Source organism: Bacillus sp. XT-2 (assembly GCF_025696525.1).
Lineage (GTDB): Bacteria > Bacillota > Bacilli > Bacillales > Bacillaceae > Bacillus > Bacillus halotolerans.
On sequence record NZ_JAHVOC010000006.1, the window covers coordinates 57,672 to 115,342 of the forward strand.

57 protein-coding genes, 3 pseudogenes and 1 other annotated feature (2 of these 61 cut by a window edge) are annotated in these 57,671 nt (G+C 45.8%); of the genes and pseudogenes, 43 read left to right on the plus strand and 17 right to left on the minus strand.

The window, feature by feature from the left end:
• Both KXD37_RS15865 and KXD37_RS15870 read right to left on the minus strand, forming a co-directional pair.
• A pseudogene (locus KXD37_RS15865) lies at positions 1 to 494 on the minus strand (DMT family transporter) (it extends 470 nt beyond the left edge of the window).
• Positions 491 to 1,318, minus strand: coding sequence for an AraC family ligand binding domain-containing protein (locus KXD37_RS15870; protein WP_188323492.1), 828 nt, complete (start codon positions 1,316 to 1,318; stop codon positions 491 to 493). The pseudogene KXD37_RS15865 and the gene KXD37_RS15870 overlap by 4 nt, the downstream one beginning before the upstream one ends.
• A 418-nt stretch (positions 1,319 to 1,736) precedes the next feature.
• Here KXD37_RS15870 and KXD37_RS15875 point away from each other — a divergent pair, with 418 nt between their 5' ends.
• From KXD37_RS15875 to KXD37_RS15930, 12 genes and pseudogenes are all read left to right on the plus strand, one after another.
• Positions 1,737 to 2,795 carry an iron-containing alcohol dehydrogenase family protein gene (locus KXD37_RS15875; RefSeq protein WP_263463649.1) on the plus strand — a complete coding sequence of 353 codons (1,059 nt, stop codon included), beginning with the start codon at positions 1,737 to 1,739 and terminating at the stop codon, positions 2,793 to 2,795.
• Between the two features lie 99 nt (positions 2,796 to 2,894).
• Positions 2,895 to 4,049, plus strand: coding sequence for a phosphoribosylglycinamide formyltransferase 2 (gene purT / locus KXD37_RS15880; protein ID WP_263463650.1), 1,155 nt, complete (start codon positions 2,895 to 2,897; stop codon positions 4,047 to 4,049).
• Between the two features lie 151 nt (positions 4,050 to 4,200).
• Complete coding sequence (locus tag KXD37_RS15885; RefSeq protein ID WP_151174718.1) at positions 4,201 to 5,139, plus strand: trypsin-like serine peptidase; 939 nt, start codon at positions 4,201 to 4,203, stop codon at positions 5,137 to 5,139.
• The gene (locus tag KXD37_RS15890) at positions 5,102 to 5,506 is read left to right on the plus strand and encodes a DUF2606 family protein (RefSeq protein ID WP_024120063.1); all 405 of its coding nucleotides are present in this window, start codon (positions 5,102 to 5,104) and stop codon (positions 5,504 to 5,506) included. The genes KXD37_RS15885 and KXD37_RS15890 overlap by 38 nt, the downstream gene beginning before the upstream one ends.
• A gap of 174 nt (positions 5,507 to 5,680) precedes the next feature.
• The gene (locus tag KXD37_RS15895) at positions 5,681 to 6,577 is read left to right on the plus strand and encodes an alpha/beta fold hydrolase (RefSeq protein ID WP_106021178.1); all 897 of its coding nucleotides are present in this window, start codon (positions 5,681 to 5,683) and stop codon (positions 6,575 to 6,577) included.
• Positions 6,578 to 6,764: 187 nt separating this feature from the next.
• Positions 6,765 to 7,298, plus strand: coding sequence for a CDP-diacylglycerol--serine O-phosphatidyltransferase (pssA, locus tag KXD37_RS15900; RefSeq protein WP_095714500.1), 534 nt, complete (start codon positions 6,765 to 6,767; stop codon positions 7,296 to 7,298).
• Positions 7,289 to 7,777 carry a DedA family protein gene (locus KXD37_RS15905; RefSeq protein WP_024120066.1) on the plus strand — a complete coding sequence of 163 codons (489 nt, stop codon included), beginning with the start codon at positions 7,289 to 7,291 and terminating at the stop codon, positions 7,775 to 7,777. The genes pssA and KXD37_RS15905 overlap by 10 nt, the downstream gene beginning before the upstream one ends.
• Positions 7,770 to 8,561 (plus strand): phosphatidylserine decarboxylase, encoded by a 792-nt coding sequence (locus tag KXD37_RS15910; protein WP_024120067.1) that lies wholly within the window; start codon positions 7,770 to 7,772, stop codon positions 8,559 to 8,561. The genes KXD37_RS15905 and KXD37_RS15910 overlap by 8 nt, the downstream gene beginning before the upstream one ends.
• 57 nt (positions 8,562 to 8,618) lie before the next feature.
• Positions 8,619 to 8,894, plus strand: a complete 276-nt coding sequence (locus KXD37_RS15915) for a hypothetical protein (protein ID WP_024120068.1) — start codon at positions 8,619 to 8,621, stop codon at positions 8,892 to 8,894.
• 132 nt (positions 8,895 to 9,026) lie between these two features.
• Positions 9,027 to 10,346 (plus strand): erythromycin esterase family protein, encoded by a 1,320-nt coding sequence (locus KXD37_RS15920; RefSeq protein ID WP_369810956.1) that lies wholly within the window; start codon positions 9,027 to 9,029, stop codon positions 10,344 to 10,346.
• Between the two features lie 101 nt (positions 10,347 to 10,447).
• Positions 10,448 to 11,329 (plus strand): annotated as a pseudogene (locus KXD37_RS15925) (helix-turn-helix domain-containing protein).
• Positions 11,330 to 11,542: 213 nt separating this feature from the next.
• On the plus strand, positions 11,543 to 12,511 hold the full coding sequence (locus KXD37_RS15930; RefSeq protein WP_024120071.1) for a rhodanese-related sulfurtransferase: 969 nt from the start codon (positions 11,543 to 11,545) through the stop codon (positions 12,509 to 12,511).
• Between the two features lie 40 nt (positions 12,512 to 12,551).
• Here KXD37_RS15930 and gltP read toward each other — a convergent pair whose 3' ends face one another.
• The 3 genes from gltP to nagB form a co-directional block, all read right to left on the minus strand.
• Entirely contained in the window at positions 12,552 to 13,796 is a 1,245-nt protein-coding gene (gene gltP, locus KXD37_RS15935) for a glutamate-aspartate/proton symporter GltP (RefSeq protein WP_106021182.1), read from the minus strand.
• A gap of 139 nt (positions 13,797 to 13,935) precedes the next feature.
• Positions 13,936 to 15,831, minus strand: a complete 1,896-nt coding sequence (gene ptsG, locus KXD37_RS15940) for a glucose-specific PTS transporter subunit IIBC (RefSeq protein ID WP_106021185.1) — start codon at positions 15,829 to 15,831, stop codon at positions 13,936 to 13,938.
• Positions 15,832 to 15,852: 21 nt separating this feature from the next.
• Positions 15,853 to 16,593 (minus strand): glucosamine-6-phosphate deaminase, encoded by a 741-nt coding sequence (gene nagB, locus KXD37_RS15945; RefSeq protein ID WP_095714494.1) that lies wholly within the window; start codon positions 16,591 to 16,593, stop codon positions 15,853 to 15,855.
• Between the two features lie 217 nt (positions 16,594 to 16,810).
• Here nagB and gamR point away from each other — a divergent pair, with 217 nt between their 5' ends.
• The 3 genes from gamR to KXD37_RS15960 all read left to right on the plus strand — a co-directional run bounded on the left by gamR (position 16,811) and on the right by KXD37_RS15960 (position 19,157).
• Positions 16,811 to 17,518, plus strand: a complete 708-nt coding sequence (gene gamR, locus KXD37_RS15950; protein ID WP_044162108.1) for a transcriptional regulator GamR — start codon at positions 16,811 to 16,813, stop codon at positions 17,516 to 17,518.
• A 61-nt stretch (positions 17,519 to 17,579) separates the two neighbouring features.
• Positions 17,580 to 17,855, plus strand: coding sequence for a DUF1648 domain-containing protein (locus KXD37_RS15955; protein ID WP_024120076.1), 276 nt, complete (start codon positions 17,580 to 17,582; stop codon positions 17,853 to 17,855).
• 234 nt (positions 17,856 to 18,089) lie between these two features.
• Positions 18,090 to 19,157 (plus strand): branched-chain amino acid aminotransferase, encoded by a 1,068-nt coding sequence (locus tag KXD37_RS15960; RefSeq protein WP_151174722.1) that lies wholly within the window; start codon positions 18,090 to 18,092, stop codon positions 19,155 to 19,157.
• 35 nt (positions 19,158 to 19,192) lie between these two features.
• Here the strand turns inward: KXD37_RS15960 and mmuP are convergent, their stop codons facing one another.
• From mmuP to KXD37_RS15980, 4 genes are all read right to left on the minus strand, one after another.
• A complete protein-coding gene (gene mmuP, locus KXD37_RS15965; RefSeq protein ID WP_263463651.1) occupies positions 19,193 to 20,605 on the minus strand; it encodes an S-methylmethionine permease in 1,413 nt (470 codons plus the stop codon).
• 122 nt (positions 20,606 to 20,727) lie between these two features.
• Positions 20,728 to 21,675, minus strand: coding sequence for a homocysteine S-methyltransferase (mmuM, locus tag KXD37_RS15970; protein ID WP_127696087.1), 948 nt, complete (start codon positions 21,673 to 21,675; stop codon positions 20,728 to 20,730).
• Positions 21,676 to 21,802: 127 nt separating this feature from the next.
• Positions 21,803 to 23,239, minus strand: a complete 1,437-nt coding sequence (locus tag KXD37_RS15975) for an alanine/glycine:cation symporter family protein (RefSeq protein WP_106021190.1) — start codon at positions 23,237 to 23,239, stop codon at positions 21,803 to 21,805.
• A gap of 21 nt (positions 23,240 to 23,260) precedes the next feature.
• Complete coding sequence (locus KXD37_RS15980; protein WP_024120081.1) at positions 23,261 to 24,244, minus strand: glutaminase; 984 nt, start codon at positions 24,242 to 24,244, stop codon at positions 23,261 to 23,263.
• A gap of 302 nt (positions 24,245 to 24,546) precedes the next feature.
• Between KXD37_RS15980 and KXD37_RS15985 the strand changes: the two genes are divergently transcribed.
• The 15 genes from KXD37_RS15985 (at position 24,547) to KXD37_RS16055 (ending at position 40,598) form a co-directional block, all read left to right on the plus strand.
• Positions 24,547 to 25,779 (plus strand): ATP-binding protein, encoded by a 1,233-nt coding sequence (locus KXD37_RS15985; RefSeq protein ID WP_081638223.1) that lies wholly within the window; start codon positions 24,547 to 24,549, stop codon positions 25,777 to 25,779.
• 9 nt (positions 25,780 to 25,788) lie between these two features.
• Positions 25,789 to 26,733 (plus strand): DNA-binding domain-containing protein, encoded by a 945-nt coding sequence (locus tag KXD37_RS15990; protein ID WP_188323496.1) that lies wholly within the window; start codon positions 25,789 to 25,791, stop codon positions 26,731 to 26,733.
• 212 nt (positions 26,734 to 26,945) lie between these two features.
• Positions 26,946 to 27,872, plus strand: coding sequence for a 5-dehydro-4-deoxyglucarate dehydratase (gene kdgD, locus KXD37_RS15995; RefSeq protein WP_095714492.1), 927 nt, complete (start codon positions 26,946 to 26,948; stop codon positions 27,870 to 27,872).
• 32 nt (positions 27,873 to 27,904) lie between these two features.
• Complete coding sequence (gucD, locus tag KXD37_RS16000) at positions 27,905 to 29,371, plus strand: alpha-ketoglutaric semialdehyde dehydrogenase GucD (protein ID WP_106021246.1); 1,467 nt, start codon at positions 27,905 to 27,907, stop codon at positions 29,369 to 29,371.
• An 85-nt stretch (positions 29,372 to 29,456) separates the two neighbouring features.
• On the plus strand, positions 29,457 to 30,824 hold the full coding sequence (gudP, locus tag KXD37_RS16005) for a glucarate transporter GudP (protein ID WP_263463652.1): 1,368 nt from the start codon (positions 29,457 to 29,459) through the stop codon (positions 30,822 to 30,824).
• Between the two features lie 36 nt (positions 30,825 to 30,860).
• Positions 30,861 to 32,228 (plus strand): glucarate dehydratase, encoded by a 1,368-nt coding sequence (gene gudD, locus KXD37_RS16010; RefSeq protein WP_106021191.1) that lies wholly within the window; start codon positions 30,861 to 30,863, stop codon positions 32,226 to 32,228.
• A gap of 69 nt (positions 32,229 to 32,297) precedes the next feature.
• Positions 32,298 to 32,999 (plus strand): FadR/GntR family transcriptional regulator, encoded by a 702-nt coding sequence (locus tag KXD37_RS16015; protein WP_044162091.1) that lies wholly within the window; start codon positions 32,298 to 32,300, stop codon positions 32,997 to 32,999.
• Between the two features lie 92 nt (positions 33,000 to 33,091).
• Entirely contained in the window at positions 33,092 to 34,624 is a 1,533-nt protein-coding gene (gene garD, locus KXD37_RS16020; protein ID WP_101865298.1) for a galactarate dehydratase, read from the plus strand.
• 276 nt (positions 34,625 to 34,900) lie between these two features.
• Positions 34,901 to 35,824: a macrolide 2'-phosphotransferase MphK gene (gene mphK / locus KXD37_RS16025; protein ID WP_263463653.1), complete on the plus strand. Its 924-nt coding sequence runs from the start codon at positions 34,901 to 34,903 to the stop codon at positions 35,822 to 35,824.
• Between the two features lie 56 nt (positions 35,825 to 35,880).
• Positions 35,881 to 36,130, plus strand: a binding site (T-box leader).
• 94 nt (positions 36,131 to 36,224) lie between these two features.
• Positions 36,225 to 36,386 (plus strand): tryptophan RNA-binding attenuator protein inhibitory protein, encoded by a 162-nt coding sequence (locus KXD37_RS16030; RefSeq protein ID WP_024120093.1) that lies wholly within the window; start codon positions 36,225 to 36,227, stop codon positions 36,384 to 36,386.
• Between the two features lie 159 nt (positions 36,387 to 36,545).
• Positions 36,546 to 37,226 (plus strand): response regulator transcription factor, encoded by a 681-nt coding sequence (locus KXD37_RS16035; RefSeq protein WP_263463666.1) that lies wholly within the window; start codon positions 36,546 to 36,548, stop codon positions 37,224 to 37,226.
• Between the two features lies 1 nt (position 37,227).
• Positions 37,228 to 38,163, plus strand: a complete 936-nt coding sequence (locus KXD37_RS16040) for a HAMP domain-containing histidine kinase (RefSeq protein WP_263463654.1) — start codon at positions 37,228 to 37,230, stop codon at positions 38,161 to 38,163.
• 93 nt (positions 38,164 to 38,256) lie between these two features.
• Positions 38,257 to 39,180 (plus strand): ABC transporter ATP-binding protein, encoded by a 924-nt coding sequence (locus KXD37_RS16045; protein WP_263463655.1) that lies wholly within the window; start codon positions 38,257 to 38,259, stop codon positions 39,178 to 39,180.
• A gap of 17 nt (positions 39,181 to 39,197) precedes the next feature.
• On the plus strand, positions 39,198 to 39,884 hold the full coding sequence (locus KXD37_RS16050; RefSeq protein WP_081638227.1) for an ABC transporter permease: 687 nt from the start codon (positions 39,198 to 39,200) through the stop codon (positions 39,882 to 39,884).
• An 18-nt stretch (positions 39,885 to 39,902) separates the two neighbouring features.
• Complete coding sequence (locus KXD37_RS16055; protein WP_095714487.1) at positions 39,903 to 40,598, plus strand: ABC transporter permease; 696 nt, start codon at positions 39,903 to 39,905, stop codon at positions 40,596 to 40,598.
• Here the strand turns inward: KXD37_RS16055 and KXD37_RS16060 are convergent.
• Both KXD37_RS16060 and KXD37_RS16065 read right to left on the minus strand, forming a co-directional pair.
• Positions 40,599 to 40,661: pseudogene (locus KXD37_RS16060) on the minus strand (hypothetical protein); the annotation flags it as partial.
• Complete coding sequence (locus KXD37_RS16065; protein ID WP_010332895.1) at positions 40,633 to 41,019, minus strand: YndM family protein; 387 nt, start codon at positions 41,017 to 41,019, stop codon at positions 40,633 to 40,635. The pseudogene KXD37_RS16060 and the gene KXD37_RS16065, both read right to left, overlap by 29 nt.
• A gap of 347 nt (positions 41,020 to 41,366) precedes the next feature.
• Between KXD37_RS16065 and KXD37_RS16070 the strand changes: the two genes are divergently transcribed.
• The 6 genes from KXD37_RS16070 (at position 41,367) to tatC (ending at position 45,681) form a co-directional block, all read left to right on the plus strand.
• The gene (locus KXD37_RS16070) at positions 41,367 to 41,795 is read left to right on the plus strand and encodes a cell wall hydrolase (protein WP_024120097.1); all 429 of its coding nucleotides are present in this window, start codon (positions 41,367 to 41,369) and stop codon (positions 41,793 to 41,795) included.
• Between the two features lie 107 nt (positions 41,796 to 41,902).
• A complete protein-coding gene (locus KXD37_RS16075) occupies positions 41,903 to 42,634 on the plus strand; it encodes a vWA domain-containing protein (RefSeq protein WP_101860208.1) in 732 nt (243 codons plus the stop codon).
• A gap of 78 nt (positions 42,635 to 42,712) precedes the next feature.
• Positions 42,713 to 42,862 carry a hypothetical protein gene (locus KXD37_RS16080; protein WP_049809871.1) on the plus strand — a complete coding sequence of 50 codons (150 nt, stop codon included), beginning with the start codon at positions 42,713 to 42,715 and terminating at the stop codon, positions 42,860 to 42,862.
• Positions 42,863 to 42,916: 54 nt separating this feature from the next.
• Positions 42,917 to 44,668, plus strand: coding sequence for an alkaline phosphatase PhoD (gene phoD, locus KXD37_RS16085; RefSeq protein ID WP_106022462.1), 1,752 nt, complete (start codon positions 42,917 to 42,919; stop codon positions 44,666 to 44,668).
• 13 nt (positions 44,669 to 44,681) lie between these two features.
• Positions 44,682 to 44,894, plus strand: a complete 213-nt coding sequence (tatAD, locus tag KXD37_RS16090) for a sec-independent protein translocase protein TatAD (RefSeq protein WP_010332899.1) — start codon at positions 44,682 to 44,684, stop codon at positions 44,892 to 44,894.
• Between the two features lie 61 nt (positions 44,895 to 44,955).
• Positions 44,956 to 45,681: a twin-arginine translocase subunit TatC gene (gene tatC / locus KXD37_RS16095; protein WP_024120100.1), complete on the plus strand. Its 726-nt coding sequence runs from the start codon at positions 44,956 to 44,958 to the stop codon at positions 45,679 to 45,681.
• On the opposite strand, the gene pcp is transcribed toward tatC, so the two are convergent.
• Positions 45,678 to 46,325: a pyroglutamyl-peptidase I gene (pcp, locus tag KXD37_RS16100; protein ID WP_106021197.1), complete on the minus strand. Its 648-nt coding sequence runs from the start codon at positions 46,323 to 46,325 to the stop codon at positions 45,678 to 45,680. The genes tatC and pcp overlap by 4 nt on opposite strands.
• 78 nt (positions 46,326 to 46,403) lie before the next feature.
• Between pcp and KXD37_RS16105 the strand changes: the two genes are divergently transcribed.
• The gene (locus tag KXD37_RS16105) at positions 46,404 to 47,519 is read left to right on the plus strand and encodes an aminotransferase class V-fold PLP-dependent enzyme (protein WP_263463656.1); all 1,116 of its coding nucleotides are present in this window, start codon (positions 46,404 to 46,406) and stop codon (positions 47,517 to 47,519) included.
• 115 nt (positions 47,520 to 47,634) lie between these two features.
• On the opposite strand, the gene lmr(B) is transcribed toward KXD37_RS16105, so the two are convergent.
• Entirely contained in the window at positions 47,635 to 49,077 is a 1,443-nt protein-coding gene (gene lmr(B), locus KXD37_RS16110) for a lincomycin efflux MFS transporter Lmr(B) (protein WP_063623076.1), read from the minus strand.
• 57 nt (positions 49,078 to 49,134) lie between these two features.
• The gene (locus KXD37_RS16115; RefSeq protein ID WP_024120104.1) at positions 49,135 to 49,701 is read right to left on the minus strand and encodes a TetR/AcrR family transcriptional regulator; all 567 of its coding nucleotides are present in this window, start codon (positions 49,699 to 49,701) and stop codon (positions 49,135 to 49,137) included.
• 216 nt (positions 49,702 to 49,917) lie between these two features.
• Here KXD37_RS16115 and KXD37_RS16120 point away from each other — a divergent pair, with 216 nt between their 5' ends.
• On the plus strand, positions 49,918 to 51,051 hold the full coding sequence (locus KXD37_RS16120) for a type II asparaginase (protein ID WP_188323501.1): 1,134 nt from the start codon (positions 49,918 to 49,920) through the stop codon (positions 51,049 to 51,051).
• A 170-nt stretch (positions 51,052 to 51,221) separates the two neighbouring features.
• On the plus strand, positions 51,222 to 51,860 hold the full coding sequence (locus KXD37_RS16125) for an esterase/lipase family protein (RefSeq protein WP_095714483.1): 639 nt from the start codon (positions 51,222 to 51,224) through the stop codon (positions 51,858 to 51,860).
• 37 nt (positions 51,861 to 51,897) lie between these two features.
• Here KXD37_RS16125 and KXD37_RS16130 read toward each other — a convergent pair whose 3' ends face one another.
• Positions 51,898 to 52,281, minus strand: coding sequence for an RDD family protein (locus KXD37_RS16130; protein WP_106021252.1), 384 nt, complete (start codon positions 52,279 to 52,281; stop codon positions 51,898 to 51,900).
• 236 nt (positions 52,282 to 52,517) lie between these two features.
• Here KXD37_RS16130 and KXD37_RS16135 point away from each other — a divergent pair, with 236 nt between their 5' ends.
• Entirely contained in the window at positions 52,518 to 53,597 is a 1,080-nt protein-coding gene (locus KXD37_RS16135) for a helix-turn-helix domain-containing protein (protein ID WP_024120108.1), read from the plus strand.
• A 43-nt stretch (positions 53,598 to 53,640) separates the two neighbouring features.
• Here KXD37_RS16135 and KXD37_RS16140 read toward each other — a convergent pair whose 3' ends face one another.
• Together KXD37_RS16140 and natR are read right to left on the minus strand one after the other, a co-directional pair.
• Entirely contained in the window at positions 53,641 to 54,597 is a 957-nt protein-coding gene (locus tag KXD37_RS16140) for a sensor histidine kinase (RefSeq protein WP_254518015.1), read from the minus strand.
• A gap of 12 nt (positions 54,598 to 54,609) precedes the next feature.
• Complete coding sequence (gene natR, locus KXD37_RS16145; protein WP_024120110.1) at positions 54,610 to 55,311, minus strand: two-component system response regulator NatR; 702 nt, start codon at positions 55,309 to 55,311, stop codon at positions 54,610 to 54,612.
• A 143-nt stretch (positions 55,312 to 55,454) separates the two neighbouring features.
• Between natR and natA the strand changes: the two genes are divergently transcribed.
• The 3 genes from natA to KXD37_RS16160 form a co-directional block, all read left to right on the plus strand.
• Positions 55,455 to 56,195 (plus strand): sodium ABC transporter ATP-binding protein NatA, encoded by a 741-nt coding sequence (gene natA / locus KXD37_RS16150; protein WP_059292022.1) that lies wholly within the window; start codon positions 55,455 to 55,457, stop codon positions 56,193 to 56,195.
• Entirely contained in the window at positions 56,196 to 57,356 is a 1,161-nt protein-coding gene (locus KXD37_RS16155) for an ABC transporter permease (protein WP_254518016.1), read from the plus strand.
• A gap of 135 nt (positions 57,357 to 57,491) precedes the next feature.
• A protein-coding gene (locus tag KXD37_RS16160; RefSeq protein ID WP_188323503.1) for an aldo/keto reductase crosses the window boundary here: on the plus strand, positions 57,492 to 57,671 show its start. It continues 753 nt past the right edge of the window; only the first 180 of its 933 coding nucleotides appear in the window; its start codon is at positions 57,492 to 57,494; its stop codon lies off the right edge, out of view.

A 57,671-nucleotide genomic window follows, 5' to 3' on the forward strand; every position in this document is an offset into this window, starting at 1 on the left:
CCAAACACGAGAGCGGCTGCGGCGGCTAAGATGTCCCCGAGCGGCTTCAGGTGAAGCACGACATTACCGTTGAAAGTAATCAATAAAAGCCCGATCAGCGCTGCAGCGAATCCGATGAAAAAAGTCAGCTGCAGTTTTTCCCCTTCAAGCAGAAAATGAGCCAGAACCGCAGTGATCATCGGAATAATGGACACAATCATGCCAACATTGGATGCGTATGTATACGTGAGCGCTATATTTTCTAATAGAAAGTATAAGGTCACGCCAAATAAACCTGCTCCGGCGAACAACAGCTCCTGCCGCAAGCTTTTGAACGGGATCATTTTAGGACGTACAAGGATCAGAGCAATAAAGCCGATCAAAAACCGATAAAATAATATTTCCATCGGAGTAAAGTCAGCCAGCAGAACTTTTGTCGAAACAAAGGTCGTACCCCAAATCAAAATGGTCACAATTGCCGCTGTATGGCCGGCAGTTTCTCGTTGAATGCTCATTTTTGAAACTCCCTTTCGAAAATCTTCATGTATTGCTTCGGCGTCAGCCCCACCTGTCGTTTGAAAAACTTCGTCATATGGCTCTGATCGCTGAATCCTGTCTGAAATGCAGCATCAATCGGTCTAACCCCTTGTTCAAGGAGTTTTTTCGCTTGATTAATCCGGATTGTCTCCAGGTAGCTATTAGGCGTAATTCCTTTTTGTTTTGTAAATGAACGCAATAAATGATATTTGCTCCAGCCTGTTAGTTCACTCAAATCATTGAGCGTGACGTTCTCGGTATAATGTTCTTCTAGAAATCCGCAAACCATTTTGACTTCGTCGGATGGTTCAGGAATGCTGTTGAGGAACGTAACGTCTGAATAACGGCGGATCAGCTCTTCCAGTAAATGAAGAAACAGCTCCTCCTTGCGCAAAGCCTGCTTTTCCTTGGAAATCAGAATGTGCAATTCCTGCAGACTGGATGTCAGCTCATGGCGGAATAACACATGGTGGGAGAAATAAGGGAGATGCCCGGCGCCAGTAATCTCTTCCACCGCCTTCTTCATGACATCCGGCATCACATTGATACACCGATAATCGAGCGTGCGCCCGTCAATCTGCTCACAGCTGTGCGTGTCACGGGGGTTAAAGAGAAGAAGATCACCTGGATTGATGATATATTCTTGATTTTGACAGGCCAGGTACCGCTGCCCTTTTTCAATAAAACCAATCACATAATAATCGTGAAAGTGATTCGGGAATTTTTGCATAATCCCCTTGAAGCGGTAGGCTTCTATATTAAGGTGCGGGTCAAGGTGCAGTGTTCGGGTTTCGTTTTGCATGGGATGCCTCCTGTCGGTGTGGTGGTCTTGGGTTAAGTGTAGCATGAATTTTGGGGATTTCTTGTATGATGTTGCTGCAGGACAAGGAGAAAGCAGGTGATTTACATTACCTGCTGCTAACGTTCTCCATCAATCGAAGCCATCAAAAATGGCGCTTCTAATTCGTCCTTGTGTCAATGACAGATGTAAGCGTGGATGAACATTTTTTTGCCACTAACCTTTCCCAGGGTGGATTCCATAGCGTGAGTACTCATCCAGTTCCCGCATAGTGGAGGAACTGCTCTATGAGGCGGGATTTTCAGGGGTTGCACTGTTTTTCAGCGCTTATGCCATTGGCGGGTGGTTTGCGGGGAAAGCGGATTGACACCATTTGAAGGAGAGTGAGATGATTGATGAAAAAATGGAGGAGAGATGAGAGATGCAGCCAGAAGATATTGTCCGAAGCGGTCCGAATCAATACATATGCAAACAAGGAATTGTAAAAGAGCTGCCGGCATTTGTGAAGGAATGGAAGCATCCTGTTGTTGTAACGGGCATCAAGTCGTATGAGGCGTTTCAAACGTATGCTGCGATTCCGCCAGAGTGGAGAGTGATTCAGCATAAAGGGTACAGCTCGCCTGAAGCAATAAGGGAGATTGCGGAACAAACGGCATCTGCTGATCTCATTATCGGGATTGGCGCAGGAACAGTGTTAGACACGGCAAAAGCTGTTGCAGATCATATGGATATCGAAGTCATAACTGTTCCGACAATCCCTGGAACTTGCGCGGCAAGCACGCCGCTGAGCGTGATCTATGATCAAGAAGGCAGCTTTATCCGAGTTGATTATCATAAACGTTCCAGCTATTTGACACTCGTCGATCCGTTATTGCTGCTTTCTTCTCCTATCGAATATGTCAAAAGCGGAATTGGCGACACGCTTGCGAAGTGGTATGAAGCGGAAGCCATTATCAGAAATACGAAGGAGCCTGTTTCATTAATGGTCGAAGCAGGGCTTAGGCAGTCTGTCTATATTCGTGATCTTTTGTTGCAGGAAAGCCTTAAGGCTGTTGAAAGCCTTGAGAGAGGGGAAGCCTCGGCTTCTTTCACAGCTGTAGCAGAAACCATTATTACTTTGGCAGGAACTGTAGGCGGTTATGCCGGACGCTTCGGCAGGATGGCGGGTGCCCATGCGGTTCACAACGGTCTGAGTTTTATCCCGGAAACCCATCATGTACTGCACGGACAAAAGGTGGCGTACGGCATACTGATTCAGCTTGCGCTTGAGAAGAGAAATCAGGAAATTGAAGAGCTGATTCCGTTTTATCAGCAGCTTGGCTTCCCGGTGAAACTGAGTGATTTAGGCATTCATAAGGATCAAGAGCAAGCGAAGAAAGTCATTGCGGCTCATACGTGCAAGCCGGAAGAATCGTTATGTTTGATGGGTTCTTTTTGTGAAGCGGATGTTGTGGCGGCAATTAATGTATTGGAATCATAAGCTAAAATAAGGGTTTTCTTATTTTAGCTTTTTTATTGCGAAATTTATTTTTTGAATATTTCAGTTATAATGGTTTTTGAACAGATAGGAGGGGCAAAGATGTATCAATCAAAGAAGGTTTTATTGTTAGGCTCAGGTGAACTGGGGAAAGAGGTTGTGATTGAAGCCCAGCGTCTCGGGGTAGAGACGGTGGCGGTAGACAGCTACGAGCATGCTCCGGCGATGCAGGTGGCGCATAAAAGCTATGTCATTGACATGCTGGATCGTGAGCAGATCAGACACATTATTGAGAAAGAAAAACCTGATTTGATTGTGCCTGAGGTTGAGGCAATCGCGACGGATGAATTACTGAAGCTTGAAGAGGAAGGATTTCACGTTATCCCAAATGCGCGTGCAGCAAAGCTGACGATGGATCGGGAAGGCATCAGGCGGCTTGCGGCAGAAACGCTCGGGCTTGCGACGGCAGGCTATGAATTTGCGAATACATATGAAGAATTTGTACAGGCGGCCGCTCATATCGGCTTCCCTTGTGTCGTCAAACCGTTGATGAGTTCTTCGGGAAAAGGCCAAAGCGTATGCCGCTCAGAAGCGGACTTGGAGAGCTGCTGGGAGACGGCGATGGAAGGCGGACGAGTGAAGAACGGACGCGTGATCGTCGAGGAGTTTATCCCGTTTGAATCAGAGATTACACTCTTAACTGTGCGTGCAGTGAACGGTACGGTATTTTGTGCGCCGATCGGCCATGAGCAAAAGGATGGAGACTATATCGAATCATGGCAGCCTCATCATATGACAGAGCAGCAAATTGAAGAGGCGAAGCATATTGCGAAAGCCATTACTGATGAGCTTGGCGGGTACGGTCTGTTTGGTGTTGAGCTTTTCCTTGCGAAAGACAAGGTGTATTTCAGTGAGGTGTCTCCTCGACCGCATGATACAGGTCTTGTGACGCTGGTGACGCAAAATTTGTCGGAATTCGCGCTGCATGTTCGGGCGATTCTCGGCTTTCCGATTACAGAAATCACACAGCTTTCTCCAGGCGCCAGCCGGCCCCTCAAAGTACCGGAAGAGTCAGCGGATTACACTGTTGAAGGTTTGGAAAACGCGCTGGCAGTGCCAAATACACAAGTGCGCGTGTTTGGAAAGCCGATAACGAAGGTCGGACGCCGTATGGCGGTTGCGCTTTCTGCGGCTGACACTGTTGGAAAAGCGCGAGAGAACGCGAAGAAAGCGCTGGATCAACTATCGATTCAATAGACATGAAACAGACGGGCCTTGTCTTGATACATGGCCCGTTTTTTTTATCATCACCGCCAAAAATTGTATCATAAGAATCAAATTCTTGATTATAATGTAAAAGTCTTCCAACGAAAAGGCTGGTTGACACAAAAGGAGGGGGATGACTAAAATGAGAGTAGTCTCAAGATTCAGAAAAAAATGCTTTACAGGGTTTATGATTTTGTGTTTGGCAACGGCAGCGGCGGTATCTTTCGGAACGCCGGCAGAAGCGGCGGAGAACCCGCAAACCTCTGTCTCCAATACGGGAAAGGAAGCTGAAGTCAGCAATAACCAGACGTCGAAAGCGGAATTGGTTTCTGATCCTTATGAAGGAACTGGAAAAACAAGCAAAACATTACACGAGCTCATAGAATCAGAAAAAAACATTAAATCCTTAAAGCCTTCAAGTGTAATTGGATCAGATGAACGTGTCAGAATTTCAGGCACTACGTCATTTCCTTACAGAGCAACGGTTCAGCTATCTGTCAAATATCCCAATACCTCAAGCACTTATGGATGCACAGGCTTTTTAGTGAACCCGAATACTGTGGTAACGGCCGGACATTGTGTGTACAGCCAGGATCACGGGTGGGCTTCTTCGATCACTGCTGCGCCGGGCCGCAATGGTTCATCCTATCCATACGGCACTTATTCCGGCACGATGTTTTACTCCGTTAAAGGATGGACGGAAAGCAAAGATACCAATTATGATTACGGTGCAATAAAACTAAATGGTTCTCCTGGCAACACGGTTGGCTGGTATGGTTATAGAACAACAAACAGCAGCAGCCCCGTCGGCCTCTCTACATCAGTTACAGGATTTCCGTGTGACAAGACTTTCGGCACCATGTGGTCTGATACAAAGCCGATTCGCTCTGCGGAAACGTATAAGCTGACCTATACAACTGATACGTACGGCTGCCAAAGCGGCTCGCCTGTTTACCGCAATTATAGTGATACGGGGCAGACGGCCATTGCAATCCATACCAACGGAGGATCGTCATATAACTTGGGAACAAGGGTGACGAATGATGTATTCAACAATATTCAATATTGGGCAAAGCAATAAATACGGTAAACTGGCCGTTTTCATTTCTATTTTGTTTTTATGCGGATGCAGCTCTCAGGCGCATTCAGATTCTGCTCAGAAAGAAACAACGATTCCTGTGACCCTTCATGTGGAAGACGATGCCGGGTTACCGATGGAAGGCGTTCAAGTGACGATTGTCAAAGCGCCGGCATCAGATCAGGAGCCGAATACAGAGATCGGTGAGATTCTCGGTTTGACAGACAAAAACGGAGACATCACATGGGATACCGGGAAAAAGGGTGACTATTCCATCGCCTTGACGAAGAATGAAACGTCTGTGACACATCAAGTGTCATTAACAAAGGACAAAAAAGATAAGGTTATTCCATTAGTCTTTAAAGAATAGACGGTTTTCCTTCAAGTTTAGGAAGAGCGTCTTTTTTTTATTGATCTTCGTATATGATCAAACTATATACTGGAAAATTGTTATATGAGATAATAAGAATGGGTATTTTTTCTTACAAGAAAGGGCAGTCTCCTTTCTCTATATATAAATGAAAGTCGGAGGAAAAAGAAAAAGATGAAACAGGATTCGATGCAGCTTGCCGCGGCTGAAGGCGGTACATGCTTTTACCAGGCTTATGATGAAAGCCTTTCTTTGTGGCCGATTGATTCGGAAGCTTTCTATGTTTCTACTCGTTTTGGAAAAACACATATCATGGCAAGTGGGCCAAAGGACGCACCTTCGCTTGTACTGCTTCACGGGGGGCTCTTCAGCTCTGTCATGTGGTATCCGAATATCGCCGAGTGGAGCGGTCAATATCGTACATATGCAGTCGATATAATAGGAGACAAAAATAAAAGTATACCATCAGCCTCTCTGAATACGAGAGCTGATTGCGCTCACTGGCTGAAAGATGTTTTTGATTCGCTTGGACTGGAGACAGCACATCTGGCCGGATTTTCCCTTGGCGGGCTTCATACAGTGAACTTTCTGCTTGATATGCCTGAAAGAGTGGAACGAGCGGTTGTCATGAGTCCTGCTGAAGCGTTTATATCATTTCATCCGGATGTCTATAAATATGCCGCAGGCCTTAGTGAGCCGAGCGGGGCTGATGCTTACATCAAGTGGCTGACAGCTGACCGCTATCAGCTTCATCCCATGCTGCAAAAGCAGATAAAGGCTGGAGTCAAGTGGCAGGATGAGAAAAGAAGCCTGACACCGAGAGAAAATGGCTTCCCGTACGTGTTCACAGACGCGGAGTTAAAGTCGATCACGGTTCCGATGCTGGTGATGTTCGGTGAGCATGAGGTGATGTACCATCAGCAAATGGCTTTAGAAAGAGCTTCTGTATTAGTCGCGGGGATTCAGACGGAAATGGTCAAGAATGCGGGACACCTGTTACCTCTGGAGCAGCCGGACTATGTCAATAAACGTGTAATGTCATTTTTAGGCGAAAATGAAATGAGTACATAAATTGAAAAGACTGGCATTCATTGTTCAAAAGGTAACAAATGTTGTATAATAATAGAATTTGAGTGCTGCTTTTTTTCTGGCAGTCTATGTTATCATGTTTAATAGAGAGATTTTTCCTGTAACGCTGATTCGATATACAACGTCGTGTTGATATAAGGTTTTTTTCAATTGGAGGTTTGGTTACACTGTGAATTATATACCCAGTATGATTACGATAGGAAACTTTATTTGCGGGCTTTTGGCGGTTCATTCCTTAATATTTCACAACATCCATTCAGCAGTGATTTTCATTTTTACCGGCATGTTTCTCGATTTCTTCGATGGAATGGCTGCTCGTAAGCTGAATGCTGTATCGGATATGGGGAAAGAACTGGATTCATTTGCGGATCTGGTTACATTTGGTGTGGCGCCATCCATGCTCGCCTACAGTGTCGCTTTATATGCCTTGCCGTTTATCGGGATACTATGCGCGCTGGCTTACAGTATTTGCGGAATGCTTCGGCTCTCTAAATTTAATGTTGAACAAAGCAAGCTTCCGACGTTTATCGGAATGCCGATTCCATTTGCGGCAATGTGTCTCGTCATTTTATGCTTTGTGAATAACCCGATTCTGCTGGCGCTCGGCACATGCGGGCTGTCTTATTTAATGGTGAGCAAAGTGAAATTTCCTCATTTTAAAAAACACGCAGCAGAAAATCTGGAGTCCGAAAGATGGAATTAGTGCAGCAGCTGATAGCGGATTATGGTTATCTCGCTATTTTTTTAATGCTTGTTCTTGGAATTATTGGATTGCCGATACCCGACGAAGTCATGATGACAATCGTCGGTTATTTTACGCATATTGATGTGCTGAATTATGAGCTTGCCATTTTTATCAGCTTTGTCGGAGCCCTGTTAGGGATGATGATCAGCTACATGATCGGCAGAAAGGCCGGGCGTCCGTTTATCGATAAGTATGGCAAATGGGTCGGTTTGAAAGAAAAGAGAATGCTGAAAGTAGAAAAATGGATGAAGAAATACGGACCGTATTCTCTTATATTAGGTTATTTTATTCCAGGCGTCCGGCATGTGACGTGTTACTTTTCGGGAATCGGCAAAATGGAGCTGAAAACGTATATCGCGTACGCGGCGATCGGCGCCTTTTTGTGGTGCTTTATTTTTATTACAATCGGAAGGGTTATAGGGATTATTCATGTTTAATACGGCTGTAAAGATTCTGTACCGATCATTGATAGAACTGACAAACCATCGATTATCATCCTGCCTGATCAAAGGATTTTGCGAATCGAAAATCAGTAAGCCGGTCATTCCGCTCTTCTCTAAACACTTTCAGATTAACTGGAATGATGTAGACGGAACGGCCGCTGACTACGGTTCGCTTTCCGAATTGTTTATTCGGAATATTAATTTGGAGCGGCGCCCTGTTTCAAAAGAGGCGCATGCTGTGGTCAGCCCCGTTGACGGTGTCGTTCAGACGATAGGGACTATCAATCATAATCAAACCTTTACGGTAAAGGGAAAAGACTACTCATTTGCTGAATTGACCGGCTGTAAAAGCGCTGATCATCAATACAACGGTGGATATTTCGTCGTGCTGTACTTAAGCCCGCGGCATTACCACCGTTTTCATTCCCCGATCAGCTGCACATATCAAAAGCTGGCAGAACTCGGGAACCGTTCATACCCGGTGAATCAGTTAGGATTAAAATACGGAAAAGATGTACTGTCGAAAAATTACCGAGTTGTTTATGAGTTGAATAGCGGCAATCGAAACGTGCTGATGATTCCTGTCGGCGCGATGAATATTAACTCCATCGTGCAGACCAGCACAGGTGATCAATTGAAGATCGGCGAGGAGCTGGGGTACTTTTCATTTGGTTCAACCGTCATTTTGATCTTTGAAAAAGACGCGTTCCGGCCGTCTGCTGATGTAACAGAAGGCCAAGAAGTCCAAGTCGGGCAACTGATAGGTTATGGAGAGTAAAGAAGAGGAGCTCGCAAATGGAAGCGGCGCCTCTTTTTTTGAAGAAAGGTGAGAGTGATGGAAAAACAAATCGTCAGCTGGATCACACATTATCAGCAAACCGGAGATGGAGCGGCTCTTCACAAGGTGCAGGAAGCGTGCTGGCCGATTGTGGAAACAGTTCTGCAAGAGGCGGCAACTGATGCAGAGCAAGTGAACGATTTGCGCCAAAAAGGATTGGAGCGGTTTCCATTCATCATCAGCAAATACCAATCGGATGTGCAGCTTCCGGTTGAAACGTTTTTGAGAAATACGTATCGGTTTTATTTTCATCAGGCAATGAAAGGCTCTTAAAAAAATGGCTTCTATCAGCAGAAGCTTTTTTTTATATATAACTGAAAAGGAAACTTTTTCTATAACTATCTCGTAACTACTAGAGAACCTAGCAGAAAAGGAGAGATAGAATTGAAACATAAGTTAGTAAAAATGACTTTGCCGCTGCTGATCGTCTGTCTGGCGTTTTCTTCTTTTGCAGCGCCCGCCCGTGCTGCTTCTGAAGAAAAACATTGGGATCGCTGGATTGAACGGAATGCCCATCCGCTGGATTCTTCCGATGCTTCAAACAAAGATCTTCGATTTCTGAAGAAAGTGCTGAAAGGAAAACGAATCGTCCAGTTAGGAGAAACCACACATGGCTCAGGTGAGATGAATGCAACAAAGGTCCGCATGATCAAATACCTCCACGAAGAACTGGGATATGATGTACTGGCCTTTGAGTCTGGCTTTCCCGAAGCAAATGCATCCTACCTTCACATGGATCAATTAACCCCGAAGAGCATGATGAAACAATCCATTTACCCCGTATGGCACACAGAAGATGTGGTTGAACTGTTTGATTATATGAAAGAGCAAAAAGAGAAAGGTGATCCGCTTATTCTCACTGGATTTGATATTCAAAGCCTGAAGAATTCATTCGACGGTGCTGCGAATCAATGGGTAAAGGCGGTGGACCCTGAAAAAGCCGAGCTGCTTTCCCAATCAGAAAATGATTTTTTCAGCTTAGTGTCAAACAGCAAAACGATGGAAGAATTTACGCAAAAGAAAGAAGCGCTTGTGACAAACTACAGGGAGCTTATCAAGTTCGCTGACACACATGCTTCAACGCTAAAAGCGCACCTTCCGAAAGAGCCGAAAGCTTATGAGATCTTTGTGCATTCCCTTCAGCTGAGAATTGACGTAATGGAAACATACATGCTGGAAGAAATGAAAGAAAAGCTAATGGATTATCCGGAGAATATGGAGGATTTTTCATTCTTTATGAGAGACCGCATGATGGCTGAACAATTTCAGTGGGTTGCAGAAACGCTTTATCCAAAAAAGAAGATTATCGTCTGGGGGCACAATTACCATCTTCGCAAACAGAATACCAAAATGATAAAGGACTGGGTACAGCTAAACGGACCTAACATGGGTGATTATTTGCCTGAGCGGCTGAAAAAACAGACCTATACCATTGGAATCTATGCGTACTCTGGAGCCAGTCTGGATAGCTCCGATAATAAGACTGTTAATCCGGTAACAAGCCCGCCGCCGGCTGGAAGTCTTGAAGACTTGCTGAAAGCTGCGAACCATCCATCGGTCTTTGTTGATTTTCTCCATACCAAAAAAAGCAAAGGAACTTCATGGATGTATACGCCGCGTACAGCGCTGTATTGGGGTTTCAAGGAGGAGCAAATGATATTGAAGGAACAATATGATGGTGTGATTTGGCTGGAGCATATAACGCCTTCTGTTATTATAAAGTGAGGAAAGAAGATCCCCTGTGTAAACACACAGGGGATTTTTACATATCGCAAAAATAAGGCGGGATCTTTTATTCTAAAACAGAAAGGAGATTAAAGTGTTCCATATATTATGAAAAAGCTGTTCAGCAAACCATTGATTGGCTTGAATCACATTTGCATGAGCCGATATCTGGCAAGGATATTGTAAACGTATCAGGCTTTTCTAAATTTCATTTTCATCGGATTTTTCAAAAAGAAGTTGGCATGTCGGTTGCTTCTTATATTCGTTTAAGACGTCTTGCGAATGCAGCAGCTGCTTTGCTTTATACAGATGTTCGCATCATCGACATTGCTTTGCATTATCAGTTTGAATCTCAAGAGGCGTTTACTCGGGCATTTAAAAAAATGTATCACATGCCGCCGGGAGCATATCGAACATTTATGAAACGTTTAACTGCAAAAAAGGAGGAATCTTGGATGAAGAAAAAAATGAAGGGCTGGGTATTAAGCGGCAGTCATCCATTTTAATTTGAAATGGGGGTTGATCGGGAAAATGTGCATCAGGGCAAGGCGTCGGGGTATTTAAAATCAACAATGGTGCATGACATCGGGGAATTTGCGACAATGATGCAGCAATTTAAGGCGGATCGTTATCTCGGGAAGAGATTGCGTCTATCAAGTTTTATCAAAACAAAAGGCGTAAAGCATTTCGCGTCGCTGTGGATGCGGGTTGACAGTGCGGTTGAAGATGTTCTTCAATTTGATAATATGAGCAACAGGCCAATTACAGGAACAACCAATTGGAATCATTACGCTGTTGTTTTAGATGTTCCTGAAAATAGTGCTGTCATTTCATTCGGCGTTCAGCTATCGGGACCAGGCCAAGTGTGGCTGGATCATGTTGTTTTTGAAGAGGTAGACGAGAGCGTTCCTTCAACAAATCTTGAAATGCCGGGAGAGCTTTTAGATGAGCCTGTTAATTTATCGTTTGAGGAAGAATTATAAGTGTAGTTATCTGAAAAATACATGTGATTTTATTAGTAAATGAATGGAAAATACTATTGTTTTTTCCCGAACCCGCTCGCCTCCTGGGTTTGTAAGAGTTTGGATATTTTTATCAGTCTGGGCGGATGTGTTCATCTTTGAGGTGTTTTCCTGTATGATATAGTAAGAGTGTGCATAACAACTAACTATATCATTGAACAGGGTGTTTATATCATGGAAAAACAATACAGAGTATTACTTTACTATAAATATGTTCCGATTGAAGAGCCGGAGGTGTTTAGAGAGCAGCATCTGGCTTTTTGTAAGGAGCTTGGTTTGTTAGGCCGTATTCTTGTATCAGCTGAAGGAATTAACGGTACGGTATCAGGTACGTTTGAGCAGACTGAACAATATATGCAAGCGATGAAAGCTGATCCTCGTTTTGCGGATATGGTGTTCAAGATTGATGAAGAAGAAAATCATGCGTTCAAGAAAATGTTTGTCCGTCATAAAAAAGAGCTTGTGACGCTTCGCCTTGAAGATGATGTGGATCCAAATGAAACAACAGGAAAGCATTTGAAGCCTAAAGAATTCTTTGAAAAGATGCAGGATCCTGATACAGTCGTCCTTGATGCGCGTAATGATTATGAATATGATCTCGGCCATTTTAGAGGAGCTGTCCGTCCTGACATCGAGGCGTTCCGTGAATTGCCAGAATGGATCGAAGAAAATAAAGAGATGCTTGAAGGCAAAAAGATTTTGACATACTGCACGGGCGGCGTGCGCTGTGAAAAATTCTCAGGCTGGCTGATGAAACAAGGCTTTGAAGATGTATCACAGCTTGACGGCGGAATCGTCACATACGGAAAAGATCCTGAGGTGCAAGGAAAGCTTTGGGACGGCCAATGCTACGTATTCGATGAAAGAATCAGCGTGCCGGTCAACCGTGTCGAGCATGTCATTGTCGGAAAAGACTACTTTACAGGTGAACCGTGTGAACGGTATGTCAACTGTGCAAATCCATCATGCAATAAGAAAATCATATGCACACCGGAAAATGAATACAAATATATGCGCAGCTGCAGCCACGAATGCCGCACGAACCCAAGAAACTTATATGTACAAGAACACAATATGACTGCGGAAGAAGTTAGCGCCAGACTTGCAGCGATTGAAAAAGAAGAGCACGCTGCTGCTGAATAATATGGAAAGAACACCTCTCATGCAGAGAGGTGTTCTTTTTTTACATGCTTTCCGTTTGTCCGTTTGCGGCGGCCCATTCTTTTTGGCGGAAGGCCTTTTCCCATTTAGAAACCACGATGCAGGCGACCGCGTGTCCCGGTACATTAACACCTGTTCGGGCCATATCCATGATGCGGTCCACGCCTGCAATAATGGCGACGCCTTCGGCAGGCAGCCCCACAGCGTTTGCAGTCGCCAAAAGAACGACAAGGGAGCCCGACGGAACAGCGGCGATGCCTTTGCTGGTCATAACAAGCACAAGCATCATGAGAAGCTGCTGTGACAGCGTCATGTCTACATTGAAGGCCTGTGCCAAAAATATACAGGAAACCGATAAGTATAGGCTTGATCCGTCACAATTCAGCGATAAGCCGGAGGGAACGACAAATGATACCACCCGCTTCGGACAGCCGTATTTCTCCATTCGATCCATAAGCTGAGGAAGAACGGTTTCGGTGCTGGTTGTAGAAAACGCAATCAGAAACAGATCCCATATCATTTTCAGCACTTCAAAATACTTAATGTGAAAGATGAGACCAACAAGCGGAAAGAGGACAAAGAGGATCAGAAACAGACCAAGAAAAACAGTACCGACCAATTTAAACATGGGGAGGAGGAGCTCGATGCCATATTGGCCTACAGAGGCGGCCATCAGGGCAAGCACGCCGATAGGAGCGGTCACCATGACGATTTGCGTCAGTTTAAACATAATCTGAGCGACCGATTCAAAAAAATTCATCACTGGTTCAGAGGCTTTGCCGATGCCAGCGGCGGCAACACCGAATAAAATCGCAAAGAAAATGACAGCGAGTAAATCGTTTCTGGCCATGACATCAATAATGTTTGTCGGGATAATATCAAGGATCATTTGTTTGATATCCACGACTTTCTCTGTATAGCCGGAAAGTTCATGAATATCTTTTTTCGCTAAGTGAGAAAGATCCAGCCCGACGCCTGGTTTTAAGCCATTTGCCAATAAAAGTCCCAGGCCCAGCACCAAAGTGGTGATCACTTCAAACCAGATAATGGTCTTTACGCCGAGGCTGCCCATCTTTTTCATACTTCCGCTTCCAGCAGCTCCGATGACAATGGTAGAAAATACAATCGGCACGACAATCATTTTAATCAAGCGGATAAATCCGTCACCGACAGGCCTGAGCGCCATTCCGAAATCAGGAAAAAAGTGGCCGATTACTGCGCCGATAGCCAATGCGATTAAAATTTGAAACGCGATAAATTTTTTCAAATGAATCCCCCTTTAGAATGATATGATGAGGCTTATTCATACCATTCGTGAATCAAATGCAAACCCCTTTTTTAAAAATTTATTTTGATAGCGCTTTCATTATGTTGGATAAAAAGTCCCCCGCGTCAGGGGGACTTTTTTACTTCATGTTCATACGGTTCATTTGTTCCTCAGATACATTTGTGAAAATAATAGGCGTTATGGCGGAAGCAGCATGCTGCTTAATGTAATTCAGATCAAAGGTTAGAAGCAGTTCGCCTTGTTTGACGGTTTGGCCGCTCGTGACATGAGCTTCAAAGCCTTCTCCGTTCAGCTTCACCGTATCAATGCCGACATGAATCAACATTTCCGTGCCGCCAGCGCTTGTAAAGCCAATGGCGTGTTTTGTCGGAAATATCGATACAATCTCGCCGTCAGCGGGGGCAACGACTTTTCCTTCTGTTGGATCAATCGCGAAACCCTCACCCATCATTTTTTCTGAAAATACTTGGTCAGGCACGTCGGATAGGGAGAGTTTTTCTCCTTGTATCGGATATATAAAAGACTCTTCGGCAGGAGGCTCCTGCTGGGTCTCGGCTTCAGCATCAAGCGCCGCGGCGGCAGCCGGGACACCTCCAGCTATAATCGTTTTGATATCATCTTTTAAAGCATCTGACTTTGTGCCGAAAATCGCTTGGAAGTTGTTGTTCACTTCTAACACACCTACCGCCCCAAGCTGCTTTAGTTCGTCTTTGTTTACTTGGCTTGGCTGATGAACGGTGACACGCAGCCTTGTAATACATGCGTCGAGGTTGGCGATATTTTGCTGGCCGCCCAGCGCCTGCAATACGTGGAAGGCGAGCTGGTCTTTTGAAACAGGAGATTTGGCTTCACTTTGATCATCTTCATCTGCTTCACGGCCGGGTGTTTTCAGATTCCATTTCAAAATCGCATAACGGAACAAATAGTAATAAATGAAGGCGAAGACGATCCCGACAGGAATGACGACCCAGCCGTTTGTCGAAAGCCCGTAATTCAGCACATAGTCAATTCCGCCGCCGGAGAAGGTGTAGCCGTGACGGACATGGAACAGATCACACACGACAAAGATGATGCCGGCAAGAATAGAGTTTATTAAATAAAGCACAGGCGCGACGAACAAGAAAGCAAATTCAACTGGCTCTGTAATTCCAGTGAGCATAGACGTAAGCGCTGCTGAAATCATGACGCCGGAAATCATTTTCTTTTTTTCGGGCCGCGCGGTATGGATGATGGCAAGCGCGATTGCCGGCAGACAGAAAATCATGTAAGGGAAATCGCCCATCATAAAACGTCCCGCAGTCGGGTCTCCGGCGAAAAACCTTGTCAGATCGCCGGTTACGGTATTGCCTGTCGATGGATCTGTGTATTCGCCCATCATAAAATAGAAAGGTGTATAAAAAATATGATGCAGTCCAAAAGGAATCAGTAAGCGATAGATTGTTGCATAAAAGAACAGGCCGACCGTTGAATCGGCAATTAAGCTGCTGGCGGCGTTAATTCCGTTTTGAATTAGCGGCCAAACAAATGAGAAAATAACGCCGATGACCAATGAGCTGACCGAAGTAATAATCGGGACAAATCGTTTTCCTGAGAAAAATCCAAGGACGGGATGCAGCTCTATTGATGAAAAACGCTTGTACAAATATGCGGCAAGCAGCCCGATGATAATGCCGCCGAATACCCCCATATCAATCAGATGCTCGGCCCCTTCATAAGGAGGCTGAAGGCCGAGTAGTTTTCCCATGTTATCCAGGGTGACGGTTAAAATCAAGTATCCGATGACAGCGGCAAGTCCGGCTACTCCTTCGCCGCCAGCTAAACCAATCGCGACACCTACGGCAAAAATCAGCGGCAGGTTATCGAATACAACGCCGCCCGCATCCTTTATAATAGGAATGTTAAGTAAATCCTTGTCACCGAAACGGAGCAGCAGACCGGCTGCCGGCAGGACGGCAACCGGAGTCATCAAAGCGCGGCCGAGCTGTTGCAGAATTTGAAATGCCTTTTTAAACATAACAGTCTCCTTCTATTTGTTTTATAAGTTCTTCAGTTTTTGAGCTGCTTTTTGATCGGCGATAACGGTTACATGATTGTGTTTTTGAAGAATCGAGGCCGGTACGTCCGGCGTCACAGGGCCTTCAGCCATTTTTCGGATCGCGTCCGCTTTTTCCTCGCCATTTGCTAATAACACAATGTGTTTGCTGAATTCCATGATCGTTTTTATGCCCATTGAAACAGCAAGCCTCGGCACAAGTACAGGATCGCCGCCGAAAAATCTGGCATTTGCCTGTATCGTGCTTTCAGACAGCCTGACGATTCGTGTCCGGTCCTCAAAATCAGAGCCGGGTTCATTAAAGCCAATATGGCCATTCGAGCCGATGCCAAGGATTTGCACATCAATGCCTCCCGCCTGGCGGATAAGTTCCTCATACACTTTGCACTCAGCCTCAAGCTGGGGATTGTCTCCTTGCGGGATATGAATATGGTCAGGCTGAACATTGATATGCTGAAAAAGATGCTCGTGCATAAATTTATTATAACTTTGTGGATGAGATGGAGAGAGGCCTGCGTATTCATCCAAATTAAATGTTATAACCTTTGAAAAATCAATTTCGCCTGCCTGATAGTCTGAAATGAGCTGTTTGTACAAGCCGATCGGCGTGCTGCCGGTAGCCAGACCAAGAACGGCATCTTTCTTTGCCTGTACATATTCCTTAATCATGTTAGCGCTTAACTTACAGAGATCTTCATAATGATCAGCAACGATGATCTTCATCTGACACCCCCTCAATGAAATAGACAAGCATCATATTTGTTATGATCAATTTATGATATTTGTCATTACGAATTTAGCACCATCGCCATAAAATTGTCAACGTTATTTTCTGAAAATTTGTTACAAAAGAAAGTACAAATCTTTCAAAATAGGAATGCAGATGGTATTATGGTTTCATTCAAAAAGATCGGTTTACATACAGAATGGGGAGGATGAAATGGCAGCTTTATATTCTGTTATCAAATTTAAAATCATTGAATTAATCAAGTCGGGCAAATATCAGGCGAATGATCAGCTGCCGACAGAGAGCGAGTTTTGCGAGCAATATGATGTCAGCAGAACAACTGTAAGGCTGGCTTTGCAGCAGCTTGAGCTTGAAGGATATATTCAGAGAATCCAAGGAAAAGGAACATTTGTATCGGCAGCTAAAATCCAAACGCCGATTCCGCATAAGATTACGAGTTTTGCAGAACAAATGAGGGGGCTGCGTTCTGAGTCAAAAGTGCTTGAACTTGTGGTGATCCCTGCCGATCATTCCATAGCCGAGCTGCTGAAAATGAAAGAGAATGAGCCTGTTAACAAGCTTGTCAGAGTCAGATACGCCGAGGGTGAACCTTTGCAATACCATACCTCATATATACCTTGGAAAGCGGCACCGGGATTAGCGCAGGAAGAGTGCACCGGATCTCTGTTTGAATTATTAAGAACAAAATACAATATCGAAATCAGCAGGGGGACGGAATCGATCGAACCGATTTTAACGGATGAAACGATCAGCGGGCACCTGTTAACCAATGTTGGAGCGCCTGCATTTTTATCGGAATCCCTCACCTATGACAAAAATGAAGAAGTAGTAGAATATGCACAAATTATTACACGAGGAGACCGAACGAAATTCACCGTAGAACAGTCATATCAATCGTAAAGCAATTGAAGATAAAGAAAACGCTTTATTGTTTTAGGATGTAATGAGGAGGACTGGTTCTATGTTTCTATTGATGAATGAGAAAGTGGTGTGGGGGTCTGTCATTGCGGCTGTCATACTCTCTATGGTGTTTTATCCTTTTCTTCCGGCAGATATGCCGATTCATTATGATGTAACGAACAGCCCGGATTTGACGGTCAATAAGCTGGCTGGAACAGCTATTTTGCCGGCCTTGATGATTGTTTTTGCATTGGCGCGGAAGGTCAACTGGCAGTTAGGGATCGCGGTTTATATTCTGCTGATTGGTCATGCCGTCATTTTGTTTTTAGCAGTTTAACGAAAACAGCCGGAAAAATCTCTGGCTGTTTTTTCTTTAACTTCACCTTCATCTTACACTAAATGTAGTGTATAATAGCCGAAGACGATAAAGAATATTCTGACATTTATATTTGAGCCCTCTTATATCAAATGAGAACGGAAAACCGCCTGTAAAAAAGAAAGGCATTACCGATTTGCAGCTCATAATTGACAGAAAATTTAAACAAATTCATCTAGAAAGGTGTGCTTATCAGTGAACAAGCTTATTGAACGAGAGAAAATCACATCAAAGAAGGAAAAACCAGACCCTTCATCCTTAGGGTTCGGCAAATACTTTACAGATTATATGTTTGTGATGGATTATGAGGAGGAAAAGGGCTGGCATCGTCCAAGACTTACTCCTTATGCACCGATTATGCTCGATCCGTCCTCTTCTGTTTTCCATTACGGCCAGGCTGTTTTTGAAGGTTTGAAAGCATACAGAACTGAAGATGGCAGGGTGCTGCTGTTCAGGCCGGAGCAAAATATTAAAAGGCTGAACAGATCATGTCAGCGAATGAGTATGCCTCCTTTAGACGAAGAGCTGGTGCTGGAGGCACTGACGCAATTGGTCGAGCTGGAAAAAGAGTGGGTTCCGAGGGAAAAGGGAACGTCGCTGTATATTCGTCCGTTTGTTATTGCCACTGAACCGAGTCTCGGTGTAAAGGCGTCAAAAAACTATACATTTATGATCGTGCTTTCGCCTGTCGGCTCTTACTATGGCGATCAGCTGCAGCCGATTAACATCTATGTGGAAGATGAGTTTGTGCGGGCAGTTAATGGCGGAGTCGGAAATGCCAAGACGTCAGGAAATTACGCGGCGAGTCTTCAGGCGCAGCAGAAGGCGAATGAATTAGGCTATGATCAGGTGCTATGGCTGGATGCCATTGAAAAGAAATACGCGGAAGAAGTAGGGAGCATGAATATCTTTTTCGTCATAAATGGAGAAGTTGTGACTCCTGCATTAAGCGGAAGCATTTTGAGCGGGATTACACGAGCTTCTGCTATTGAGCTGATCAGAAGCTGGGGCATCCCGGTCCGGGAAGAAAAGATATCGATCGATGATATTTATGCAGCCTCCGCACGAGGGGAATTGACAGAGGTATTCGGCACAGGTACGGCTGCGGTTGTTACGCCTGTCGGCGAACTCAATATTCATGGAAGAACGGTGATTGTGAACGACAGGCAAATAGGAGAAATCTCAAAAAAGCTGTATCAAACGATAACTGACATTCAGCTTGGAAAAGTGAAAGACCCGTTTCATTGGACAGTGGAAGTATGAGGATAGAAAAAGAACCTGCCTTGGGGCAGGTTCTTTTATTTTGAATGGGTCATATCAGCGGCCGGACGGCTTTTGCGGTTTTTCGCGTAATACACCGCATAGCAGATGGCCATAAACGGCACACCGCAATATAACGCGATTCTTTGATTCGGATCAAAGGCAATGCCAATCACGGATGCCAGACATAAAAGAAATGCGGCAATCGGCACAAATGGGTACCAAGGCGTTCGGTATTTCAAATCTGTGACCTTGTTTCCCGCTTCCAGATAACGTTTTCTGAACATGAATTGAGAAGCGGCGATGCCCATCCAAACGACAACGACGGCAAAGCCGGAAATCGACACGAGTATAACGTACACCGTGTCTGGCGCAAATATGCTGGACAGTAATGACAGGATGCCGCCAATCATGCTGAACACCAGCGCGTTTAGCGGGATTCCCTTTGATGTCAGCTTTGCAAATGTTGGGTGAAGCGTCTGTTCTTTTGACAGTGACCAAAGCATACGGGACGAAGCGTAAAGTCCGGAATTAGCGGCTGACAGGATGGCTGTCAGAATGACAAAGTTCATGATGTCAGCTGCGTACGGTACACCGACTCTGTCAAAGACTGCAACGAATGGGCTTTTGATAACGCCCGCTTCTTGAATCGGAATCAGCCCTGAGAGTACAAAAATGGTTCCGATAAAGAAGAGTGAGAGACGCCAGACCGTTGTTTTAATCGCTTTTGGTATGGTCTTGTCGGGATCGACGCTTTCTCCCGCGGCAATTCCGATCAGCTCAGTTCCTGAGAAGGCAAAGTTGACAGACAGCATGGTCATGAAAATGGGGACAAATCCATTCGGAAAGAGCCCGCCTTCCGCTGTGAAGTTGGACAGCATCGGAGCAGCGCCCCCGTCTTTGATCGGGATGATGCCGAACATAGCGGCGCCGCCTAAAAGAATAAATAATACAATGGCTAATACTTTAATGCTGGAAAACCAAAACTCTGATTCAGCGAAAAACTTGACTGAAAACGCGTTGAGCAAGAAAATCAACAAAGCAAAAACGGCGCTCCACATCCAAACAGACGTATCGGGGAACCAGCGCTGCATTAGCAGGCCTGCCGCTGTGAACTCAGATCCCAATGCAACGGCCCATGTGAGCCAGTACAGCCAGGCGACCGTAAAACCTGTGCCCGGCCCTATGTATGTTGCTGCATAGGTATGAAACGCGCCTGTCACTGGCATGGCTACAGACAATTCGCCAAGGCACAGCATGACCAAATAGACAATTCCCGCGCCGACTAAGTACGCAAGGATGGTTCCGGCAGGGCCTGCTTGCTGTATGGTATAGCCTGAACTTAAGAACAGACCGGTTCCGATGACGCCTCCTAATGAAAGCATAAAGAGGTGTCTGCTTTTCATACTTCTCTGAAAGTTTGTCTCATTCTTGTTGTGAGCGGATTTCATCTTTTTCCAACTTTCTATACGGCGATTTGATGGCTTCCTAATAAAAAATCTCATGTCAGCGGGTGACACGAGATTCCGGCAAGCCGGCTTTTAGGTTAGAATATACAAACTATTCCGATAAGTCAAGTGGTTTTTAAAGTCCGGGCCCAGCCGGCGATTTCTTTAATATCCTCCGGTTTTGTCCGGCAGCAGCCGCCAATCAGCTTTGCTCCGTTTTCATACCAGATGCGGGCGCTTTGTCCGTAAGGCTCGCCGCATGCTGCGCCGTTCCACGTTTTGGTGTCCGGATCATACTGTTCGCCTGAATTCGGATAGACGATAATCGGTTTAGAAGTGTTCTTCTTTAGCTCAGCAATCAATGAAGGGATATGCTGAAGCGGAGTGCAGTTGATCCCGACCGCCGCCGCTTGGCTGTGCTGATCAAGCCATGACGCGCATTCAGCGGCAGGGGTTCCGTCACTGATATGCAGACCGTCTTTCGCGCTGAAGCTGAACCATGCATATGTTTCAGGAAATTCCTTCAGCAGACGGACAATTGCTTTTGCCTCAGTAAGACATGGAATCGTTTCACATGCCAAAACATCCGCACCGGCGTCAATCAGGGCTTTCATACGGGGGCGGTGAAATTCAGCCAGCTCATCCTCAGAGATTCCGTAGTTTCCGCGATACTCAGAGCCATCCGCAAGATAGGCGCCATACGGGCCGACAGAGGCCGCAACGATCGGTTTTGGCCGATTCAAACGGTTTTCTTTCTGTGCCCAAAATTCATCACGGGCTTCGGCCGCGATGCTGACGGACATCTGGATAAGCCGGCGGGCTTCCGCTTCGCTGAGCCCGCGTGCGGCAAAGCCTTCAAACGTAGACTGATAGCTGGCGGTGATCGCACAGTCGGCGCCTGCCGCAAAATAATCAGTATGAACTTGTTTAATCAGGTCTGGCTGCTCCATCAGAATTTTTGCCGACCAGAGACTGTCATTCAAGTCGCAGCCTTTGCGTTCAAGCTCGGTTGCCATCGCGCCGTCTAACACGATAAGCGGGTATGTATCTAATAGATGCTGAATTGGATTCATAGGCTGTTCCGTTCCTTCTTTCTGATTTTTTGAAAAGATATGAAAATGGTAAAGGACGTCTTGATGTTTGTCAATCAACCGAAAGATAAAAGGTGTTCAGATTCCATTGATCTGAACACCTTCTGCGTTATGATATTTGTTTGTTATGAGGATCAGCAGATGTTTCTGAAAGCTCCCAGCATTCAATCCGCTCATGATCTTTTATGACATTTTTATAAAAAACGGGATCTTTGCCCGCTTTTTTCTGCCGGGTGTAGTCCTTGAGAGCCGCAAAAACCACCTTCGACAATAAGAAAATGGCGATTAAGTTGACGACGACCATCAAGCCCATAAACAAATCGGCCAAATCCCATACAAGTTGCACCTTGGCTACACAGCCAAACACGATCATTGCAAGCACGCCGATGCGGTAAACGAAGATCAGTTTTTTGCTTTTGTTCAAAAAGCCGATATTGGTTTCGCCATAATAATAGTTGCCGATCAAGGCACAGAATCCAAATAAGAGGATCAGGATGGCGAGAAAGCCTGACGCCCATGGTCCGATATGGGAGCTGAGAGAGGCTTGAGTTAATGCGATTCCGCTCAGTCCCGGTGTATGATAGGCGTCTGAAAACAGGATGATAAAGGCCGTGCTTGTACAAATGACCAGCGTATCAGTAAGCACACCAAATGCCTGGATCAGCCCTTGTTTTACAGGATGGCTTGTCGTCGCGGTGGCAGCGGCATTCGGTGCGCTTCCCATTCCCGCTTCGTTTGAAAAAATCCCCCGTCTGACACCTTGCATTAAAGCCGCTCCCAAAGCGCCGCCGGCCGCCTGGTCAAATCCAAACGCGTTTTTGACAATAAGCGCAAAAACGGCAGGCAGCTGGGTGATGTTTGTGAGAATCACGAAAAAAGCGACTCCGATATACAGGACAGCCAAAACAACAACAATATATTCAGCCAGTTTTGCGATGCGTTTGACTCCGCCAAAGATAATCGTTCCAAACACAGCAATTAAAATGAGTCCAAGTGTCAGGCGGTTTGTGCCGAACGCGTTTTCAAACGCGAGACTGACCGTATTTGATTGAACCGAGTTAAAGACGATACCGAACGACAGCGTGATTAAAACGGCGAACAAGGCGCCCATCCATCTTTTGTTCAGTCCTTTTTCCATATAATAAGCAGGACCGCCGCGGAAGCCGTTTGCATCTTTCACCTTATAAATTTGAGCCAGTGTACTTTCGACAAAGCTTGACGCTGACCCGATAATGGCAATAATCCACATCCAGAAAATCGCACCGGGCCCGCCCAGCGCAATCGCAATGGCAATACCCGTAATGTTTCCGGTGCCGACACGGGCTGCCATGCTGATACAAAATGCTTGAAACGGAGAGATGCTGTTTTTCGACCGGGATGCAGCGCCTTCCTTTAATACCCTGACCATTTCCTTCAGCATGCGAACCTGCAAAAATTTGAGCCTGAACGTAAAATAGATTCCCAAAGAAAGAAGCAATACAATTAATAGCTTTGACCACAAAAAATCATTAGCGAAACCGACGATATGTTCCAGGAATTGCTGCATACAATCACCTCGTTTTTTATTTTAAAAAATGCTGAGTTCCCACTCCTGCGCGATGTGCTTCAGCAGCATGCCGCCAGTCAGGCTGTTGCCGTATTCATCAATGGCAGGCCCGTAAATGCCGATGCCGCATCCGTTTTGGAAAGGCTGCTCTCTTCTGGCGCTTGGAGGAACCAGCGCCATGATGCCGCCGGAGACACCGCTTTTGGCCGGTACCCCGACAAACGCCGCATATTTTCCGGAGGCGTTATACATGCCGCATGTCAGCATTAAAGCCTTGGCGAGCTTTGCCACATCCTTTGGAATCACCTGCTGGCGGTGAATCGGGTGATAACCGTCATGAGCAAGGATCAGGCCGATCAATGCAATGTCTTCTGTCGTACCTTCCATAGCGCATTGCTTCAGGTAAACCTCCAGCGTTTCTTCCACATCGGCTTCTAAAAAGTTTGTCTCTTTTAAGTAGTAAGCCAGTGCTCTGTTACGGTGGGCGGTTTCCCATTCAGACCGGAAAACTTCCTCATGTATTCTGGGCCGTTTCCCTATTAATGTTTCAATGACAGAGTACAGATACTCCAGCCTATCGCGGGCTGTCTCTCCCGGAAGAAGCGAGGCGATTGTAATGGCGCCAGCGTTAATCATAGGGTTAAACGGTTTTCCGGGCTTGTGCATTTCAAGACGGATAATTGAATTAAAGGCGTCACCTGTCGGCTCGACATCGACGCGGTCAAGCACATAGGGAATGCCGCGGCTCATGCACGCAGCGATAAAGCTGATGACTTTTGAAATGCTTTGCAGGGTAAAAGGGACGTTCCAATCGCCGGCATGTATCATTGCTCCATTAGGCTCCAATATACAAATGCCGAGCTGTGAGTCATTAACTTTTCCTAACGCGGGGATATAATTTGCGCTTTGTCCATTGGCGGCAAAGGGGCGGTAATGTTCTACCCATTCATACAGCTGTGACGCCAGATTCTTTTCTTCCGGGCGTTCTTTTATCAGTTCTTTCATCAAATTCCTCCTATCTGTTTTTGCTATTGGGGACTGAGGCGGAGTAAAATCGAAGACAGGCGAGGCGTTAAACGCTTTCATGAATGCGGAAAGGTATCATAACTGTATAATGGAGACTACAGAATCATACAAAATACGACAAAAATTTTTTGAAAATAAGCCGTTGGTTTTATAAAAAGCTTACATACTGGGTCGAAAGAAATTTGCAGGTTTTTTGTCCTTTCCTCAAAATAAAAAATGAGGATGTGATCATAATCAAACTGGAACGTTTTTTTGAGAAAGACGCATATATAATGGCGCTTATGCTCGTTACTGTGCCGCTTGCAGGCGAACTGAAATTTTATCCCCTCAATGAAGAGTTCCGAATCAGCTTCGGCGCGCCGGCTTTTTTCTTTTTCTTAGTGCTGCTGCGGCATGTGTCCGCTGTATTGCCGGGATTTTTGACTGGAACATCGGTTTTCGTATTTCGTGTTTTATTGGAATTATGGGACGGAAGACACGCAGGGCTGATTCCAATCCTGTATGATCAAGCGTCCGGCTTTTTCTTTTACATGACGTTTGCATGTCTGTTTTATGTGTTGCGGGCGAACCGCTATCGTGATCGGCCGGTAATGCTCGGTTTTTATGGATTTATGATTGAAATTGCTTCCGATAGCGTCGAGCTGGCCGTTCAGTTTCTTATTTTTCATACGGTGGTGACGCCTGAGAAAATAACGGATATCGCGGTTGTTGCGATTTCTCATACATTTATTGTCATCAGCTTTTTTAACGTGCTGAAGCTGTATGAAACGCAGTCCAGAGAAAAGCAGACAAGGCGGCAAAATGAGCACATGCTGATGATTGTGTCGAATTTATATGAAGAAACAGTGCATTTAAAAAAGACGCTGAAAACGACAGAGCACGTGACAAACGAATCCTATCAGCTTTACCGGGAAGTGAAGGGCAAGGACGATCAGCTCGGCGGCAGGATTCTAAGGCTGGCAGGGGAGATTCATGAAGTGAAAAAGGACAACCAGAGGATATATGCCGGGCTTTCGAAACTGATTTCCAATGAAAGTTTTAAAGATTATATGAATGCCTCGGACCTTTTCCGGCTTGTCATTCGAATGAATGAAAAGTACGCTGAATCATTGGGCAAACAGATCAATTTTCATTGTTCAATAGAGGGTGAGCATGACGATTATCATGTATTTATTGTTCTTTCTATCATTAATAATTTGACGGCAAACGCGGTGGAGGCGATGGGGGATGAGGGAACGGTCAGCCTAAGGCTCCGTAAGCCAGATGAGAGTATGATAGAATTTCAGGTGGAAGACAATGGTCCCGGCATTTCGGAGAAAATAGGAGATATTGTGTTTGATCCGGGCTTTACCTCAACGTATGACAAGTTTGGCACGCCCTCAACCGGAATTGGGCTTTCCTACGTCAAGGAAATCGTGACAGAGCTTGAGGGAGACATCAAGTTTCACAACCAGCAGCAAGGAGTGGTCTTTACCATCAGGCTGCCTGCCAGACATTTGATTCAGAAAGGATGAACGGATAATATGCGTTTTTTTATCGCTGATGATGACCGCGCGGTGCGGTCGATTTTAAGGCAGATCATAGAGGATGAGGACCTTGGAGAGGCTGCGGGTGAAGCGGAAGACGGAAGCCAAGTGGAAGGGCATATATTGCAATTTAAGCAGATTGATATTTTGTTAATCGATTTATTAATGCCCGGGCGGGACGGAATTGAGACCATACGCCGGATCAAGGACTCTTATTCCGGGAAAATCGTAATGATCTCACAAGTGGAAGCTAAAGAAATGGTCGGAGAAGCGTATTCTCTCGGCATTGAATATTTTATTCATAAACCGATTAACCGTATTGAAATTGTAACTGTTCTGCAAAAGGTGAAGGAACGAATCGAGCTTGAAAACTCGATCGGAGATATCCAAAACTCTTTAAGCCGGCTGGTCAACCGAACCGAACGGAAAGCACGGTCTCAGTATAAAAATGACAACAGCTTAAAAGAAGCGGGAACATTTTTGCTATCCGAGCTCGGCATGATGGGAGAAGGCGGCGCTCATGATATGATGGCGGTCCTTCAGTATTTAACTGAGCATGAACAATCTGAGCCTTACGAAAAAAATATCCCTTCTTTAAAACAAATCTTCACACAAGTAGCGGAACGAAAGCTTGGAGCTGCGGCATCACAAACGGAAATCAACCGCGAAATGAAAGCCTCGGAACAGCGAATCCGCAGAGCCATTATTCATTCGCTGGACCATTTTGCCTCATTGGGCACAACTGATTTTTCGAATCCTAAATTCGAAACCTACGCATCAAAATTCTTTGATTTTCCGGTCGTCAGCCAAAAAATGAAAGAAATTCAATCCAAGGAGGCAAAACCCCTCGCACCTGCCAGAGTGAATATGAAAAAATTTATCCACGTATTTTTTTTGGAAGCGAAGCTTTTGAACGAAACGATGAAAGGAAGAAGTATGTGAAAAAACAGCCGGCTAGCAGCGGCTGTTTTTTTATGCGGAAAACGGAGGCTTTCTGATATTTTACGAAAAGTCAGAAAATAAAATTATTGACTTATTGTTTATTTGTCTTACAATAAAACAAAAGGATATACGGGAAGGAGAGGATATACAGCCGCATGATTTTAAAGCGCTTTCAAATGAGCTGTTTACACAAATGACAGGAGGTTTTGTACATGAGCCGTATAAGAAAAGCACCTGAAGGGATTTTAGGTTTTCCGGTTGCGCCTTTTAATACACAAGGAAAGCTGGAGGAAGAAGCTCTGTTTCAAAATATCGAGTTTTTGCTCGAAGAAGGCTTGGAAGCGATTTTTATCGCCTGCGGGTCAGGGGAATTCCAGTCCCTTAGCCAGAAAGAATACGAAAACATGGTCGAAGTCGCGGTTTCGGCTGCGGGAGGAAAGGTCCCGGTCTATACGGGAGTGGGCGGCAATCTCAGCACCGCGCTTGATTGGGCGCGTATATCAGAGAAAAAAGGCGCTGACGGCTATTTGATCCTTCCTCCGTATTTGGTGCATGGCGAACAGGAGGGGCTGTATCAGTACGCCAAAACGATTATTGAAAGCACGGACTTGAATGCCATTCTGTATCAGCGCGACAATGCCGTATTTTCTCTTGAACAGATCAAACGGCTGACGGAGCTTGAACAGCTTGTTGGTGTGAAAGACGGGGTGGGGAACATGGATTTGAATATCAACCTCGCCTATACAATCGGTGACCGCTTGGGATGGCTTAACGGAATGCCGATGGCTGAAGTGACGATGCCGTCCTACCTGCCAATCGGTTTCCACTCTTATTCTTCAGCCATTTCGAATTATATTCCGCATATTTCCCGGATGTTTTATGAAGCTTTGAAAAACGGAAACAACGATGCAGTGAAGGAGCTCTATCAGCATGTCATTCTGCCGATCAACGACATCCGGAAGCAACGGAAAGGGTACGCGGTGTCCTTGATCAAAGCCGGAATGGAGATTATGGGGATGAATGTGAGAAATACAGCCAGACCGCCTGTCGGGCCGGTTGAAAAAGAACACTATCAGGAATTAGAAGCCATTTTGAAGCAAGCGGCGGATCGTTTCCCGAAGAAGGCCGCGACGGTTTGACAAACATAAAAAGCATGAAAGGGGCAATGGGCATGTCTGTAATCACGGAAAAAAACACATATCTCAATTTTATTAATGGAGAGTGGGTCAAAGCTCAATCAGGCGATATGATCAAATCGGAAAATCCTGCCGATGTGAACGACATCGTCGGCTATGTGCAGAGATCAACGGCTGATGATGTGGACCGGGCCGTCGCCGCCGCTAATGAGGCAAAAACGGGATGGAGAAAGCTGACGGGTGCAGAACGGGGCCAACTGCTGTATAAAACCGCTGATATCATGGAGCAGCGCTTAGAGGACATCGCCGCATGTGCGACGCGTGAAATGGGAAAAACCCTGCCGGAAGCAAAAGGAGAAACCGCTCGCGGCATTGCGATTCTTCGCTATTACGCCGGCGAGGGCATGCGCAAAACAGGCGATGTTATTCCGTCTACTGACAAAGACGCACTGATGTTTACAACCCGTGTCCCGCTTGGTGTCGTCGGCGTGATTTCGCCGTGGAACTTCCCGGTAGCGATCCCGATTTGGAAAATGGCGCCGGCACTGGTGTACGGCAATACTGTTGTCATCAAACCCGCATCAGAAACTGCCGTTACATGTGCGAAGATCATCGCTTGTTTTGAAGAAGCGGGATTTCCGGCGGGAGTCATCAATTTGGTGACTGGCCAAGGGTCAGTTGTCGGCCAAGGTATTGCCGAACATGACGGGGTTAATGCCATTACGTTCACGGGTTCGAATCAGGTTGGGAAAATCATCGGGCAAGCCGCTTTAGCGAGAGGCGCCAAATATCAGCTTGAAATGGGCGGGAAAAACCCGGTGATCGTAGCGGACGATGCTGATCTTGAAGCGGCAGCGGAAGCCGTGGTGACAGGCGCTTTCCGTTCAACGGGCCAGAAGTGCACCGCAACGAGCCGTGTCATTGTCCAAAGCGGAATTTACGACCGCTTTAAAGAAAAACTGCTGCAGCGCACAAAGGAGATCACGATCGGAGACAGCTTGAAAGAAAACGTTTGGATGGGACCGATCGCAAGCAAAAATCAGCTTGATAACTGTCTATCGTATATTGAAAAAGGCAAGCAGGAAGGCGCTTCTCTTTTGATCGGAGGAGAAAAGCTGGAGGATGGAAAGTATCAAAACGGATATTATGTGCAGCCTGCCATTTTTGACAACGTGACATCTGACATGACGATTGCCCAGGAGGAAATTTTCGGACCGGTCATCGCTCTGTTAAAGGTGGACACGATGAGGGAGGCTTTAGACATCGCCAATGATGTGAAGTTCGGATTAAGTGCATCTATTTTTACGCAAAACATCGGCCGTATGCTTTCATTTGTTGATGAGATTGAAGCCGGGCTTGTCAGGGTCAACGCGGAAAGCGCAGGAGTTGAGCTTCAGGCGCCATTTGGCGGCATGAAGCAATCAAGCTCCCACTCCCGCGAACAGGGTGAGGCCGCGAAGGACTTCTTCACGGCGATCAAAACCGTATTTGTGAAGCAGTAAAGGTGCTGGAAAGAGGCGCTTGTCTCTTTCCAAGCCTTATCACCGCCAGCATATGATTCTCTACTTTGATAAAGGAGAAGATATTATGAAAAAAGACCATGCGAATGTTTCGCCGGCGGACAAAAAAACCTCTGTACGCTGGTTCATCGTATTTATGCTGTTTCTTGTGACGTCTATTAACTACGCAGATCGTGCGACGCTTTCGATTACGGGTGATTCCGTCCAGCATGACCTTGGACTGGATTCGGTTGCCATGGGGTATGTTTTTTCTGCATTCGGCTGGGCCTATGTCATCGGACAGCTTCCCGGAGGCTGGCTGCTGGATCGATTTGGATCAAAAACGGTTATTGCGTTAAGCATCTTTTTCTGGTCATTTTTTACGCTGCTGCAAGGGGCGATTGGATTTTTTACCGCTGGCACAGCGATTATCCTGCTGTTTGCGCTGCGCTTTTTAGTCGGGCTTTCTGAGGCGCCTTCATTTCCCGGAAACGGCAGAGTGGTTGCTTCCTGGTTCCCGAGCTCCGAACGCGGTACAGCTTCAGCCTTTTTTAACTCAGCTCAATACTTCGCAATCGTCATTTTTTCTCCTTTAATGGGCTGGCTCACCCACTCTTTTGGCTGGCATTCCGTCTTCGTAGTGATGGGGGCCGCGGGAATCCTACTGGCTTTTATCTGGTTAAAAACGGTATATGAACCGAAAAAACATCCGAAGGTCAACAAAGCCGAGCTTGCGTACATTGAAGAAGGCGGCGGGCTGATTTCAATGGATGACAGTCAAAGCAAGCAGGAAAAAGAATCAAAATGGCCGTATATCAAACAGTTATTAACCAACCGCATGCTGATTGGCGTGTACATCGCGCAATATTGCATTACGACTCTCACCTATTTCTTTCTCACATGGTTTCCGGTATATTTGGTTCAGGCCCGCGGAATGTCCATTCTTGAAGCGGGATTTGTGGCTTCCCTCCCGGCGCTGTGCGGATTTGCAGGCGGCGTGCTTGGAGGCATCGTATCTGATTTTTTACTGAAAAAAGGCCGTTCTCTCACCTTTGCGAGAAAAGGACCGATCATTGTCGGCATGCTGCTGTCTTGCAGCATGATTATCTGCAACTATACAGATTCAGCGTGGCTCGTCGTTGTAATCATGTCACTCGCGTTCTTCGGAAAAGGCTTTGGCGCCTTGGGCTGGGCTGTCGTGTCGGACACGTCGCCAAAAGAGTGTGCGGGATTAAGCGGCGGTTTGTTCAACACATTCGGAAACATCGCCTCGATTACGACTCCGATTATTATCGGCTACATCGTGAATGCCACAGGATCTTTTAATGGCGCGCTCGTTTTTGTCGGCGCTAATGCGATTGCAGCAGTCCTCAGCTATTTGCTGCTGGTCGGGCCGATCAAACGGGTCGTATTAAAGAAACAAGAGCAAGACCCCGATCAATCACTGCCTGTCTAATACTTATGAAAGCGCTTTATCAAAGGAGGATGACAGATGAGTTCACCAATACAGGAACAGGTTCAAAAAGAAAAAAGATCGAATATTCCATCAATTATTGAGATGAGAGTCATTCCAGTCGCGGGGCATGACAGTATGCTGCTGAATTTAAGCGGCGCCCACAGCCCGTTTTTTACCCGAAATCTTGTCGTCTTAACGGACAGCAGCGGGAATCAGGGTGTCGGCGAGGTGCCGGGCGGGGAAGCGATCCGCCGCACACTGGAGCTTGCAGAGCCGCTTGTTGTGGGAAAATCGATCGGCGCGTACCAGTCGATTTTGCAAACAGTCAGAAAGCAGTTTGGGGACCAGGACAGGGGAGGCCGCGGTATCCAGACATTTGATTTGCGCACTGCGGTGCATGTGGTCACAGCCTTGGAAGCCGCTTTGTTGGATGTGCTCGGTAAATTTCTCAATGAACCAGTTGCGGCTTTGCTTGGAGAAGGACAGCAGCGGGATGAGGTCAAGATGCTCGGTTATCTATTTTACATTGGTGACCGAAAGCGGACGACATTGCCGTATCAAAGCAATCAGCAGTCAGATTGCGAGTGGTTCCGCCTCCGCCATGAGGAAGCGCTGACTCCTGAGGCAGTTGTACGTCTTGCAGAAGCGGCACAAGAGCGCTACGGCTTCCAAGATTTCAAGCTGAAAGGCGGCGTATTGCGGGGCGAGGAAGAAATGGAAGCCGTCACCGCGTTATCAAAACGTTTTCCTGAGGCGAGAATTACCCTTGATCCGAACGGGGCTTGGCCGCTAGAAGAAGCTGTTACATTATGCAGAGGAAAGCATGATGTACTTGCTTATGCCGAAGATCCGTGCGGGGCGGAAAACGGTTATTCCGCACGTGAAGTGATGGCTGAGTTCCGCCGCGCGACAGGCCTGCCGACCGCGACAAATATGATTGCGACTGACTGGCGGGAAATGGGGCACGCGATTCAGCTGCACGCGGTCGATATTCCGCTGGCTGATCCCCATTTCTGGACGATGCAGGGTTCGGTGCGGGTTGCACAGATGTGCCATGATTGGGGGCTGACGTGGGGCTCGCACTCCAATAATCATTTTGACATCTCCCTTGCCATGTTTACCCATGTCGCGGCCGCAGCTCCGGGACGCATCACGGCGATTGATACCCATTGGATCTGGCAGGACGGACAGCGTTTAACCAAACAGCCTTTAGAAATTGCTGATGGCTGTGTGAAGGTGCCTGATAAGCCTGGGCTTGGCATCGAAATTGATATGGAACAAGTGGAAAAAGCGCATGATCTCTATCGAAAAATGAATTTAGGCGCACGGAACGATGCAATCCCTATGCAGTTTCTGATCAGTAATTGGGAGTTTGACCGCAAGCGCCCGTGTCTGGTGCGATAAGTTTTATTCTAAATATTGTCATAACGAATATTTTGTCTTACAATTGAACAACTGAAGGGAGAGTTGTTCGTGTACGAAGGTTTAGAAGATCTGAAGGTGGATACAGTCAATCGGAAAACATTAGCCAAGCAGGTCATTGAACGGATTGTCCATTTACTGTCAAGCGGACAATTAAAGGCCGGAGACAAATTACCGACGGAAATGGAGCTAATGGATATCTTACATGTCAGCAGACCGGTGCTTCGCGAAGCGCTTAGCTCACTAGAGACGCTGGGCGTTATCACGAGAAAAACCCGCGGCGGCACGTATTTCAACGACAAAATCGGGATGCAGCCTTTTTCCGTCATGCTTGCTTTGGCGACTGATAATCTTCCGGCCATTATTGAAGCGCGGATGGCGTTAGAACTCGGGCTGGTGACGATTGCCGCGGAAAAGATAAATGAAGAAGAGCTTGAGCGTTTACAAAAAACAATCGACGACATCGCCAGCAGCACTGACAACAATTATGGAGAAGCAGATAAAGAATTTCACCGAATTATTGCATTAAGCGCTAATAATCCCGTTGTTGAAGGAATGATTCAATCTTTGCTGATCACACATGCGAAAATCGACAGCCAGATTCCGTACAGGGAAAGGGATGTTACGGTTGAATACCACAAAAAAATCTACGACGCCCTTGCCAAAAGAGATCCTTACCAGGCTCATTACCACATGTATGAGCATTTGAAATTTGTCCGTGACAAAATTTTGAATGGGATAGACGAAACATAATTGTTATGACAGCCGCAGTTTGAAATTGGGATTTGCGGCTTTTTTTAAATCAAAATCGGAAAGCGTTTACAATGTTGAGGAGTGATATTCCTATGGTGATGAACCTCAGACAGAATCAAGCGCCTCTTTACATTAAAGTGAATGTAAAAGATAACACGGCGATTATTGTAAATGACGGCGGACTGAAAAAGGGCACTGTTTTTCCATGCGGGCTGATGCTTGAAGAAGATGTTCCTCAAGGCCATAAAGTGGCCCTAACCGATTTGAATCAGGGAGATGCCATCGTGCGTTATGGAGAAGTGATCGGATTTGCAGATCAGCCGATCAAACGCGGAAGCTGGGTGCGGGAAGCTTTGGTGAGAATGCCCGCCCCTCCGGAACTCCATGACCTTCCTATCGCAAACAAAGTGCCTGAACCGCTGCCGCCTCTTGAAGGCTATACGTTTGAAGGATATCGAAATGCTGACGGCAGTGCAGGAACAAAAAATATTCTCGGTATTACCACAAGTGTTCAATGTGTCGTCGGCGTGCTGGATTATGCGGTAAAACGGATAAAAGAAGAGCTTCTTCCGAAATATCCAAATGTCGATGATGTCGTGCCGCTTCATCATCAATATGGATGCGGCGTGGCCATCAATGCCCCAGACGCCGTGATTCCCATCCGCACGATTCAAAATCTGGCAAAGCATCCGAACTTCGGCGGGGAAGTGATGGTGGTCGGATTAGGATGTGAAAAGCTCCTCCCGGCACGGATTGCACCTGAGAAAAAAGATCACATCATTTCACTTCAAGATCATCAAGGCTTTGCGAATATGATTCAATCGATGATGGAAATGGCGGAGGAGCGGTTAATCAGACTCAATAGCAGAGTCCGTGTAACCTGCCCTGTTTCTGACCTGGTAATTGGCTTGCAATGCGGCGGCAGTGATGCCTTTTCCGGCGTGACGGCGAATCCGGCAGTGGGATATGCGGCTGATTTATTGGTTCGGGCAGGCGCAACGGTCTTGTTTTCTGAAGTGACTGAGGTGCGGGATGCGATTCACTTATTAACGCCGCGAGCTGTCAGCGAAGAGGTCGGACGTTCGCTGATCGATGAGATGAAGTGGTATGACAGCTATCTGAGGCGGGGGGAAGCAGACAGAAGCGCCAATCCGTCACCTGGCAATAAAAAAGGCGGTTTATCCAATGTGGTGGAAAAAGCGTTAGGATCGGTAGCAAAGTCAGGCACAAGCCCCATTTCTGGTGTGCTCGGGCCTGGGGAGAAGGCGGAGAAAAAGGGTTTGCTGTTTGCAGCGACGCCGGCAAGCGACTTTGTGTGCGGAACCCTTCAGCTGGCGGCAGGCATGAATCTGCAGGTCTTTACGACAGGCAGAGGAACACCGTATGGATTGGCTGCTGCGCCGGTGCTGAAAGTATCTACACGCCATTCATTAACAGAGCATTGGGCGGATTTAATCGATATCAATGCCGGGCGAATTGCTACCGGAGAGGCCAGTATCGAAGAAGTCGGCTGGGAGATTTTTCGGATGGTCTTAGATGTAGCGAGCGGCAGGAAACAAACATGGGCGGACCATTGGGGCCTTCATAATGATTTGTGTTTGTTTAACCCCGCGCCTGTGACTTGATTCATTTTTATAGTAGATCAAAACTGGAATATGATGTAAAATGGAGATCAACTACAATGAACGGAGGGGTTCCGACATGGCATTCAATAGATTCCGATTAACACGAATTCAATAGTGAACGACACTCGCCTGGATGCGGGGAATCGGGATGAATCTGCCTATGTATGTACCCTTATATTGTAATGAAAAGAGGGTGGCGATGCTGCCCTCTTTTTTTTTCCTTAAAAACATCCCTTCTCTCTAACGACAGGCGGAATATGAGAAAGGGGAAAAGAGATGACAAACCCGAACGAAAGGCAGCTAATCACTGAGATTGTCGCGCTTGCACGCAATCAAGGTTTGACGGTTCACTCTGATAACGCTCAATTGAATGAAACGGGAATGGATTTTCAAGTTGTATTTGCCGAGGATGATACAGGTATGCCATGGGTACTGCGAAAACCGCGGCGAAGCGATGTTGTTGAAAGAGCAGCTTCAGAAGGCAGAACGCTTGCCTTTCTCCGCGCGAATCTCACAGCTGATGTGCCGGATTGGAAAATTCATACGCCGGAATTGATCGCTTACCCGAAGCTTAGCGGAACGCCTGCTGCTGGAATTGATTTGGAACAGAAACAATATGTATGGAATATGAATCATCAGCCGCCGTCAGACGATTTTGTTCATACACTTGCCGAAATACTGGCAGAATTGCATGGCATGAATCAAACATCTGCCGGCCAATCCGGAATAGAAGTGGTGATGCCAGAAGATTTCAGGAAAATGACAGCTGAATCTATGGCTGATGTGAAGAATAAGTTTGGCGTATCTAAGCAGCTTTGGGAAAGATGGCAAACGTGGATCAATGATGATGCATACTGGCCCGGTTTCTCCGCGCTGATACACGGCGATCTCCATCCGCCGCATATCCTTATTGATCAAAATGAACACGTCACAGGCCTTCTGGATTGGACAGAAGCGAAAGTCGCCGATCCAGCCAAGGATTTTGTCTTTTACCACATGATTTTCGGAGAAAAAGAAACAGCCCATTTGCTTGAATACTATGATCAAGCAGGCGGCCGTGTATGGTCAAAAATGCAGGATCACATCTCAGAGATGAAGGCGGCGTATCCGCTGGAAATTGCCAAGTTCGCTCTTCAGACACAGCAGGAGGAGCACGTAAATATGGCTCTGGAAGCACTTGGCGAATCTAAATTGGATTAAGAATTGACTTCTGTAAATTGACGGAGTATTATAAATTTTACAAACGAAAGAACGGATTAACAATTGTGAGGAAGAGCAAGTAAGCATCAGTGAGCGGGGTTCAGAGAGTCGGTGGCAGGTGTGAACCGATCCTCCCCTGATGCCGAATGGGCTTCTGAATTGCTTTGCTGAATAGATAGTAGGCAATGCCGGGATGCTCTCCCCGTTACCAAGAGAGGAGTATCGAAACTGACGTTTTCTGTACTGATGAGCGAATGGCTTTTTAGCTGTTAATAAAGGTGGTACCGCGAGACCCTCGTCCTTTGATAGGACGGGGGTTTTTGTGTTTCTTAAAGGAGGTGACGGCCAATGGAAGAAGGCTGGTGGTCCATGTTTAATCAATGGGAAAGGAGGAATTCAAATGGTGATCGCAACTGATGATCTGGAGGTTGCTTGTCCGCATTGTGAAAGAGCCGGAGAAATAGAAGGCAAACCTTGTCCGGCATGCAGCGGGAAGGGCGTCATTCTGACGGCTCAAGGAAATACGCTTTTGGATTTTATCCAAAAACATATGAACAAGTAAAGGAGAAAAGCTGAGCTGAGCGGCTGCAGGTAAAAGCTGAAAACAGGAAAAAAAGAATAAATTTTGTAAAACACACATGTTTTTCAATTACAATAAGCGTAATGACATGTGTGTTTTTTTTGACTATGAAAAAGGTTAGGTGAGAGGATGCAGCGCATATTGCTTGTGGAGGATGACCATTCCATCAGTGAAATGGTGGTCCATTATTTAACAAAAGAAGGCTTTGAAATCGTGCATGCTTTCGACGGTGAAGAGGGCATTCGGAGGTTTCAAGAGCAGGCGTACGACCTCATTCTGCTTGATATTATGCTTCCGGAGCTGAATGGGATGGATGTTTTAAAAATCATTCGGGAAAAAAGCAAGGTTCCTGTTTTAATGATTTCAGCAAAAGACGGAGATGTTGATAAAGCACTGGGGCTGGGATTCGGGGCGGATGATTATATCGCCAAACCGTTTTCGATGATTGAACTGACAGCCAGAGTCAAAGCAGCGATACGGAGGGCGACGCAATATTCGTCGAGTGAACCGGCTGAACATCAGGTGATTCGTGTTCACCAGCTTACGATCGATATAGACAATGTATCCGTTCTGAAAAACGGCGAACCGCTTCAGCTGACGTCAACCGAATGGCAGCTGCTGATACTATTTGCAGCAAATCCTAAAAAGGTGTTTACGAAAGAACAAATCTATCGTTCCGTATGGAATGAGGAGTACTTCGGCGACCAAAACATCATTAATGTACATATGAGACGGCTGAGAGAAAAGATTGAAGATGATCCATCGTCTCCTCAATATATCAAAACATTATGGGGCATCGGCTATAAGTGGGGAGAGTTTTAGAATGGCAGTATTAACGATTGCCGCTATCATCGCTTTAGCGTGTCTGAATGTCATTCAATATATGATGAAAAAGAACCGGGACAGGAATTTGACGTATACGGCAGAAAAGCTTAGCGCCATGCTTGACAACGAATCGGCCGATCAGGTTTTACTTCATACAGATGACCGTGCGCTCAGGAATCTGCTCGTCAACATCAATCTGCTCGCTGAGGACCATCAGCATATCAACGCCCGGTTTGCAAAAACAGAGCAATCCATGAGACGGATGCTGACCAATATGTCACACGATCTCAAAACACCTCTGACGGTCATTCTCGGTTATATCGAAGCCATCCAAAGTGACCGGGATATGCCGGACAGCGAGCGGGAAAGACTGCTTGAGAAGCTGCACCAAAAAACAAATGAACTCATCCAAATGATCCACTCTTTTTTTGATTTAGCCAAATTGGAATCTGAAGACAAACAAATCCCGATCACAAAAATACATATCAACGAAGTATGCAAACGAAATATCCTGCATTACTATGATGCCGTTCAGGCAAAAGGTTTTAACGCGGAGATTGATATTCCGGATACACCGGTATACGCGCATGCAAATGAAGAGGCGCTGGACCGTATCCTGCAAAATTTATTATCCAACGCGATTCAATATGGCGCGGTTGGCAAGTTTATCGGATTATCACTTTCTTATGATGAGACAAGCATTGCCATCTCCGTATGGGACCGCGGAAAAGGAATCAGTGAAACAGACCAGCAGCGGGTATTTGAGAGGCTGTACACACTTGAAGAATCAAGAAACAAAGCATTCCAAGGGAGCGGTCTCGGTTTGACGATCACGAAAAGGCTTGTGGAAAAAATGGGGGGCTCCATCTCTCTTCTAAGCAAGCCGTATGAACGGACAGCGTTTACGATTACATTAAAACGAATGACCTATTAACAATCGTAAGAATTTCTTAAGAATGAAGAAATAAAAATGACAGGGCCCGCCGCTACAATAGAAAACAGGAAAAAGAGGAAAGGAGCAACAACGTTGACTTACATCGTACAATCAAACGGACTGACCAAAACGTTTCAAGGCAAAGAAGTCGTATCAGATGTCAGCATGCATATCAAAAAAGGTGAAATTTACGGCTTTCTCGGCCCGAACGGAGCAGGGAAAACAACCATCATGAAAATGCTGACAAGTCTTGTAAAACCGACAAGCGGTGAAATCAATATCCTCGGAAACAATCTCACTCATACGTCATATGAGGTGCTTGGCAAGATCGGCAGCATGATTGAATATCCAATTTTCTATGAAAATCTGACGGCTATCGAAAATTTAGAGCTGCATTGTGCATACATGGGATACCACAATAAAAAAGCCATTCAAGAAGTGCTCGATATGGTGAATTTAAAACAGATCGACAAGAAACCCGTCAAAACATTTTCGCTTGGAATGAAGCAGCGCCTCGGCATAGCGCGCGCCATCCTCACCAAACCTGATCTGCTTATATTGGATGAGCCGGTAAACGGCCTTGATCCTGTCGGCATTAAAAAGATCAGAAACTTATTTCAAGTATTAAGCAAAGAGTATGGAATGACACTGCTGATCTCCAGCCATATGCTGAGTGAAATCGAACAAATTGCGGACACAATCGGCGTCATTCGTGACGGCAGGCTGCTGGAAGAGGTGTCGATGGAAGATGTAAGGGGACAAAACACAGAATACATCGAACTCGTTACATCGAATCAGACAAAAGCCTGCTTTGTGCTTGAGAAAGAACTTCACATTGCCAACTTTAAAATCTTAAATGATAAAACCATTCGGATTTATGATGCTCAACGATCACAGGGTGCCATATCAAAAGCGCTTATTTTAAATGATGTAGACATTGAATCAATGAATAAAAAGTATACTTCACTGGAGGACTACTTCATCAGCTTGATCAACGGCAATCACATCAGTGCGTAGAGGAGGCGAGACCGTTGCTGAATTTGATCAGAATCGAATTAAGGAAAATGAAGATGGGATGGTATGTGAGAGGAGTTATCATTGCTAACCTGATTATCCTTGGCTTTATGTGGTTGGTCAGTTACATAGAAAAAGCGGAGGGCACTGAATCGTTCCAAAGCATGGATGATGCATTTCTCGTCATTGGCACTTTTGTCAGAGCGGTGTTTATCGTTTTTGGCGCTGTACTGATCGCCAAATTAGTCATATCGGAATATAAAAACAAAACGATTCAAGTGATGTTTACGTACCCGATCAGCCGGAAAAAACTGCTTGCTGCTAAGCTTAGCATCTCAGGCGGGCTGACGTTTATCACTATTTTAGTCTCAAATGCGTTCGTAGCAGCCGCTTTCTATATGCTGAATTCGATCTACCATGTCATTCCGGGAGAATTGAGCGCCGATGTCATTTCTCAGCATTCGGTAAAAATGGCGGTTTTCGCTTTTGGCGCCGCTGGCACCAGTTTAGTTCCCATCTTTTTTGGGATGCGTAAGCACTCTGTCTCGGCAACCATCATTTCATCTGTCGTGATCGTCATGCTGATGAGTTCAACAAGCCCGGGCCTGTCCATTTCTTCCATTGTATATATTCCATTATCTCTAGCTGCTGTCGGTTTGTTTTTTTCATACATGGCAGTCAGGAAAGCAGACCGGCAAGATGCTTAAATACGGAGTTGAAACAACATGTTGAATTTAATGAAACTTGAATTAAAAAAAATGAAATTAGGCTGGTATTACAGAGGCGCCGTTATTGCAAATCTATGTATTCTCGGATTTATATGCTTGATCGCATCAGAAGAAAAAAAACTCCCGCAGCCGGAGGTGATGACTGATGCGGCATCCACGCTATTTTTGCTTGGAACGTTTGTAAGATCTGTATTTGTTGTTTTCGCCAGTGTGCTGATTGCCAAATTGATTATTAGCGAGTACAAAAATAAAACGATTACCGTCATGTTTACATATCCCATCAGCCGGAAAAAACTGATTGCTGCCAAGCTGCTGATTACAGGCGGACTGACGTTTATCACCATTATGGTGTCTGAAATTGCGCTTTCATTCATCTTTGCGCAAATCAATCAATATTATCAACTTACACCTGCGATGTTATCAGTCCAGACTATCGGGCAAGAGGTCGGCAGTATGGCGATATATGCCGCTTCGGCTGCGTGCTTGAGTTTTATTCCTTTATATTTTGGGATGAGGAAACGCTCTGTTCCGGCTGCTATCATTTCATCGGTTATATTGACGATACTGATCAGCCAGCAAAGCCCCGAGTTATCGCTGGCAACGATTATCTACATTCCGCTTTCTTTAGGTGCGATCGGCATCTTGATAGCGATTTGGTCTGTCCGAAACATAGACCGGGAAGATGCTTTATGATAGAAGGCCGATGCTGTCAGCACCGGCCTTTTGATTATGAATCTGTTCTTGTTTCAAGATAATGCTTTTTGCCAATTTCTTTGCTCATCATATAGAAATGGAAGCAATATTCACCGATGGCCATGGCGATTGCTCCAAATAGAGCCGCCAGCGCAATTTCTCCGCCAGTCATTCCCATAGAAAGCGGCATGCCCATCAGCCAAATCACGAGAAATGCCAAACCGAAATCAGCCAAAGTGGCGATCATATTGTTCCATCGGGGCAATACATAAAGGTCTCCAAGCAAATAAGAAATGACCCCTAACACAACCGTCATCAGCAGCGTATCACCAAACGTGAAACCAAAGCCAAGACCCAGCACCAAATACAAAACAATAATCGTCATAATACCTTTAATCGCGAGCGCTTTCACATGTGTCATGATAAGGTTCCTCCTTCTTTTATCTGATTTGTTATGTATGATTCCTCAAATACGGAAAGTTAAACATTACTTTGTGTTCTTTACAAAGCGTTTTCGGCTACAGGTGGAAAAAGGCTGAAGAACTGTTATGAAACAGGGGGGTGAATCTGCATCTGCCATGCCCGTGGAATCCGGGATTTTACCGGAGATTTCCTTGACGGCCAGATGTCCATTTTTCTTCTGCAATTACCGATCTTTATGGTTTGTGACAGTACCGGGAGAATAAATTTTAAAACTTCTCCTGTCCCTCCGTCATCACTCTTTGGGTATTGCAATATGATGAAAGGAGAAAAAGGGGAGGTGACGTGATGGCGGTTGTGAGAGCAACAAGCGCTGATGTCAACTTGATGGCACGGCTGCTCAGAGCGGAAGCGGAAGGTGAAGGAAAGCAGGGGATGCTGCTTGTCGGAAATGTTGGGATTAATCGGCTGAGGGCCAATTGCTCTGATTTTAAAGGCCTCCGCACCATCAGGCAGATGATTTTTCAGCCGCATGCGTTTGAAGCGGTGACCCATGGATACTTTTATCAAAGACCGCGGGAAAGCGAGCGGGCCTTGGCACGCCGGACGATAAACGGGGAGAGGTTCTGGCCGGCAAAATTCAGCTTGTGGTATTTCAAGCCGGGAGGAAACTGCCCGCCGACCTGGTATAACCAGCCGTTTGTAGCCAGATTCAAATCACATTGTTTTTATCAGCCGACGGGCGAAACATGTGAAAATGTATATAACACATTTTAAGGGGAGACGCCGTTCACATCTGAACGGTGTTTTTTCTTTAAAAAGTTATACCAATGGTAAATATTTCTGTGAGATAATCGGATAAAAGAACTACAGGAGATGACAAAATGGCGACAATTGACCTGCAAAAGAAGAGCGTAAAAATCGTACTGGAGAAAAAGCAGTTAACCAAGGTGACGGCTCGTGTCGGGCTGGTGCTGGATATTACCGGTTCAATGAGAACGCTGTATAAAAACGGAACGGTTCAAAAAGTGGTGGAGCGGATTTTGGCTGTGGCTGATCAGTTTGATGATAACGGCCTGCTTGATGTATGGGTTTATGATAATGAATTCTCCCGGTTAAAGCCAGTCAATGAAATCGATTTTTCAGGCTATGTTGATCGCGAAATTTTGAATAATGAACTCTTGCATAAATTCGGGAGAAATGATGAGCCGCCGGTCATAAAAGATGTGTTACATAAATATGTTGTGGAAGAACCGAGTTCATATCCCGCTTTTATCGTTTTTATTAATGATGGAGGGTGTAAAAAATCCATCAAACCTATTATTGAAGCTGCCTCTGATAAACCGGTGTTTTGGCAGTTTGTCGGCATCGGAAACGGCAACTTCGATTTTCTTAATAAACTGGATACGCTAGAAGGGCGTGTTGTTGATAACGCAAACTTCCTGCATATCGAAGACATTGAACGCATCTCTGATGATGAGCTTTATGATGCGTTGCTTACTGAATTTCCATTTTGGCTGCAAGAAGTGAAGGAAAAAGGAATTTTAATAGAACAAGAGCCTGAAGCTGCAAAACCGGAAAAGAAGGGCTTTTTCAGCAGATTGTTTTCTAAATAACAGACAGCTTTTCCGAACACTGAGTGATTTTGCAAAATCGCTCGGTGTTTTTGTTTTTTTAAGATCATGTGAAGAAAAATGGGTAAAAAGGGCGGCTTGCAAACGACAGGATATGCAGAAAACACGCCGTTTTGCCAGCTGTCGGCATGTTTCGGCGAAAGGGCTGTGAATGAAGTCCTGTTTCCCATGTTCAGTGCTTACAATCCCTTCACACTTCTTCACAGCTAATTAACAATGGTTTCCTATAATGAAAGCGATCAATGAGAAGAGAGGGGATCTGGAATGGCAAATGACAGTCGTTTTGACGAATGGGTACAGAAATTGAAAGACGAAAGCTTTCAGAATAATACGTTTGACCGCCGCAAATTTATTCAGGGGGCTGGAAAAATTGCGGGGCTTTCTCTTGGGTTAACCATTGCTCAGTCAGTCGGAGCATTTGAAGTAAATGCTGCGCCTAAGTTCTCTAGTTATCCGTTTACGCTCGGCGTCGCTTCAGGAGATCCGCTTTCTGACAGCGTCGTGCTCTGGACGCGTTTGGCGCCAGATCCGCTGAACGGCGGGGGGATGCCGAACCAGGCTGTGCCTGTCAAATGGGAAGTGGCAAAGGATGAGCACTTCCGCAAGATCGTAAGAAAGGGCACAGAAATGGCCAAACCGAGCCTCGCCCATTCTGTCCACGTGGAAGCGGACGGGCTTGAGCCGAGCAAAGTGTACTATTACCGATTCAAAACCGGACATGAGCTAAGTCCTGTCGGAAAAACAAAAACACTGCCCGCCCCAGGTGCCAATGTGCCGAAAATGACCTTTGCCTTCGCTTCCTGCCAGCAATATGAGCATGGCTATTATACAGCCTACAAGCATATGGCGAAGGAAAAGCTTGATCTTGTCTTCCATCTCGGTGATTACATATATGAGTACGGGCCGAATGAATATGTATCGAAAACGGGCAATGTCCGCACGCACAACAGCGCAGAAATCATTACGCTGCAGGACTATCGAAACCGCCATGCCCAATACCGTTCAGACGCTAATTTAAAAGCGGCGCATGCGGCGTTTCCTTGGGTTGTCACGTGGGATGACCATGAAGTTGAAAATAACTATGCCAATAAAATCCCTGAAAAAGGGCAGTCGGTTGACGCGTTTGTATTGCGCCGTGCGGCGGCGTATCAGGCTTATTATGAGCATATGCCGCTCCGCATCTCCTCTCTGCCGAATGGCCCGGATATGCAGCTGTACCGCCACTTTACGTATGGAAATCTGGCATCATTTAATGTACTGGATACACGCCAGTACAGAGATGACCAAGCCAATAACGACGGCAATAAGCCGCCTTCTGATGAATCGCTCAATCCGAATCGGACTTTGTTAGGAAAAGAACAGGAGCAGTGGCTTTTTAACAATTTGAGCAGCTCGACTGCATATTGGAATGTGCTGGCACAGCAAATCTTCTTTGCGAAGTGGAATTTCGGGACAAGCTCAAGCCCGATCTACAGCATGGATTCATGGGACGGTTATCCGGCTCAGCGCGAACGGGTCGTCAATTACATTAACAGCAAAAATTTAAACAATGTTGTCGTGCTGACAGGAGATGTACACGCAAGCTGGGCATCGAATCTGCATGTCGATTTTAATAAAACAAGCTCAAAAATTTTCGGGGCTGAATTTGTCGGCACCTCCATCACATCCGGAGGAAACGGAGCGGATAAGCGGGCGGATACCGATCAAATTTTAAAGGAAAATCCACATATTAAGTTCTTTAACGATTACCGCGGATATGTCCGCTGTACAGTAACGCCTCATCAGTGGAAAGCTGATTATCGGGTAATGCCATTTGTGACAGAGCCGGGAGCAGCCATTTCCACACGGGCTTCATTCGTTTATCAAAAAGACCAAACCGGATTGAGAAAGGTATCCTCGACAATGGTTCAAGGCGGAGTGAAACAATCCAATGAAGTCGAAGAGGATCGTTTCTTTGAGCACAACAAAGCCCATGAAAAACAAATGATCAAAAAACGGGCAAAAATTACGCATTAAGGAGTGAAACATAATGTTTTCAAACATTGGAATACCAGGCTTGATTCTGATCTTTGTCATCGCCCTCATTATTTTTGGCCCTTCAAAGCTTCCGGAAATCGGGCGAGCCGCCGGTCGGACTCTGCTGGAATTCAAAAGCGCCACAAAATCACTTGTGTCTGGTGATGAAAAAGAAGAAAAATCAGCTGAGCTGTCAGCGGTCAAGCAGGACAAAAACGCAGGCTGAGTGCTGATGAGGCAGACGCATGGTCTGCCTCTTTTTCTCATGAAAGGGAGGGCTTTTTTGAATGGATAAAAAAGAAACTCATCTGATCGGACATTTAGAAGAGCTTCGCCGTCGGATCATCTTCACACTTGCGGCTTTTCTTCTGTTTTTAATTACGGCTTTTTTGTTTGTGGAGGACATTTATGATTGGCTGATCAGAGATTTTGACGGAAAATTAGCTGTTCTCGGACCGAGTGAAATTCTCTGGGTATATATGATGCTTGCCGGCATTTGTGCGATTGCCGCTTCCATCCCCGTTGCCGCCTATCAGCTTTGGCGTTTTGTAGCGCCGGCGCTGACAAAAACGGAGCGCAACGTGACACTGATGTACATACCGGGATTATTCGCCCTGTTTTTGGCCGGCATCTCGTTCGGATATTTTGTGTTGTTTCCGATCGTTCTCGGCTTTTTGACACATTTGTCTGCCGGCCATTTTGAAACGATGTTCACCGCTGACCGCTATTTCAGGTTTATGGTGAATTTGAGCCTGCCGTTCGGTTTTCTGTTTGAAATGCCCCTTGTGGTGATGTTTTTGACAAGGTTAGGCATCTTAAATCCATACCGGCTGGCCAAAGCGAGAAAGCTGTCCTATTTTCTGCTGATCGTGGTGTCCATATTGATTACCCCGCCAGACTTTATTTCTGATTTTCTCGTGATGATTCCGCTGCTTGTCCTGTTCGAAGTGAGTGTCACACTATCAGCGTTTGTATACAAAAAGAGACTGACCAGTGAAGCGGCCGCCGCTTAGTGCAGCGCGCCGCCGTGTGACTTCGTATCCTGATCATATTGTGCGGCCGTAACAGCGGCGATCCTCAATGCTTTGACGATCATGTCGAGGCTGAGGCTCGGCGCTGTTTTGTCGATTGTTTGTTCCGGAATGTACGGAATGTGGATAAACCCGCCGTGAATGTGCGGAGACGTACGGTGAATGTGATCCATTAACCCGTAGAACAGATAGTTGCATACAAATGTGCCGGCCGTAAAGGAAACAGCCGCCGGAATGCCGTTTTCCTTCATTTGAGATGTGATGCGCTTAATCGGAAGCCCTGTCCAGTAAGCGGCAGGCCCGCCGGGAGAAATCTCCTCATCAATCGGCTGGTTTCCCTCATTATCCGGGATACGCGCGTCTGCAAGATTGATCGCGACCCGTTCCGGTGTCACCTGCATCCGGCCTCCGGCTTGCCCGACGCAGATCACGATGTCCGGCTGATGCTTATGAATCGATTGCCGCAAAGTGTCGAGAGCGGTTCTGAACACAGTTGGAATTTGTTCCGAAGCGATGATCACCTGATCCGTTTCAAAGCCATTCAGCTGTTTCACCGCTTCCCACGATGGATTGACAGTTTCCTGATCAAAAGGATCAAAACCTGTGAAAAGCACTTTTTTTCTCATGGTTACCATCTCCTTTTCTATTATTCTATTGTTTATTTCTGGATTTTTCATCAAAATAATAAAAAGGAGTGAATCAGAATGGAACATTTGCCGCAGCAGTACCGACATCTGTTCCCAACCGTGCAGAGCCGCATCATGCTTGCCAGCTGCTCACAGAGCGCGTTGGCAGAGCCGGTGTCAAAGGCGATACAAGATTATCATGACAGCTTGCTGCATAGGGGGGCGAACTGGAATGAAGCGATTGACAAGACAGAGCGCGCCAGAAACGAGTTTGCGAGGCTGATAGGGGCTGAGCCAGATGAGATTGCGATTGTGCCGTCAGTTTCTGATGCGCTGATTTCCGTGGCATCATCCTTGTCTGCTGTTAAAAAGAAACATGTTGTATACACGGAGATGGATTTTCCGGCGGTGTCTCATATTTGGCAGGCACAATCTGATTATAATGTATCTGTGATCCCTTCAATAGGCAATGAGCTGCCGCTCGAACAATATGAAAGGTATATCACGGAAGAGACGGTGCTGACCTGTGTTCCGCACGTTCATTATCGTGACGGCTGCATTCAGGATATAAAAGCCATCGCTGCCATCGCCAAGAGAAAGGGATCGATGGTATTTGTAGATGCATATCAATCTGCCGGGCATATTCCTATTGATGTGAAAGAATGGGGCATAGATATGCTGGCGGCAGGCACCAGAAAGTATATGCTCGGCATACCGGGCATGGCGTTTCTTTATGTGAGAAAAGAGCTGGCGAACGAGCTGAAGCCCAAAGCATCTGCTTGGTTCGGGCGGGAAAACGGGTTTGGGGCGTCGTCTTATGCAGAAGGCGCGAGGCGTTTTCAAACAGGAACCCCTGCTTTTATAAGCGTGTATGCAGCGGCTGCGGCTTTATCGCTGCTGAATCATATCGGAATGTCCCGTATCCGCGATCATATAAAAGCAGTGAGTGCCGATGCGTTTCAATATGCAGCTGAAAAAGGGCTGGAGCTTGCGGGGGCGCCATCGGTACAGCAGCCGGGCATGGTTTCCATTCGGGATGAACGGGCATCTGAAACGGCGGCGTTACTAAAGAAGAAAAACGTGATTTGCGCTCCGCGGGACAATGTCATCCGTCTCGCTCCTCACTTTTATAATACGAAGGGCGAACTGCGTTATGTGATTGATGAAATGGCGGCGATTTTATCCACGCGTTAAAAGCGATCGCCTAAAAATAGATGTTCACCTCCTTCGGCGCCGCTCGCGTCTTGCTTGAGTGTGTTGTCCGATATAGGTATAAAAAACCCCCTGACCTCAAGATCAGGGGGTTTTCTTATTGATGATCAACCTTTACTCGCTTCAAAAAGAAAGCGGCAATTAAACCGATAATCGCAACAATCATCGCAAAGACAAATGCATGCTGAACGCCAGCTGTCAATGCTTGCGGAATGACTGCCGGATCGGCTGGATTTTTTACGCTGCTCATGTAGTCATGCTGACCGGCAGCCATGATGCTGACCGCAACCGCTGTCCCGATCGCGCCCGCCATTTGCTGAAGTGTGTTCATAATGGCAGTGCCGTCCGGATAAAACTCACGCGGAAGCTGGTTTAAACCGTTTGTCTGAGCAGGCATCATAATCATGGAGATCCCAATCATCAAACAGGTATGCAGCACGATAATCAGCACTGCTGTTGAAGCTGTCGTGAGATTTGAGAAGAGCCACAGAACAATAGTCACAATCAAAAATCCCGGAATAACAAGCCACTTCGGTCCGTATTTATCAAACAGACGGCCTGTGACAGGTGACATAAATCCGTTTAAAATACCGCCCGGCAAGAGAATAAGTCCTGAGGCAAATGCTGTTAAGACTAAGCCGCCTTGCAGATACATCGGCAGAAGCAGCATGGATGACAGGATGACCATCATGCAAATAAAGACCATAATGACGCCCAAAATAAACATCGGGTATCTGAATGCACGCAGGTTCATCATCGGCTGCTTCATCGTCAGTTGACGGATTGAAAATAGAATAAGGGCGATAACACCGACAATAAGTGAAACGATCACAGTCGGGCTGGACCATCCGCCAGAGCCTTCACCCGCGTTGCTGAATCCAAACACAATGCCGCCGAAGCCGATCGTCGACAAAATAATAGACAGGACATCAATTTTCGGTTTTGTGATGTCAGACACATTTTGCATGTACAGGATACCGAAAATGAGCGCAAGCACAAGGAACGGAAGAGAGATCCAGAAAATCCAGTGCCAGTTAAGGTGCTCAAGAACCAACCCGGAAAATGTAGGGCCGATTGCCGGCGCAAACATAATGACAAGTCCGATTGTTCCCATGGCCGCTCCCCGTTTATGGGGCGGGAAAATCACCAAAATCGTATTAAACATGAGCGGTAATAAGAGTCCTGTTCCAAGTGCCTGAACGATTCTCGCCGCTAATAAAAATGAGAAGCTAGGCGCAAGCGCCGCAATCAAGGTGCCTATGATTGAAAAAATCAGTGACACAGTAAAAAGCTGTCTAGTTGTAAACCATTGCAATAGCAGACCTGAAACAGGAACAAGAATACCGAGCACAAGCAAATAGCCTGTTGTTAACCATTGAACGGTTGCCGCTGTAATGTTCAATTCCTTCATAAGATCGGTTAACGCGATATTCAGCGCTGTTTCACTGAACATACCGATAAAACCGGCCGTCAGCAAAGATATCATAATTGGCATCACTTTATATTGCTGAGATGCTTTAGCTGCTGTTTCCAAATCTATTTCTCCTCTCGTTCATCTGAATGTATTCACTCAGCTTGTAGTAGTATGTCTCTTTTTTTATTTCTTCAACAGAGCGGGAATGCGGCTGGAGATATGAAGAAGCGGTGTGCTGTCTTTTGCCGTTAATGATAAAAGAATGCCGCCTTCAATCATCGCGTTAATGATGATGCTTGATTCCTTGGCATGGCTCTCGCTGTAACCCGACAGCTGCAATTTTTCCTCAAACACAAGGGACCACGCTTTGTAGGCTTCATCACAGGCTTTTCGCAAAGGCTCGCTTTTTAATGATGTCTCTGCCGCAAGCAAGCCGACGGGCAGGCCTTCAATGTCCTCTGTGCATGAGAATTGACATGAGAGCTCCTTCAGAAAGGCTTGAATGCCTTCTGCGGGATCAGTGCTCACGTCCATGCAGTCTGTGATTTTCTGGCGGATGTATTCCTTCATTTCATTCACGGCTTCAATTGCCAGCTGTTCTTTACCCCCGGGAAAGTGGTAGTAAAGAGAGCCTTTAGGTGCACCGCTTTCTTTAATAATCTGGTTCAGTCCCGTGCCGTAATACCCTTGCAGCTGAAAAAGCCGGGTAGCTGCAGAAAGGATTTTCTCACGAGAATCTCCATAGCTCATAACATTCCCACCTTACTGATTGCGATCATAAAATATAGTGACTGGTCTATTATCATGATTCACCCATCGAATGTCAAGATAAAGGAACTCGAATAAGAAAATAAAATGAGCATATAAAAAAGCTGAGAGATAACCTGACGCACATTTTGACTGAATAAATGAAATATTCAATTATTAAAAGGTGTAAAGACGTTACCAAACAAAAGGAGAGAAAACATGAAAACACAACGATTCCTCTTACTGACCCTTTTTACCGCACTATTGCTTGCTTTTACCGGATGCTCACAATCTCCTGAAGCAAAAGAATCCCCAAAAGAAAAACCGCAGACACAAAAAGTTTCTTCAGCTTCTGCTTCCAAAAAAAATGACCTTCCAAATATCAAAATACTGGCGACAGGAGGTACGATTGCCGGAGCCGATAAATCAAAAACCTCTACAACTGAATACAAAGCAGGTGTCGTCGGCGTTGAGTCTCTGATCAAAGCGGTGCCAGAGATGAAGGACATTGCGAATGTCAGCGGCGAGCAAGTGGTTAACGTCGGAAGCACAAACATTGATAACAAAACATTGCTGAAGCTCGGAAAACGAGTCAACAAACTGCTTTCTTCAGAAGATGTTGACGGTATTGTCGTGACCCACGGAACAGATACATTAGAAGAAACGGCTTATTTTCTGAACCTCATTGTAAAAAGCGATAAACCGGTTGTTGTTGCCGGTTCGATGAGGCCGTCCACAGCCATCAGTGCTGACGGCCCGTCCAACTTGTATAACGCAGTTAAAGTGGCAGGCGCACCTGATGCAAAAGGGAAAGGGACGCTCGTCGTTCTCAATGACCGCATTGCTTCAGCACGGTACGTTACAAAAACCAACACAACCGCAACAGACACCTTTAAATCAGAAGAAATGGGATACATCGGAACGATTGCCGATGACATTTATTTTCATAATGAAATGACACGCAAGCATACAAAGGATACGGATTTCTCGGTTTCCAGCCTTGATAAACTGCCGCAAGTAGACATTCTGTACGGCTACCAAAATGACGGAAGCTATCTGTTTGATGCGGCTGTAAAGGCTGGCACAAAAGGCATAGTCTTCGCGGGATCAGGCAACGGATCTTTATCTGAAACAGCCGAAAAGGGGGCAGTCAGAGCGGTCAAAAAAGGCGTCACAGTGGTTCGCTCAACCCGTACGGGAAATGGTGTCGTCACACCGAACGGCGACTATGTGAAAAACGGCCTTTTGGCATCAAACTCCTTAAATCCGCAAAAAGCCCGGATATTGTTAATGCTCGCGCTCACCAAAACAGATGATCCTAAAAAAATCCAAGACTATTTTAATGAATATTAAAGAGAAGAAGGCGAAAAAGCCTTCTTTTTTTGCATTTTCGGGATCATAAACAGCTGAAATGTTCTCTCAACCTTAAAATTTCTTTAAAAATAAGTAAAATTTACCCTTTACTTAATTAATTTGCCAAAGTATTATAATTTAAGAATTTGTTACAAAAAAAGGAGGATATTATGAAACTTTTAAGAGGTAAGATCATTGCACTTGTAACAATTGTTGCGCTGTCAGTTACATCCATGTTTGCGATGCAGCCGTCAGCGAAAGCCGCTGAACATAATCCGGTGGTGATGGTTCACGGAATTGGCGGAGCTTCTTTTAACTTTGCCGGTATTAAAACGTATTTGGCATCACAAGGCTGGTCACGGGACAAGCTGTATGCTGTAGATTTTTGGGACAAGACAGGCAATAACTTAAACAACGGCCCAGTATTATCACGTTTTGTGCAAAAGGTATTAGATGAAACCGGTGCGAAAAAAGTGGACATTGTCGCTCACAGCATGGGGGGCGCCAACACGCTTTATTACATAAAAAAACTGGACGGCGGTAATAAAATTGAAAACGTCGTAACGCTTGGCGGCGCGAACCGTCTCGTTTCAAACAAGGCGCTTCCGGGAACGGACCCAAATCAAAAGATTTTATATACGTCTATTTACAGCTCGGCGGACATGATTGTTATGAACTATCTGTCTAATTTAGAAGGGGCAAAAAATGTTCGTATCAACGGTGTCGGACATATCGGCCTTCTGTACAGCAGCCAAGTCAACAGCCTGATTAAAGAAGGGCTGAACGGCGGCGGACAAAATACGAACTAATGAGAAACATAACCTTGAAGAATCCTATTCTTCAAGGTTATTCTGCTTTCAGCACAATTGTTTTCGCAGCCATATCATGAACGGTTTGTTTTTTCTTCGTAAATGCGGCTGTTAAATAGATCAGGCGGGAAAACACATGCACCCACGCTATCAGGTAACGGACAATGGCCTGAGGGAGGGAGATTTTCTCGTGTGTTTCATCTCTCACGATTTGCAGCCCGATGATTTTTTTGCCCAGCGTACCCTTCCAATTTGTCAGCGGCATCAGCAAAGGATACACAAGCAGCATCAATATGGCGACAGCGATGACGCCAGCGGACCCGTCGCCAAACATAAATCCGGATGCTAAAATCACTGCGGCCGCAATGATCACGTCAAGCACAAGAGCGCAGGTGCGCAGCATAAAACCAGCTAGTTCCAACATAAACACTTCCTTAAAAATTTTAGATAAACACCTAACGATTGTAAAAAAGAAGGGCCTAAAGTTTGAATAGGTTATAAGTCTTAAATCACAAAAGTTGATGAAAAAGTCATAGGTAAATTTACATAATGAACCAGGCTGTCACATTACCAAATTCTTTTTTAGCCCGAAACCAAGCCCTCAGAAGTTATTTTTGTTAAAATAGAAAAGTTACAACAGAATTCGGAGGGTTTATTGTGGGAAAAGTGAAAAGAAATGCCCCTTGCCCATGCGGCAGCGGTAAGAAATATAAAAAATGCTGCGGAAATAAAGTTGTCGACTTCCCGACAGAATTAGCGGCAAAAGAAGCAAAACAAATTCAGGAAGACTTAGTGGAGTATGCCTTCACAGTACATAGAGAAAGCATTTCAGGTTTTATCAACCAGCATGATTTTCTTTCTTCTATGGACAGGCAGACAAAGGACATCAGTGTATTTAATTTAGGAATCTGGGGAATCTTCTTTCACCCGCTCGCTGGTGACAAAACGATCTTTGAAGAGTACCTTCAGAAAAAAGGCGATTCGATCACCCGCCCGAAAACACGTGAGATCGTTGAATCTTGGAAGAGCATGACGCCTGCTTTATTGCTGCTGAAGGATATGAAAGAAGCAGTTATTCATTTTGAAGATGTCATTACGAAAAAACAATTCGACGTGGAAATGGACGTCACAAGTCAAGACCTCCCTCCAGTGGGAAGCTTGATTCTCGGCTATCCGATTCACGAAGCGGAAAAAGCGGAATTCTTCATGCAGTTCACAATCTTCCCAGTGAAGAGAACGGAAGAGCTGATCAGCAAGGTGAAGACATATGCGGATGCTGCAGTGAAAAACGGCAAAACGCCGGAGGACTTCATGAAGCAGGAGTTCAACAACGTACTTTTTGCGCTGTTAGCTGAAAAAGATGAACAGCCCCAGCAAGCGGAGCCTGTTCAAGAAAGCAGCGTTGAGTGGGCAAACGACATGGAGAAAGAAACAGCGGCGGCGATCGAAAAAGGCATGAGCGGAGATGAATATCCGAATGAGCTGATTCCGGCAGTCATTGACATTTGGAAATCGTTCTGCGAGAAAAAATCACCTGTCATCAGAAAGCCGGAAGCTTTTGCGGCGGCAGTTGAATATTATGTGAATGCAATCTCACTTAACGGCGCAACCGTTTCCCAAGCCAAACTGGCGAAAAAATACGGCGTAAGCGCATCAACGATTTCAAGCCGCTACAAAGAAATTGAAAGCACGCTTCAAGATGAAGCGGATCGCTTTGCACAATCATTAACATCTTAATGACGAACAAAAAACCTTGAAAAGCCAAGCTTTTCAAGGTTTTTTATTTTTGGAACGGAATTTTGATTTCTAAACGGAAGACAGGGTGGCGATATGTGAAATCAAGCTTGCCAAAAGCTTGGTTCACCAGCTTTTGGATCACATAAGTGCCGATTCCTTCATGAGTGCCGCTTTTCGTCGTATGGCCGAATGACTGATACAGTGTATCGAGCACTTTCGGTTCCATGCCGGGTGTCGTATTTTCACAAATCAGCACATAAAGCCCGCTTCGCAGTGTTGTCTCCAGCTTGATCTCCGCTTTCTCAGGGGCCTCTGCAGCGCTGTCGAGCGCATTTTCTAATATGTTGCCGGCCAGGCTGACCTGATCAGCGGGAGAGAAAGGGAGGGAAGAAAGCGGTGTATGCAAATGCAGTGAAACGTTCACATTCGAAGCGTTTGCTTTTTCCAGAAAGTCATACAGCACCCCTGCGATGTACGCACTCTCTCCTTTCAAAAACCGGTCATATTGACTGTACTGGCCCGCCCAATGTTTTATGTATGTTTGTGTGTCCGGCTCTGACTGCGCCGAGCTGAGCGCTGTGATATGCTTCATTGTATCGTGATTCCGGCTCCTGACATCCATCAGCATTCGATTGGCGTGCTGTTCAGCCTGAGTCAGCCGATCGATTTGTTCAAAAAGCTTTGTCAGCGAGCGGCACAGCCCGATGCGGAGCCATTCACACGTTGCGAATATCACAATCGCAAGCAGCAGTGCCAATCCAGAGGGGGCGATCAGCAAAAACGCCGCCGACAGAATGTGAATCACGGCGATACATGAATAGAGCTGAAGCGGACAGCGATCCCGCATAGGCTTCGTTTTCCGTATGTATAAAACCGCTGCCGCCGCGCCTAAAGCAGCGGCGAGCCAAGAAACGGCTGTGCTGTGCGATAGAATGGCAGCCGACTGATAAAATAGGAAACTGAATAAAAACAAATAAAGACATTGAAACAGAGTTATCACAACCTGCGCTCCTCAAAAATAATAGTTTTGAAAATAATCAAGCTGCTGCTTGGTAATCATCGCTTTTTTAGATGTTCCCTCAAACGAAACCGTAAACGAATGCTTCGTATAAGCGGAAAAATGCTTAATGTAATGAATGTTGATAATAAAGGAGCGGTGCGAACGAAGAAAATCCTTCTCCGGCAGATCGCCTTTAATATCGTTTAATGTTTGATACGTTTGCACTTCTTCAGCTGTTGTCACAATCGTTGTCGACCGTCCTGTGCGTTCGGCGAAAATGATATCCTTCTTTTGCAGCACATGCATTTTAGATTTTTGTTTAATCAAAATCCGCCCGTTCAAGCTCGTTTCCGTTTTCTTTTTGAAATAACGTTCGAAGGAAGAGCTGAGACGATCGGCGTGGTACGGCTTCATAATATAGTCGTGGACGTTCAGATCAAATGCGTGAACCGCATAGCCGCTGTTGCCGGTGACGAAAATCACATCCACATCCAGCGAATGAGATCTGATTAAATCCGCCAGCTCGTAGCCTGACATGTGAGGCATCTCAATATCGGCAAGCAGAAGATCAATGTCCCCGTTCTTCACCCGGCTGTAAGCTTCCTCCGCCGAATCGGTTGCAAAGACAATTTCGACATCCTGCATTCTGGACACGATTGCTTCCAGCTTCTCTAAATCTACTCGATAATCATCGACTAGTCCGACTTTTACCATTATCATTCCCCTAGTTAAATAGAATCATCTTTATTTTATCCCATTTCGCGACATAAAAAGAACTCTTCGCGACAACTTTATCCAACAAATCCAGCTTTTCGTATATAGTCATTACTAGAAATAACGAAAAGGGAGATTGTGACATGATTACACTGACGGATTGCAGCCGCAGGTTTACAGATAAGAAAAAAGTAGTCAAAGCTGTGCGTGATGTAAGCTTAACGATTCAAAAAGGAGAAGTCGTCGGCATTCTCGGAGAAAACGGAGCCGGCAAAACAACGATGCTGAGAATGATCGCGACCCTGCTTGAACCGACACAGGGCACGATCGCAGTAGACGGCTTTGACACGGCCAAGCAGCCGGCGGAGGTCAAGAAACGAATCGGCGTCTTATTCGGGGGAGAAACAGGACTCTATGACCGGATGACTGCAAAAGAAAATTTACAGTACTTTGGCCGGCTGTACGGGCTGAACCGCCACGAAATCAAAGCGAGAATTGAAGATTTATCAAAACGGTTCGGCATGCGTGATTATATGGACCGGAGAGTGGGCGGGTTTTCAAAAGGAATGAGGCAGAAAGTCGCCATTGCCAGGGCGCTGATTCACGATCCGGATATCATTTTATTTGACGAGCCGACGACAGGACTAGATATTACGTCAAGCAATATCTTCCGTGAATTTATTCAGCAGCTGAAAAGAGAACACAAAACCATCCTGTTCTCCAGCCACATTATGGAGGAGGTACAGGCGCTCTGTGACAGTGTCATTATGATGCACAGCGGAGAGGTCATTTACAGAGGAGCACTTGAAACACTATACGAGAGCGAACGCAGCGACGATTTGAACTACATCTTTATGTCTAAGCTGGTCAGGGGGATTTCATAAATGGTAGGACAGATTTATAAAAAAGAGATGATCGATGCATTACGGGACAGAAAAACAATTTTACTGACGATCTTGGTTCCGATGATTACGATGCTGGGCCTTGTGTTTTTCTACGAAAGCATGCTTTCGGACAAAGGGGAGCAGTACACGATCGCTGTCGGCCAGCCCCTGCCGTCTGAGCTGGAACATAAGCTGAATGCGATTGACGAAATCAGTGTAAAGACATTCGCAAAACCTGAACAGGCGGTCGATGACGGCAAAGCGGATGTGTATCTGAACGTCCCGAAAGAGTTTGATTCTTATATCACCAGTATGACATCTTTTGAGGTTGACGTTTATGGCAGCTCGGTCGATCAAGGTTCATCAAATGCTATGCAGCTTGTGCAATCTGCCTTAGAGCAGTACAAAAATGAAATTGTGCAAGAACGTTTAACGAGTAAACATATTGACCACTCGGTGATCCAGCCGTTTTCGGTTCAGCAAAAAGAAGCAGATGAGGAGCAGGGCGTTTCCGCAATCATGCTTTCCGCCATTCTTCCGATGCTGCTTTTAACATCAATCGTTTCCGGTGCCATGCCGATCGCTCTTGATATTATTGCCGGAGAAAAGGACCGGAAATCCATAGAAGCGCTGCTGTTAACCCCGGTCAGCAGAAACAAAGTGTTAGTCGGCAAGTGGCTTGCGGTTTCTACCTTCGGGATAGCTTCTGGCGTATTGTCACTGATCTTTCTGATTCTGTGCACCGTCTTATTTACGGAAAAGTTAAGAACAGCCTTTCAGCTGGGAGATCACTTATGGGTCATTATCGGAGCTTCAGCCTTGATCATCGTGCTTTCTGCAATGCTGATCGCCGCAATGGAGCTTATGATCAGCATCATTTCCGGCACGGTAAAAGAAGCGCAGAGCTATATGTCTCTTGTCGTCTTTCTGCCTATATTCCCGATGTTTTTCATCTTCAATAAGGCGCCGAATCAAATCGATCTATTCTACTTTTTCATCCCATTCCTAAACCTGCACGCCTTATTTAAACAGCTGTTATTCGGGATGATAAGTCCGGCTGCCATTCTATACACGTGCGGAACCATCGTCGTGCTCATCGCCATTTTCTTTTTACTGGCCAGAGCCTGCTTCTTAAAAGACAAATGGGTTCTGCCAAAATAAACTTGCAAAAGGAGAAATACACTTTCTCCTTTTTGTGTATGCTGAAAAAAGAAGGAAAATAGAAAAAGGATATCTAATACAGAAAGTGGAACCTGCGCTATTTTTCATCAAATCATTTCGGAAGGAGAAGGGACAATGGATCAAACACGTGCACTTGGGCAAACGAATTTACAGGTGAAACGGATCGGATTCGGCGCAAATGCGGTCGGCGGGCATAATCTGTTTCCGAATCTGAATGATGAAACTGGCAAGGACTTGGTTCGCACGGCATTGGACGGCGGCGTGAACTTTATCGATACCGCCTTTATATATGGA

Excerpts from the sequence above, each read along its gene's own strand:
- KXD37_RS15870 (WP_188323492.1), bottom strand. The coding sequence starts at position 1,318 with ATGCAAAACGAAACCCGAACACTGCACCTTGACCCGCACCTTAATATA.
- KXD37_RS15875 (WP_263463649.1), top strand. The coding sequence starts at position 1,737 with ATGCAGCCAGAAGATATTGTCCGAAGCGGTCCGAATCAATACATATGC.
- purT (WP_263463650.1), top strand. The coding sequence starts at position 2,895 with ATGTATCAATCAAAGAAGGTTTTATTGTTAGGCTCAGGTGAACTGGGG.
- KXD37_RS15885 (WP_151174718.1), top strand. The coding sequence starts at position 4,201 with ATGAGAGTAGTCTCAAGATTCAGAAAAAAATGCTTTACAGGGTTTATG.
- KXD37_RS15890 (WP_024120063.1), top strand. The coding sequence starts at position 5,102 with ATGTATTCAACAATATTCAATATTGGGCAAAGCAATAAATACGGTAAA.
- KXD37_RS15895 (WP_106021178.1), top strand. The coding sequence starts at position 5,681 with ATGAAACAGGATTCGATGCAGCTTGCCGCGGCTGAAGGCGGTACATGC.
- KXD37_RS15905 (WP_024120066.1), top strand. The coding sequence starts at position 7,289 with ATGGAATTAGTGCAGCAGCTGATAGCGGATTATGGTTATCTCGCTATT.
- KXD37_RS15910 (WP_024120067.1), top strand. The coding sequence starts at position 7,770 with ATGTTTAATACGGCTGTAAAGATTCTGTACCGATCATTGATAGAACTG.
- KXD37_RS15915 (WP_024120068.1), top strand. The coding sequence starts at position 8,619 with ATGGAAAAACAAATCGTCAGCTGGATCACACATTATCAGCAAACCGGA.
- KXD37_RS15920 (WP_369810956.1), top strand. The coding sequence starts at position 9,027 with ATGACTTTGCCGCTGCTGATCGTCTGTCTGGCGTTTTCTTCTTTTGCA.
- KXD37_RS15930 (WP_024120071.1), top strand. The coding sequence starts at position 11,543 with ATGGAAAAACAATACAGAGTATTACTTTACTATAAATATGTTCCGATT.
- ptsG (WP_106021185.1), bottom strand. The coding sequence starts at position 15,831 with ATGTTTAAAAAGGCATTTCAAATTCTGCAACAGCTCGGCCGCGCTTTG.
- nagB (WP_095714494.1), bottom strand. The coding sequence starts at position 16,593 with ATGAAGATCATCGTTGCTGATCATTATGAAGATCTCTGTAAGTTAAGC.
- gamR (WP_044162108.1), top strand. The coding sequence starts at position 16,811 with ATGGCAGCTTTATATTCTGTTATCAAATTTAAAATCATTGAATTAATC.
- KXD37_RS15955 (WP_024120076.1), top strand. The coding sequence starts at position 17,580 with ATGTTTCTATTGATGAATGAGAAAGTGGTGTGGGGGTCTGTCATTGCG.
- mmuP (WP_263463651.1), bottom strand. The coding sequence starts at position 20,605 with ATGAAATCCGCTCACAACAAGAATGAGACAAACTTTCAGAGAAGTATG.
- mmuM (WP_127696087.1), bottom strand. The coding sequence starts at position 21,675 with ATGAATCCAATTCAGCATCTATTAGATACATACCCGCTTATCGTGTTA.
- KXD37_RS15975 (WP_106021190.1), bottom strand. The coding sequence starts at position 23,239 with ATGCAGCAATTCCTGGAACATATCGTCGGTTTCGCTAATGATTTTTTG.
- KXD37_RS15980 (WP_024120081.1), bottom strand. The coding sequence starts at position 24,244 with ATGAAAGAACTGATAAAAGAACGCCCGGAAGAAAAGAATCTGGCGTCA.
- KXD37_RS15985 (WP_081638223.1), top strand. The coding sequence starts at position 24,547 with ATGCTCGTTACTGTGCCGCTTGCAGGCGAACTGAAATTTTATCCCCTC.
- KXD37_RS15990 (WP_188323496.1), top strand. The coding sequence starts at position 25,789 with ATGCGTTTTTTTATCGCTGATGATGACCGCGCGGTGCGGTCGATTTTA.
- kdgD (WP_095714492.1), top strand. The coding sequence starts at position 26,946 with ATGAGCCGTATAAGAAAAGCACCTGAAGGGATTTTAGGTTTTCCGGTT.
- gucD (WP_106021246.1), top strand. The coding sequence starts at position 27,905 with ATGTCTGTAATCACGGAAAAAAACACATATCTCAATTTTATTAATGGA.
- gudP (WP_263463652.1), top strand. The coding sequence starts at position 29,457 with ATGAAAAAAGACCATGCGAATGTTTCGCCGGCGGACAAAAAAACCTCT.
- gudD (WP_106021191.1), top strand. The coding sequence starts at position 30,861 with ATGAGTTCACCAATACAGGAACAGGTTCAAAAAGAAAAAAGATCGAAT.
- garD (WP_101865298.1), top strand. The coding sequence starts at position 33,092 with ATGGTGATGAACCTCAGACAGAATCAAGCGCCTCTTTACATTAAAGTG.
- mphK (WP_263463653.1), top strand. The coding sequence starts at position 34,901 with ATGACAAACCCGAACGAAAGGCAGCTAATCACTGAGATTGTCGCGCTT.
- KXD37_RS16030 (WP_024120093.1), top strand. The coding sequence starts at position 36,225 with ATGGTGATCGCAACTGATGATCTGGAGGTTGCTTGTCCGCATTGTGAA.
- KXD37_RS16040 (WP_263463654.1), top strand. The coding sequence starts at position 37,228 with ATGGCAGTATTAACGATTGCCGCTATCATCGCTTTAGCGTGTCTGAAT.
- KXD37_RS16055 (WP_095714487.1), top strand. The coding sequence starts at position 39,903 with ATGTTGAATTTAATGAAACTTGAATTAAAAAAAATGAAATTAGGCTGG.
- KXD37_RS16065 (WP_010332895.1), bottom strand. The coding sequence starts at position 41,019 with ATGACACATGTGAAAGCGCTCGCGATTAAAGGTATTATGACGATTATT.
- KXD37_RS16070 (WP_024120097.1), top strand. The coding sequence starts at position 41,367 with ATGGCGGTTGTGAGAGCAACAAGCGCTGATGTCAACTTGATGGCACGG.
- KXD37_RS16075 (WP_101860208.1), top strand. The coding sequence starts at position 41,903 with ATGGCGACAATTGACCTGCAAAAGAAGAGCGTAAAAATCGTACTGGAG.
- KXD37_RS16080 (WP_049809871.1), top strand. The coding sequence starts at position 42,713 with ATGGGTAAAAAGGGCGGCTTGCAAACGACAGGATATGCAGAAAACACG.
- phoD (WP_106022462.1), top strand. The coding sequence starts at position 42,917 with ATGGCAAATGACAGTCGTTTTGACGAATGGGTACAGAAATTGAAAGAC.
- tatAD (WP_010332899.1), top strand. The coding sequence starts at position 44,682 with ATGTTTTCAAACATTGGAATACCAGGCTTGATTCTGATCTTTGTCATC.
- tatC (WP_024120100.1), top strand. The coding sequence starts at position 44,956 with ATGGATAAAAAAGAAACTCATCTGATCGGACATTTAGAAGAGCTTCGC.
- pcp (WP_106021197.1), bottom strand. The coding sequence starts at position 46,325 with ATGAGAAAAAAAGTGCTTTTCACAGGTTTTGATCCTTTTGATCAGGAA.
- KXD37_RS16105 (WP_263463656.1), top strand. The coding sequence starts at position 46,404 with ATGGAACATTTGCCGCAGCAGTACCGACATCTGTTCCCAACCGTGCAG.
- KXD37_RS16115 (WP_024120104.1), bottom strand. The coding sequence starts at position 49,701 with ATGAGCTATGGAGATTCTCGTGAGAAAATCCTTTCTGCAGCTACCCGG.
- KXD37_RS16120 (WP_188323501.1), top strand. The coding sequence starts at position 49,918 with ATGAAAACACAACGATTCCTCTTACTGACCCTTTTTACCGCACTATTG.
- KXD37_RS16125 (WP_095714483.1), top strand. The coding sequence starts at position 51,222 with ATGAAACTTTTAAGAGGTAAGATCATTGCACTTGTAACAATTGTTGCG.
- natR (WP_024120110.1), bottom strand. The coding sequence starts at position 55,311 with ATGGTAAAAGTCGGACTAGTCGATGATTATCGAGTAGATTTAGAGAAG.
- natA (WP_059292022.1), top strand. The coding sequence starts at position 55,455 with ATGATTACACTGACGGATTGCAGCCGCAGGTTTACAGATAAGAAAAAA.
- KXD37_RS16155 (WP_254518016.1), top strand. The coding sequence starts at position 56,196 with ATGGTAGGACAGATTTATAAAAAAGAGATGATCGATGCATTACGGGAC.